Annotated in this window: 32 protein-coding genes; 14 read left to right on the plus strand and 18 right to left on the minus strand. The window is 72.6% G+C overall.

The genetic code is table 11. From position 1 onward, the window contains the following. Positions 1–524: 524 nt before the first annotated feature. The 3 genes from VET29_RS01875 to VET29_RS01885 are packed head-to-tail and all read left to right on the plus strand — an operon-like array spanning position 525 to position 19,323. Positions 525–17,573 (plus strand): hypothetical protein, encoded by a 17,049-nt coding sequence (locus tag VET29_RS01875; protein WP_324913685.1) that lies wholly within the window; start codon positions 525–527, stop codon positions 17,571–17,573. Then, on the plus strand, positions 17,570–18,010 hold the full coding sequence (locus VET29_RS01880; RefSeq protein WP_324913687.1) for a hypothetical protein: 441 nt from the start codon (positions 17,570–17,572) through the stop codon (positions 18,008–18,010). The genes VET29_RS01875 and VET29_RS01880 overlap by 4 nt, the downstream gene beginning before the upstream one ends. Further along, entirely contained in the window at positions 18,007–19,323 is a 1,317-nt protein-coding gene (locus VET29_RS01885) for a YrhB domain-containing protein (RefSeq protein ID WP_324913689.1), read from the plus strand. Before VET29_RS01880 ends, VET29_RS01885 begins: the two co-directional genes overlap by 4 nt. A gap of 72 nt (positions 19,324–19,395) precedes the next feature. On the opposite strand, the gene VET29_RS01890 is transcribed toward VET29_RS01885, so the two are convergent. The 8 genes from VET29_RS01890 to VET29_RS01925 form a co-directional block, all read right to left on the minus strand. Beyond that, positions 19,396–20,748 (minus strand): cytochrome P450, encoded by a 1,353-nt coding sequence (locus tag VET29_RS01890; RefSeq protein WP_324913692.1) that lies wholly within the window; start codon positions 20,746–20,748, stop codon positions 19,396–19,398. Beyond that, positions 20,672–20,872, minus strand: coding sequence for a hypothetical protein (locus VET29_RS01895; RefSeq protein ID WP_324913694.1), 201 nt, complete (start codon positions 20,870–20,872; stop codon positions 20,672–20,674). Before VET29_RS01895 ends, VET29_RS01890 begins: the two co-directional genes overlap by 77 nt. Before the next feature lie 38 nt (positions 20,873–20,910). Continuing rightward, the gene (locus VET29_RS01900) at positions 20,911–21,555 is read right to left on the minus strand and encodes a helix-turn-helix transcriptional regulator (protein WP_324913696.1); all 645 of its coding nucleotides are present in this window, start codon (positions 21,553–21,555) and stop codon (positions 20,911–20,913) included. A 119-nt stretch (positions 21,556–21,674) separates the two neighbouring features. Beyond that, the gene (locus VET29_RS01905; RefSeq protein ID WP_324913698.1) at positions 21,675–22,085 is read right to left on the minus strand and encodes a hypothetical protein; all 411 of its coding nucleotides are present in this window, start codon (positions 22,083–22,085) and stop codon (positions 21,675–21,677) included. Positions 22,086–22,255: 170 nt separating this feature from the next. Next, a complete protein-coding gene (locus tag VET29_RS01910) occupies positions 22,256–23,503 on the minus strand; it encodes a flavin-dependent oxidoreductase (protein ID WP_324913700.1) in 1,248 nt (415 codons plus the stop codon). Positions 23,504–23,616: 113 nt separating this feature from the next. Then, the gene (locus VET29_RS01915) at positions 23,617–24,567 is read right to left on the minus strand and encodes an alpha/beta hydrolase (protein ID WP_324913701.1); all 951 of its coding nucleotides are present in this window, start codon (positions 24,565–24,567) and stop codon (positions 23,617–23,619) included. 39 nt (positions 24,568–24,606) lie between these two features. After that, positions 24,607–25,551 carry an NADP-dependent oxidoreductase gene (locus VET29_RS01920; protein ID WP_324913703.1) on the minus strand — a complete coding sequence of 315 codons (945 nt, stop codon included), beginning with the start codon at positions 25,549–25,551 and terminating at the stop codon, positions 24,607–24,609. Positions 25,552–25,597: 46 nt separating this feature from the next. Further along, a complete protein-coding gene (locus tag VET29_RS01925; protein ID WP_324913705.1) occupies positions 25,598–26,194 on the minus strand; it encodes an NAD(P)H-dependent oxidoreductase in 597 nt (198 codons plus the stop codon). Positions 26,195–26,344: 150 nt separating this feature from the next. Here VET29_RS01925 and VET29_RS01930 point away from each other — a divergent pair, with 150 nt between their 5' ends. The 3 genes from VET29_RS01930 to VET29_RS01940 all read left to right on the plus strand — a co-directional run bounded on the left by VET29_RS01930 (position 26,345) and on the right by VET29_RS01940 (position 31,845). Beyond that, a complete protein-coding gene (locus tag VET29_RS01930) occupies positions 26,345–28,486 on the plus strand; it encodes an ATP-binding protein (RefSeq protein ID WP_324913707.1) in 2,142 nt (713 codons plus the stop codon). Between the two features lie 132 nt (positions 28,487–28,618). Beyond that, positions 28,619–29,284: a hypothetical protein gene (locus tag VET29_RS01935; protein WP_324913709.1), complete on the plus strand. Its 666-nt coding sequence runs from the start codon at positions 28,619–28,621 to the stop codon at positions 29,282–29,284. Positions 29,285–29,382: 98 nt separating this feature from the next. Beyond that, a complete protein-coding gene (locus tag VET29_RS01940; protein WP_324913711.1) occupies positions 29,383–31,845 on the plus strand; it encodes an ATP-binding protein in 2,463 nt (820 codons plus the stop codon). Positions 31,846–31,850: 5 nt separating this feature from the next. On the opposite strand, the gene VET29_RS01945 is transcribed toward VET29_RS01940, so the two are convergent. Together VET29_RS01945 and VET29_RS01950 are read right to left on the minus strand one after the other, a co-directional pair. After that, positions 31,851–33,101 (minus strand): hypothetical protein, encoded by a 1,251-nt coding sequence (locus tag VET29_RS01945; protein ID WP_324913713.1) that lies wholly within the window; start codon positions 33,099–33,101, stop codon positions 31,851–31,853. Positions 33,102–33,234: 133 nt separating this feature from the next. Beyond that, positions 33,235–36,027: an AfsR/SARP family transcriptional regulator gene (locus tag VET29_RS01950; RefSeq protein WP_324913715.1), complete on the minus strand. Its 2,793-nt coding sequence runs from the start codon at positions 36,025–36,027 to the stop codon at positions 33,235–33,237. 209 nt (positions 36,028–36,236) lie between these two features. Here VET29_RS01950 and VET29_RS01955 point away from each other — a divergent pair, with 209 nt between their 5' ends. Together VET29_RS01955 and VET29_RS01960 are read left to right on the plus strand one after the other, a co-directional pair. Then, positions 36,237–37,223, plus strand: a complete 987-nt coding sequence (locus VET29_RS01955) for an ArsR/SmtB family transcription factor (RefSeq protein WP_324913717.1) — start codon at positions 36,237–36,239, stop codon at positions 37,221–37,223. 43 nt (positions 37,224–37,266) lie between these two features. Further along, positions 37,267–37,668 (plus strand): peptidoglycan-binding domain-containing protein, encoded by a 402-nt coding sequence (locus VET29_RS01960; protein WP_324913719.1) that lies wholly within the window; start codon positions 37,267–37,269, stop codon positions 37,666–37,668. Between the two features lie 56 nt (positions 37,669–37,724). Here VET29_RS01960 and VET29_RS01965 read toward each other — a convergent pair whose 3' ends face one another. Genes VET29_RS01965 through VET29_RS01975 form a run of 3 tightly spaced genes read right to left on the minus strand, consistent with a single transcriptional unit; the run spans position 37,725 to position 43,245 of the window. After that, positions 37,725–38,204 (minus strand): peptidoglycan-binding domain-containing protein, encoded by a 480-nt coding sequence (locus tag VET29_RS01965; protein ID WP_324913722.1) that lies wholly within the window; start codon positions 38,202–38,204, stop codon positions 37,725–37,727. After that, the gene (locus VET29_RS01970) at positions 38,201–38,692 is read right to left on the minus strand and encodes a hypothetical protein (RefSeq protein WP_324913724.1); all 492 of its coding nucleotides are present in this window, start codon (positions 38,690–38,692) and stop codon (positions 38,201–38,203) included. The genes VET29_RS01965 and VET29_RS01970 overlap by 4 nt, the downstream gene beginning before the upstream one ends. Before the next feature lie 17 nt (positions 38,693–38,709). Then, positions 38,710–43,245 (minus strand): SGNH/GDSL hydrolase family protein, encoded by a 4,536-nt coding sequence (locus tag VET29_RS01975; protein WP_324913725.1) that lies wholly within the window; start codon positions 43,243–43,245, stop codon positions 38,710–38,712. 436 nt (positions 43,246–43,681) lie between these two features. Here VET29_RS01975 and VET29_RS01980 point away from each other — a divergent pair, with 436 nt between their 5' ends. Both VET29_RS01980 and VET29_RS01985 read left to right on the plus strand, forming a co-directional pair. Beyond that, positions 43,682–45,178, plus strand: a complete 1,497-nt coding sequence (locus VET29_RS01980; protein ID WP_324913727.1) for a hypothetical protein — start codon at positions 43,682–43,684, stop codon at positions 45,176–45,178. Positions 45,179–45,601: 423 nt separating this feature from the next. Next, entirely contained in the window at positions 45,602–45,754 is a 153-nt protein-coding gene (locus VET29_RS01985; protein ID WP_324913729.1) for a hypothetical protein, read from the plus strand. 18 nt (positions 45,755–45,772) lie between these two features. Here the strand turns inward: VET29_RS01985 and VET29_RS01990 are convergent, their stop codons facing one another. Next, positions 45,773–46,696 carry a helix-turn-helix transcriptional regulator gene (locus VET29_RS01990; RefSeq protein WP_324913731.1) on the minus strand — a complete coding sequence of 308 codons (924 nt, stop codon included), beginning with the start codon at positions 46,694–46,696 and terminating at the stop codon, positions 45,773–45,775. A 139-nt stretch (positions 46,697–46,835) separates the two neighbouring features. Between VET29_RS01990 and VET29_RS01995 the strand changes: the two genes are divergently transcribed. Then, complete coding sequence (locus VET29_RS01995; RefSeq protein WP_324913733.1) at positions 46,836–47,741, plus strand: MBL fold metallo-hydrolase; 906 nt, start codon at positions 46,836–46,838, stop codon at positions 47,739–47,741. Positions 47,742–47,764: 23 nt separating this feature from the next. Continuing rightward, positions 47,765–49,204 (plus strand): carboxylesterase/lipase family protein, encoded by a 1,440-nt coding sequence (locus tag VET29_RS02000; RefSeq protein ID WP_324913735.1) that lies wholly within the window; start codon positions 47,765–47,767, stop codon positions 49,202–49,204. A gap of 145 nt (positions 49,205–49,349) precedes the next feature. Here the strand turns inward: VET29_RS02000 and VET29_RS02005 are convergent, their stop codons facing one another. The 3 genes from VET29_RS02005 to VET29_RS02015 all read right to left on the minus strand — a co-directional run bounded on the left by VET29_RS02005 (position 49,350) and on the right by VET29_RS02015 (position 54,145). Further along, positions 49,350–50,873: a non-reducing end alpha-L-arabinofuranosidase family hydrolase gene (locus tag VET29_RS02005; RefSeq protein ID WP_324913737.1), complete on the minus strand. Its 1,524-nt coding sequence runs from the start codon at positions 50,871–50,873 to the stop codon at positions 49,350–49,352. A gap of 602 nt (positions 50,874–51,475) precedes the next feature. Continuing rightward, entirely contained in the window at positions 51,476–52,108 is a 633-nt protein-coding gene (locus VET29_RS02010; RefSeq protein WP_324913739.1) for a superoxide dismutase, read from the minus strand. 69 nt (positions 52,109–52,177) lie between these two features. Continuing rightward, positions 52,178–54,145 (minus strand): ATP-dependent Clp protease ATP-binding subunit, encoded by a 1,968-nt coding sequence (locus tag VET29_RS02015; protein ID WP_324913741.1) that lies wholly within the window; start codon positions 54,143–54,145, stop codon positions 52,178–52,180. A gap of 227 nt (positions 54,146–54,372) precedes the next feature. On the opposite strand from VET29_RS02015, the gene VET29_RS02020 reads away from it, so the two are divergent. Next, entirely contained in the window at positions 54,373–55,437 is a 1,065-nt protein-coding gene (locus VET29_RS02020; RefSeq protein ID WP_324913743.1) for a phospholipase D-like domain-containing protein, read from the plus strand. 16 nt (positions 55,438–55,453) lie between these two features. On the opposite strand, the gene VET29_RS02025 is transcribed toward VET29_RS02020, so the two are convergent. After that, complete coding sequence (locus VET29_RS02025; RefSeq protein WP_324913745.1) at positions 55,454–56,095, minus strand: TetR/AcrR family transcriptional regulator; 642 nt, start codon at positions 56,093–56,095, stop codon at positions 55,454–55,456. A gap of 88 nt (positions 56,096–56,183) precedes the next feature. Here VET29_RS02025 and VET29_RS02030 point away from each other — a divergent pair, with 88 nt between their 5' ends. Further along, positions 56,184–57,665 (plus strand): MDR family MFS transporter, encoded by a 1,482-nt coding sequence (locus tag VET29_RS02030; protein WP_324913747.1) that lies wholly within the window; start codon positions 56,184–56,186, stop codon positions 57,663–57,665. Positions 57,666–57,671 lie beyond the last annotated feature (6 nt).

The raw sequence follows: 57,671 nt of genomic DNA on the forward strand, positions 1-57,671 counted from the left end.
GGGCTGTGGGTTCGGCTGGTGGGTTGGGTGGAGTGGAGTCTGTTGGGGTTGGTGGGTCCGTGGATTCGGCTGGTGCGCCGATGGGTTCGGGTGGCGTCGGTGGGTTGGGGGCTGTGGGTTCGGCTGGTGGGTTGGGTGGAGCGGGGCCGGTTGGGGTTGGGGGTTCCGGGGGTTCGGTTGGTGGGGCGTTGGGTTCGGGTGGTGCCGGTGGGTTGGGGGCTGTGGGTTCGGCTGGTGGGTCCGCGGTGGTGGGTCAGCCTGGGTCTGGTGGATCGGCGGTTGGGGCGATCGGCGGGCAGGCGACTTCCGCGCCGGCGATTTCCGGTTCGGCGGGGGTGGGGGTCGCGGGGCAGGTGGGGACCGGGGGAGCGGCGGGTGCGTTGGCCGTGCCGGCTCCCGGCGGTGCTGGCGCGTCGGTCGCGACGGGTCCTCTCGCGGGGTCGGGTGTCGCGGAATCCGTTGGCGTGCCGCCGGGTTCGGTCGCCGCGGGTGGGTCGGCGGTCTCGGGTCCGGCCGGTACGCCGGTGAGTCCCGGTCCGTCCGGCGTCACCGGCCCGTCCGGCGTCACCGGATCGGCCGGCACCGCCGGATCGGCGACCGCCGGATCCGTGTCCGGTACGGAGTTCCCCGGCGTCCAGTCATCGTCCCGGGAGGCCGCCGTGCCGCCGGCCGAACAGGGGTTGCCGGGGTTCACGTCGGCCATGCCGCCGGCGGTCCAGGCCGCCGCGGGCGTGGCGGCGTCGGAGGTGGCCGGGTCCGGCACGGCGGCGTCGGAGGTGGGCGGGTCCGACCCCGCGGTGTCCGACGTGGCCGGGGCCAGCACGGCGGTGTCCGGCGTGCTGGCCGACGGCCGGACCCGCAACCTGCTCGCCGCGCTGGACCTGACCCTCGACGACCTGCCCGCGTCCGCGGTGGACGTGCGCGAAGGGGTGCGAGGACTGGTGAACGACGCGGTCCTCGCGGCCACGGCGCTCCCGGCGGAGAACTCCCCGCCGCTGGCGCCGGACCGCCTGCGGGACCTCCTGTCGGACGTCGCCACGGCGGTCGGGCACGGGAAGGACCCCTTGACCACCGCGGCGGTGAGCGGGACCGGCTACCGGTCGGACGACCCGGCACCGCTGCGGGTCGCGGCGTTGCGGTCGATGGGCGCACCGCCGGTGGCGTCGCGGCCGGACGCGGGGCGGCCCGCGGTGGTCTCCCGCGAGAGCTTCGCCACCGACGCGGCCGCCGACGCCTACACCGACGCCACCATCCCGATGGCGTTCCGCATGGTCAACGGACCCCGGTTCCGCCAGGAGATCCGCGCGGGCACGCGTCCGACGAACTGCGTCCGCGCCACGATCGCCGGCTACCGCACCTACCAGAACGATCGCCAGCACGACGTCGAGCCCACTCCGTCGCATGAGGACGGACGGCCGGCGGGCGAGCCGCGCGCGGTCCTCGAGGACGAGGTCGGGCGCCCGTTCCGGCCGGTGCCCGACCGTGCGGTCGTCGACCTGTACCTGGGTTTCAAGCCGGCCGGCAAACGTTACGGGCACCTGGCGGGCACTCTGCCCGGCGGCGGCCGGCACGTCGTCACCGTGCTCGAGGCCAGGGGCACCGACGGTCGTCGTGACCTCGTCTACTTCGACATGCAGTCCGGCGGTCTCGTGTCGACGGACAGCATGCGTGAGCTGATGTTCCAACCGGTCGGTGCCGGCGCCACCACCGGCCACGGTCCCGGCGCGGACACGGACCACCTCATGAGCAGCGGGCCACCCGTCCCGATGCTCATCGACGACTCCAGTGATCCCGACAGCTTCGACGAGGAGGCCGGCGGGCCCGGTGCCGCCGGCCGGCCGGATCCGCGTGCCGCCTTCCGGTCCCTCGCACACTCCTTGAACCTGGCGATGGTGCACGTGCCCGCGGGCTTCAGCCGGGACGAGGTCAGAACGGTCAGGGACGCCGCGCGTTCCGCGCGGGAGCGCGGACCACGGCCGGGGCAGGAGAGCCTCACCGCGGCCGCCGAACTGGTCGTGACTTGGAGCGCGGCCGTCGACGGGGCGCGGGAACGACTTTCGGCCGCGCGGCACGACGGCCTGACACGCGTCGACGAGGCGGAGCGCGCCGCGAAAGCGCTCCTCGGTCCCGTGCCCCGGTCGGCACGGCGCGGTGGCACGGTGCTGGCGGCGGTGCTGCACGCGCAACTCCTCGACGTGCTGAGCGCCGCCCTGCTCGACCACACCCTGCTCAACACCGGCCCGGCGCTGCTCGACGTGCGCCTTCCCGGTCCCGTGACGGCGATGCGTGTCGCCCTGTCGGACTTCTACGCCGAGTTCGTCGACAGCACCCCGGACCAGTACGCACTCGACATGTTCCTGGCGCACCACCCCTGGTGGGGCGACCGGTCGGCCACGCCCCGCCAGAGCATGGACGACGTCGTCGGCTCCGCCGGCTTCGACCCGGACACCTGGCTCCGGCACGCCGGGCAACTGCTGGAGCTGCCGGCGGATCTCGAGACGCGGGCGGCCGAGGTGCTGGCTTCGACGCCGTTCCCGGCGGCGTCGACACACCTCGAGGGCGACGTGGCGAACCTGGTCGCGGTCCAGGTCGTGCTGGAGCGGTGGGGCCGGGTGGCCGAGGGCGCCGCGTCGGCCACGGCGCGGGAGCTGCGGGACGAGCTCGCGCGGGTGGGTGCCGCGGCCTTCGAGTCGGCACACGCCTCAGAGTTCGTCGAGGCTCGGCGGCGGATGGACGTGTTGCGCGGCATGGCCGACCTCGTCGCGGTGTGGGTCGTCGACGAGCGGCACGGCGGCCGTCCGGAGGGGTCGGCGCGGCGGCTCGCGGCCAGGCTGCGTGCCGGGTTCGGGGATGCGGCCTTCGAGGACGACCACGCCCAGGAGTTCGCCCGTGCCCGGGCGCTGTTGGGCAACCGGCACGAGGAGGCGGCCCGGGCGCTGGGCATCCCGCTCGCGGCGGTGCGCGCGCCTGAGGTCGCGGTCCATCACCGCATGGTGGACGTGCTGGCGTTCCAGCTGCACCGGACCCAGCGGATGCGCGTGCTGGCGGAGGCGCGCGCTGTGACGTTGGCGGGGCACCTCCAAGCCGCCCACGACGAGCTGCACCGCCATTCCAGCGCGGTCCTCGACCTGCTGGAGCAGGAGCTCCGCGACGATCGGAACGCCCTGGGACACCTGCTCACCGACCGCGGCGGAGAGGAAGGGCGGGAAGCGAAGCAGAACCTGATCACGCGGCTTGCCGGCACCTACGACACCGAGACCGCCAGCTACGCCGACCTGGTCGTCGACTGGTTGGTGGACGGCATGCGGCTGCTGCGCGCACCGGTGACGGCGGAGTCGCTGGGGCTCGTGGTCACGGTCGGCTCCCTGCTGCACAGCGGCCGGCTGGACTGGAGGTCGGTGACAGCGACGCCGCGTGAGGTGTCGGCGCTGCTGAAGGCGCTGCCGAACGCGCCCGAGGCCGACCGGCGGCGGTGGCGTGCGACCGGCCGTGAGCGCCTGCGAGGGCCGTCGTCCCCGTCCGCGCGGGAGCAGGCCCGGTTCGACCTGGTGGCGACCGTGGTGGGGCATCGCTTCTTCGACCACCCGCAGGTGAACACCGTGCTGGGCGTCGCGGAGCGGCTTCGCGCCGAGTTCGCGGCGCTGCGGCAGCGGTTCAACCACCCGGAGTACGTCGCCAGGGCACGGTATGACGCGCTCGTCGCCGAGGAGATCGCCGCCGACCTCGACTACTTCGGCGGTGTGGCGGACTCGACCGGCGAGAGCAGCACGGACTCCGACGGCGACGAGTCCGGCGACGAGTCCGGCAGCGACGAGATCGGCGCCGGTGAGCCGAGTGCCGATGAGCCCGGCGCCAACGAGTCCAGCGCCGATGGGTCCAGCGCCGATGAGTCCGGCGCGGATGAGCCTGGCGGCGGGGATCCCGACGACGCCGAGCCCGAGTCCGCCGACGAGGAACCGGCCGATGCGGAGTCCGAGGAGTCCGAGGAGTCCGACTCCGCGAGTGAGAGCACCGACGAGGAGGCACGGGACCGGAGCGAGGCGGACTACCAGACCTCGGCGCGGCTGGCACTGGGGCTGCCGCGTGAACCCGGTGACCTGACGTCGCCGGAAGCGAGCGCGGCCGCCGCCGGGCGTGCACGCGCCTACGACGAGCTGGCGACCGTGCTGGCGGACGCGATGCGGACGCGGCGCGTGCGGCCCGACGCGCGGTTCGCACGGATGGCGTTCGCGCAGGCGTGGCGGGCGACCGAGCAGCGGCGCCGCGAGTTCCAGCGGTCGGCCAACGCCGACGGGGTCGCGCACGTCGACGTAGACGTCCCGGCCGACGTCGCCGGGGACCGGCTCCGCGCGGGCCACACCGGTGGGATCGACGGCCGGATCCTGGCCTACGAGGCGTTCCTCACCGCGGAGGCGCGGGCACTGGCGGAACACGTGCCGGCGGGGCCGTCGCCGCGGGCCGTGGCGGACGCGGAGCGCGCGGCGGCCCACGCGTTGGGCGCGGCGCCGCCACCGCTGCCCTGGCGCGGACCCGCGCCGGACGACCAGCGCCGGCTCTGGCGGCGGACGACGGAGCTGCTCACCCGGGCCTACCTGGTCCGGTCGGCCGCGCAGGCCGAGATCGACCGGCTGAACTCGCTGATGCCCGCCACCGGCTGGCCCTCCATGCCCCAGGCGCGGGCCATGATCGAGGCCACCGAGCTGGCCGCCCGTGCCGACACGCTCGGCCGCCGCCTGCGTGCCCGCTTCACGGAACTGCACGGCCACGACGAGGCCACGGCGATCGTCAGCGAGTTCTACCTGCGCCACGACGACCAGCTGCGCACCGCACGGGAAACCCTGCGGCAGGCCACCCCGGAGACGGCGAGCACCGCGTCGGAACTGGCGGTGGTCATGCTCGGCGAGCAGGTGCCGGACACCGGTCTCCCCGGCCGCGGACGGATCTCCCCCGCCGACCGCCGGCGCCTCCAGGAGGATGTCCGCACCGTCGTGGCCGGTGCGCTGGTCGCCGAGAACAGTGCGCGTGCCGAAGCCGATGCCGTGCACACCGGCATCCTCGACCCCGCGCACGTGGACACGGCGTGGAAGGCGGCGGAGGAGTTCCTCGTCGACGCGGGTCTGCTGCTCGACTGGACCGCCGTCGGCCAGCTGCCCGGACCGCCCGTCGCACCGGCGGCGGCGGCGCGCCGTCGCCACGCCGCCGTCTCCGACCCCGACGCCCTGTTCGCCGCGGTCAACGGGTTCCTCGCCGAGTGGGACGACCGGTTCGAAGACGTCGCCGACCGGGAGGTGACACCGTCCGACCCCGCACGGGTGGACGCGGTCGCGCGGGAGAACCGCGAGGCCGCGCGCCAGGTGCTGGGGCTGTCCGAACCGGGACCGCTCACCCGCCCGCGGCAGGAGGAGCTCCTGCAGTCGATCGGCGCGATCTGGCGGCTGGTGCCCGGTCGGCCCGCCGCGCTGGCGACCGCGCTGCGCGGCCACTGGCAACCGGTCGGGGCGCGCGTGGACCGCGCCGACCGGACCCGCACGGAACTGGACGAGGCGCGCCTGGACGCCGCGCTCCGCAAGGCGTACGACGACCTCACGCGCCTCCTGGCGGAACAGCCGGAGGCCGTCCGCCGCCGCGTCGAGGAGGACGCGGCGCTGCGCTGGGCCGAGCGTGCTCGCGAGCTGCTGGACGTGCCGCCCCCGGCGGACACGCCGGGGCCCGCGGTGCCGGCCGGCCGGCCGTACGGGCCGGCGACCTGGCAGGGCAGCGGGCTCGCCCGCCGGCTGCACCACATCGCGCTCGCACTGGTGGCATACCAGATCTCGTTGAGCATGACCGACGTGTGGGTCAACCCGGCGGTGACCGCGCAACGACTGCGCGACGGCATCCCATCCCACGAGACGAGCAGCGGGATCTCCGTGCCCGGCCTGCGGGACCTGCTCGGCTGGTACTCCGGAGACGACACGAGCCGCCTCGGCGAGGACCCGGCCGTCGACCGGGGCACACGCCCGCCGCAGTTCGCGGTCGAACCGCCACCCCCGGCGGGCTCTCCCCCGGAGTACACCGACGAGGCCGACGACTCGCGACCCGCCGGACCCCGGCCGGCGCCCACGGTGCCGGCGGCGTCCACGGTGGTGCCTGCGCCGACGGTGGTGCCGGTGCCGCACGGCGGTGACCTCGCACGCGCGGCGGCCCGGTGGAGCGCCGTCCTGGATCCCCGGGACCCCGGTGCGGATCCGCCGGCCGGTGCCGTCGGCGCCGCGCTCCGGCTCGTGGGCCCACCACCCGACCCGGGATCGGAGTGGGCCGGCGTCCACCAGCGGCTCGTGCGTGCGGTGGCCACCACGCTGTGGCGTGACGGCACACCGGCGGCGAAGGCGTTGCTGGCGCGGCTGTGGTTCACCATCGGCCCCGCCATACCGGCGGAGCCGCCCGACGTGGCCCGGCAGCGGCCGTGGGAGTGGACGGTGCGGTGGCACGCCCAACGGCTGCCGGCCGGCCTCGGGGAGAGGCTCCGGTCGGAGCTGCTCGGGTGGGTGGTGCCGTCCCTCGACGCGGACCGTGCCCAGCTCGCCAGGCAGCTGCCCGTCGGCCAGTGGGTGTTGAGCGCGCTCGCGTACCAGGCCTTTCTGGCGTACAACGACCCGGCGCACGTCGCGACCGTGGCACCCTTCGCGGCGGCCCTCCTGCGGTCCGGCCTCGACGCCACGCACCCGGAGCTGGCGGCCGACCCTGTCGGCGCCGTACCGGACCGGGCACAGGCGGCGCTGCGCCGGATGTACGAGACCGCGATGTACCGAGCCACCGGCCCGACGACCCGCCCGACCACCGGCCCGGCCACCGGCGCGCCGGCGAACGGTGCGGCGTCACCGGGCGTGGGCGGCTCGACCCCGGCGGCCCCGCGGGTCGTGACGCCGGCTCCGGCAGGGGTGTTCTCGGCGGCCGCGGGCGACGAGCGTCTCGCCGAGGCGTTCGCGAAGGTGCCGGCGGAGGACGGTGTCCTTGGGTTCGGCGCGCGCACGCCCACGCCGGGCGACCCGATGACGGTCGAGGACGTCGCCGCCGTGGTGCGTGGCCAGTGGGCGGCGGGGCGGTGGCCGCGAGGCAGTCCCGTGCGCCTGTTTCTGTGCAACACCGGTGCGGCGGTGTTCACCAGGGCAGGCGGGAGCGCGACGGGTGACCTCGCGTGGTTCGCCCAGCAGTTGGCGAACAACCTGTCGGTGGACGTGCACCTGCCAAGGGACCTCGTGTGGTTCGGCCCGATCGCGGGGCGCAGGCCGGTCGAGGTGGCCGCGCACGGCGAGGTGGATGGCGTGCCGACCCTGGTGCCGCTGGTGGACGGTTGGGAGCGGCGGGTGCCCGGCGGGAGGAGGCCGCAACCGTCGAGCTACGACGTGGTGCTGCCCTCCCACGAGCGGACGGGTCTCGGGCTCACCGCGGACGTCCACCTGGCACCCGACGACAGCGACTCCGAAACCGAGTCCGAACCAGACTCCGACAACGAGTCCGAGAACGAGTCCGAGAACGAGTCCGAAACCGCCGCCACCCAAGCTCTGCGGACCGATCCCACGGCGCCGCCGGATCCGGGTCCGGTCGGTGCGCGGACGGCCCAGGTCCGACGGCTGCTCCTGCTGAACCTCGCACGGCCCGAGCGGGTCGACGGGACCCGTGTGCGGGCGCTCGCGACGCTGATGATGACCGAGGCCGGCACGCCGATGCGGCTGCACGGCCAGGTGCTGGCCGGGTTCAGCGACGCGGAGCTGGTCGACGAGCTCTCCGCCGCGGGTGGCCCGGAGCGGCTGACGGTGACGGCCGGCCGCGGCGCGGACGCGGTCGAGCTCACCCTGCGGACCACGCTCGGCGACGACTCCAGCGACCCGTCCGACCCATCCGGCCAGTCCGCCGGGGCCGCCGGGGCCGTCGGCGACCAGGAGGACACGAAGATCGAGAGCAGCTCCGGGAAGTTCGGCGCGACCGAGGCCGAGCTGCCCGGGTCGAAGCCCAAGAGCGCCACGGTCGACGGTCGCGTCCCGGTCGGGGTGGGGGATCTCCGCATGCGCGTGAAGGGGAGGCCGACCGGCTCGAAGTGGGTCGCCACCAGCTCGTCGGAATCGCGGGCCGCGGCCTCGGTCGACCCCGGCGGCGACCGGACGAGCAGCGACCACGACCTGCACTTCACGCTCACGCTGTCCAGCAACCGCGCGGCGCCCGTCCACCGTGGCGGGCACGCGCCCGGCGCGGCCACGATCAGCACCCCCGACGCCCTCGCGGACCTGTCCCTGGACGAGGACTCGCCGGTCGACACGGACGGGACCGGGCCGCGCCCGGTGCGCATGACGGCGGGCCACGGCCTGTTCGAGCTGGGGATGAGGCTGCTGCGTCAGCACGACCCGTGGGCGGAGAGTGCCGGCGAGATCGGCTCCCCGGTTCGCGACGTGCTGCGCACGCTGGCCAGCGGCGCCCACCTGAGCCGGCACGGCACCGACCTGCTGGACGGCCACGTCCTCCGCGAACGACTGGAGATCCACGACCAGCGGGGGAACCAGCACACCGCCGTGGTGGAGCTCGAGGTGCGGCGGGACGCCACGTACGCGCTGCGCGGCGACGCCGTCACGGGCAAGACCACCACCAAGTCCGGGCACACCACGGGCCAGTCGCTGACGCTGACCGACGTGGAGCCGGTCAGCGTCAGCCTCCGGCTGCGGTCGGGCCTTCCGGTGGCCGGCGACGAGTCGAGCGGCGCCTCCCTCGAACTGGTCGGCACCCTGCAGGGCAAGCGGACCAACAAGGAGAAGCGGGTCATCAGCCGGACCAGGGAGATCAGCGCCGAGCTGGGCTGGACCGCCAAGGGCGCACTGGTGGGCACGGTCACCGACGTGACCTACGACCTGCGGATCCGGTTCGACGACGGGCGGACGGAGCAGGGCAGCCACGCCATGCGTGGCGGCGCCGTCTCCTGGCACGTGCCCGGCTCGGCGACCACCGAGCCCGCTCCCGACGGGGGCGCCGACGCAGAGCCGTTCCCCGCGCACAAGATCCTCGCCGGGGAGACCCGGTTCCCGAACCTCGCCGCCGTCGAGGCCGCCCTCCGGGACGTGGTTCCCGCCGGGGTCCTCACCGGCGACGGCCGGACGTCAACGGCGCACGCCGCCCGCAACGAGGTGACCGTCGCGCGGGCGTTCTCCGCGGACGGCGCCGCCGAGCTCAGCTCGGACCTCAACGGCGACGGCATGTCGCTGCTGCTGGTGTCGGCCACGCATGCCGACACCGGCAAGGCCGACGAGTACGTCCAGGTGGTCGTCGTGGCGGTGCGGCCGGAGCCGGCGGGGGCCGGTCGGGGCGGTGGCTACGGGACCTTCGACCGGTCCGGGCCGGCCGGGGGGCGGTCGAGCCGCGCCGTGCCGGGCGTCACCGGGAAGGGTGAGCTCGGCGCCGGACACCGGATCGAGCACAGCGACGTCGTGACGACCGGTACCGCCGCGGGTGGCGGCGCCGGGGCGCGCGGGGCGGCCGGGGGGATCGAGGCGGAGGCGCGGGCGCAGTACGTCCGCAGGATGGGCGCCACGAAGACCACGTTGAGCTCGGCGAGCGGGGCCGGGCACTCGGCGGGCTGGAAGTCCGGCCGGGTCGGCGCGCACGAGGAGGTCGTCGACCACTACACGATCACCGTGCACGGCGGCGACGGCGAGCTCGCCAGCACCACCGTCACCGGCGGCGTGGCCACGACCGTCACCGGTGGCGGCTTCACCCCAGGCACCCCCGACCGGGGGACCGGCCAGCCCGACGGGGGGTTCCGGCCGGTCCGGCACCGGGCGCCGATGCGCCCCGTGGGCTGGCGCCCCGCGCGACTGCCGGACCACCACGTCGTGCACGGCGTCGACCTGCCGCCCGGGTTGGGCTCGGCCCTGCTCGCCGGGCTCGGCGGACCCCAGAAGATCGGTCCGTTCACCCGGCACCAGGCGCACGAGTTCGCGAGCGCCAAGGACGTCGCGGCGAACCTCGACGCCGCGAGCGTCGGCGTCCACCAGACGCCGCTGCACCGGCGTGCCGGCGGGTGGTCCGGTGACCGGGTCGGGGACGTCAAGGTGCACGTCATGTTGAGCAACGCCCGCGTCAGCGGTGACCCAGAGTTGATGGAGCTCTCCTTCACGACCGTGGTCGCCGGTGCCACCGGGCACGGCGTCGAGCGCGGCACCGGCCGGACCGTGGCCGGCCGGGTGGGCGGCGGCCGGGCGGGCGGCGCGGCGGAGCACGACGTCGTCCGGTTCAGCGACGGCACGGACACCTGGGTCGAGCACGCCGGCGAGGCGGAGCACGAGCGCACCACCACGACCACCTACACCGGCCTCACGTACCCGGTCACCTACGACATCACCGTCCTCGGCGGCAGCCGGGAGGCCGCGGCCGACGAGCCGGTCATGCACGGCGACGAGGCCACGAGCTGGCACCACGAGCAGGCCCACCGCACGAGCGCGGTGCGGACCTGGGTGCCGGCGGAGGAGCTGGAGCAGGTCGGTCTCACCACGCTCCCGGAGCCGGTCACGCTGTCGGCCGAACACGCGGACGAACCGGTGCCCGAGGTCGACCTCGACGGCCAGGTCCCGGTGAGCATCCGTCCGGAGGTGACCCTGGGGCTGCTCAACGCGCTGCGTGCGGTGCTCGACCTGGTGCCGCGGGACGCGGTGCCCCGCACGGTGCTCGCGCGGTTCGCCGACCACGTGACCGAACGGACCCTGGCGGAGCAGTTGACCGGCTGGTTCGGCACGTGGGCCGGCAGTGGCATCGAGGAGCGCGGGAACGAGGGGCTGTACCGGCGGATCGTCGGCGACCTCGGCGCGGGTGGCCTCGAACCCGTCTACGGGGACCTGATGGGCGCGCCGGGCATCCGCTGGTCGGAGAAGGTCGCGGGGGACCTCGGCACCTACACCGTCGCGCTGACGCTGCGGGGCGACCAGCGCTTCGGCGACTACGTCGGGACCGCGAGCGGCTGGGGCGAGTCCGTGGAGACGAGGACGACCAGCACCACGACCACGGACACCGGCGACGAGCACAAGCGGAAGCTGGCGTCCAGGGCGACGGCCACGACCGGCCCGGGGATGCTCGACGGCCGGCCAGGCCGGGTCGTCGGCACGGTGACCGGCACGCAGCTCGTCGCCACCGACCGGAGCGAGGCGGCCGGCGTCGCGACCAGGCGCGGCTACGAGGCACCCGAGGGGGACCGGGCGATCTACAAGCACGATCTCGGGCTCGAGCTGGAGGTGAGCAAGACCCGGCACTCGAGCCGCGCGCCCCGGGTGCTCAGCGGTGGGGTCGTGGACCTGTTCGCCCCGGAGCCGGCGAGCCGCGTCCACGTGCTGGAGGACATCCCGGACGCGGTGCGGTCGAGGGTGCCGGCGAGCGAGCTCGCGCACGGGGTGCTCCAGCGCGGCCGGTTCGTCACGATGCCCGACGACCACCACGTGGTGACCAACCCCGTGCACCTGCACTTCCTCGTCCAGGACATCGTGCGTGGCACGCGCCCGGGCGAGGCGACCGGACCGAGCCCGACGCCGGTCCCCGCCCAGGCGAACGCGGCGCTGGACACCATCAACACGGCCACCCGGCCGAGCAGGGTCTCCGCGTACCTGCCCGAGCTGATGGGCGAGCACGGCCACCGGGTCGACGGCCTGGACGACGACCCGCACTACAGCGCGGGCGCCGGCACGTCGCATCCCCTGTCGGCACTGGTGTTCCGAGCCCACCTGGTAGACGCCTGGGTGACGCCGCGTGGCGTGGCCGAGTTCACGGCCAAGGACGTGTCGACCACCGCCGTCAAGGACAAGCGCAAGGAGGGCCCGTCGGTCAAGACCGGTGCCCGCGTGGGTGTCGAGTCCTTCGTGGACAACGCGAGGCCGGTGCTGGACGCGGACGGGCTGCGGCTGCGTGGGTCGGCCTACGCCAGGGTCAAGGGCCCCGCGTACAGCTGGCAGCGGTCCGCGGCGACCAAGACCAAGGCCAGGACCGCGGCCCGGGAGACGACGAGCACCGAACAGTCGTTCCGGGTGACGGCGTGGGCTCACTGGACGGTCACACCCGAGTACCGGGGCTCGGTGCCCGAGGAGTGGCTCACCCCCCGCACCGCGCGCGACCGCGTCCACATCGACACCAACGAGGCCGGCCTGCGCCAGCTGGGGATCGACCCCGAGGCCGTGCTCGGGGACCGGGCGGCGACCCGTGGCACCGTGCCGGGCAAGGACAAAGGCAAAGGCAAGGACCAGGGCAAGGGCAAGGACAAGGACAAGAGCAAGGAAAAGGGAAAGGAAAAGGGAAAGGCCAAGGCCGGCCCGTCCGCGCCGGCCCGGACGCCGACCAGGGTGCCGGTCGGTGTGTACCTGCGGGAGGACGGCGACGACGGTGGCGTCGGCAGAGCCGTCGAGAAGCTGCCGGTCGAGGAGGGCGTCTTCGGTGTCGTGGCCCGCACGCCGCCGCCGGACAGGGCGCTGACCGCGGCCGGGTTGGCGGCCGTGGTGCGCGGCGCCGGCTGGAACGGGACCGATCCGGTCCGCCTGTACATGTGCGACACGGGCGAGCTGGCCGCGTTGGCGCAGGAGCTGGCCGACGAGCTGGGCGTCGCCGTCCGCGCGCCGAACGGCCTGCTGTGGCTGGGCCCCGGCACCGGGGACAGCCCCGTCATGGTGGCCGAGATGACGACCGTGCGCGGCAGGCCGGTGCTGACGCCCCTGGCCGACCCCTGGGCGGAGTACGAGCCCGACGAGACGGCCCCCGTGCCCGCCTCCTACGACCTCTCCCTGGCACCCGGCACGCCGTCGGGGCTCGGCCTCGCCGAGGACGTGCACCTGGCGCCCGCCGACCGGTTCGTGGTGCACGGCACACCGGACTGGTCGGCGGTGCGGGCGTCGGTCGTCCGGCAGCTCGACGCGCCCGGCACCCGCCGGTGGGCCGACGACGAGTTCTCCGAGGCCGTGCTGCGGACGCTCGCCGAGGAGGGCGGCGAACGGTCGCGCTACTTCCAGAACCGGTACGAGGTCGTGGTCCGGCGCAGCCGGCTCGGCACGCGGGGCGCCGAGACCGCCGGGGTGTCCGAGCAACGCAGCAGCTTCGGCGAGCGGCCGACGAGCAGCCACTCGGCCGGCTCCCAGGATCGTGAGGGCCTGGACCCGGCCAGGCCGCTGTCCATGGCCGCGAACCTCGGCGCCCAGTTCCTCAACGTGCCGGTGGAGATGGACTTCGCCCTGCGGGGAACGGGACCGCAGTCGAGCGCCGCGGAGTTCGCGCGGGCGGAGGGCCGGCGCTCGGTCGAGATCACGGAGACGCGGCCGGTGTCGCGGGCCCGGCACGACGTGGAGTTCGAGGTGACCGTCCGGGACCTGCACAGTCCGGTGGGGACGCGCGACCGTGCCGGCAGATCGGAGCCGGTCGTGGTCCGGATGACCCTGGAGCGGGCCCGGCCGAGGCCCGCCAGCACCGACCGGCCGCGAACGGGGGGCAGCTCCACCGTGTCGGTGGGCTACCCCGCGCTGTCCGTCGAGATGTCCGAGGACGAGCGCGCGGCGCGGATCCGGGACGCCGAGCGGACCAGGGACGCGATCAAGTCGGTCGAGTTCACGGCGGGCTTCCTCGCCGCCCCGGGCCGGTCGAGCGTGGAGGACAGCGTGCTGCGGCGCTACCCCGGCGCGCCGGAGTCGGAGGTCCAGGCTTTCCGCGAGTGGCTCACCGCGGTGGCCGCGGGGCCGGACGCCCTCGCGTTCGTCAAGAGGAACGACCTGCCCCGGCGCAGGTTCAGGCTCGCGAAACGGGGGAGGAGGGAGGTCGAGGTCCTCCTCGCGCTGAAGAAGCCGGGTGACGGCGCCGAACACCCCGCGGAGGGCGGCGGGAAGCAGGTCGCGCGGAGCTTCGACGTCAGCGGTGAACGCGGCGGGTCGCACACGGCCACCCGCGAGATGGGCGGCAGCTTCGGCCTGAAGGGAGGCCCGCAGCTGCTCGGCCTTCTCGAGGCGACCCTCGGTGGCAAGGCGTCGTTCGCGCACCGGGCCGACGACACGACCGGCATCAGCTACCGGCACACGCGGCGGGAGAAGACCGAGCTCCGCGGCACCCTCCCACCCGTCGAGTTCTCGTCCGACCTGGTGCTGTCCCTCTGGGAGGTCGGCACGTCGATCGACCTGGCCGATCCGAACAGGTCGATCGACGTGCCCGTGACCGCGGAGCTCCTGGTGGCGCCACCGGGGGAGATGGTGTCCGAGCCGTCGACGAAACAGCCGTCCGTGCTGGAGCCGGCGCCGGAGCGCCGGGGGCGCGACGCGTCCGGGCTGGACACCGCCGAGGTGCTCGACCAGACGCACGGCCGCTGGCGCTTCACCGAACGTTCCGCGCCGCTCCTCGCCATGCTGGTGACGGCGTATCTGACCAACAAGGGAATCCTCGCAGACAGCGCCGCCAACGCGCTCAAGCCGGGGCTGGCGAAGTTCTTCGCGAACAACACGCGGGACATGAACGACGGCGGCGACGGCGCCCCCTACGTCCTGCCGGACGGCAGGAGCCTGTTCTTCACGGGTACGCCCCTGGCCGCCGACGGCCACTACGTCGACAAGGAGGGGTGGAAGAAGCACACCGACAGGTTCGCGTCCGGGATCGCGAGCCGGGTCGCGGCGGTGCGGCACGAGTCCGGTGCCGTCGAGGCCGGCCTCGACGGGTCGGCCGACCCGCTGAAGGTGAGTGCCACCGCCCGGCTGTCCAGGAAGCTCAAGAAGAGCGTCGAGGTCGAGCAGAGCTTCCAGGAGGTCCGGGAGTGGACCGACCTGGGCGACAACCACCTCTACCGGTTCCCGGCGGCCGTGACGATGCGTGTGGGCGACGACTGGGAGAGCATGAGCGACCCCGTGACGTGGGACGGACTCCAGATCCAGGTGGAGGTGTCCGGCCGGCCGGCCGCCGAGGACATCACCCCGGACCCGTCCCCGGCCGCGGGGAAGCCGCCGGCCGAGACGGGCTGGCTGCCCGCGGACGAGGCCGACCGCGAGATCCCCAAGCGGTCGAGGCTCGCGGAGCTGCCGGTCGACCACGACCCCGAGGCGATGGTCCCGGTACGCGGGCTCGGCTCCACGACCATGCGGATGCTGAACGAGGGCGTCGCCCGCCAGCGCGGCAGCAGGAGGCGGGAGGCCGTGAGGTCGGTGGTGGGCGGCGAGCGGCCGCCGCGGTTCGGCGTTCACGAGAAGGGCGGGGACAGCAAGGAGACCTCGCGGGACAAGCTCCAGCAGTGGGCGAGCTACGCGAACCGCCGGGACAACCTCGGTGCCGCCGCGAGCGGCGCCGACGTGCTGAACGTGACCACCTTCAACGAGCCCAACGTGGTCAACGGCACCCGGCGGTACGAGGGGTCGGCGAAGCTCACCACCCGCTACGGCAACGCCCGCATCCTGGACCGGGCGGACCACACGTTCACCAAGATCACCATCGCGGAGACGAAGCTGCCGAGGGAGCGTCGGGCCGCGCTGGGCGGCGAGCTGTCGGCCGAGGCGTCCGTGGAGATCGGCGAGCAGGGTTCGTACGGCGGCAAGGCGTCGGCCGGCTACGAGCGCGGTCCGGTCCGGATGGAGACCGACACGACCGCGGCCCTCACCGTGCACACGTGGAACGAGCGGGCGTACCTGGTGGCTTACGACGTGTGGCACCAGCTGGACACCTCGGTGAGCGAGAGCATGTCGGACTCGCTCGGCCGCCTGCACGAGAGCAAGGAACCCAGCGAGGACACCAGGATGAAGTTCGTGCCCGCCGCGGTGAAGGTGTGGGTGGCCGCGAGCCGGCTGACGACCGTCGGCACGCTCTCCGACCACGACGTCGTCAACAACCTCGCGCCCGAGGACCTGACCCGGTACCTGGCGGCCAACCCGAGCGACCCGGCGGCGGAACCGGAACCGGACGAGGAGCCCGGCACGACGTGGCCGGCGCAGGTCGACCACAACGTCGCGCAGCTCGCCCCGGGCCGGCCGGACGTGGTGGCGAAGTTCGTCAGCGGGCTGGAGGGGGCGCTGCGGGAGTTCGAGCAGAAGATCGGCGACGGCGGCGACAGCACCGATGCGAGCGACAGCGGTGACGACGATGGCGATGGCGACGATGGCGATGGCGATGGCGCCGTAGTCCCGCGGCTCGCGGCGGCGGGCGAGGCACCCGTGCGCGGCAGGCGGGACGAGAAGCGGCTGGCGAAGGCCAGGGCCATGCTCGCGACGCTCGACAACGAGGCCGTGACGAAGATCGGCTACGCGTTGCTGGCCGGCGGGTTCCACGTGGTGAGCGTCGAGCTGCTCAACGACGGCTTCGAGCTGTTCGTGCAGCGCGAGCACGGCAACGGCAAGTTCCAGGTGCTCCTCGTGCTGACCGGCAAGCTCGGCCCGGCCCGCCACGGCGAGCACAAGGAGGGGTTCACCTTCAGCAGCCAGGTCGTCACGACCGGCTCCGCCGCCGACGGGGCCCGGTCGCGGGTGACCGCGAGCGCCGGCGCGTCCGCGGCGCCGAAGCTCCCCGTGCCGAAACTCCCGGCGCTGAACCTGCCGGTGGTCGGCACGGGGGCCACGGACAAGCTCGGCGAGGTCCTGGAGGAGGCGGTGGCGCCGGAGGTCGCGGGAACGGTCACGCGCACCAGCGAGCCGACGGCCGTCGTGCGGCAGCGGCGCACCGACACGTTCACCTGGCACGGCGGGGTCGACGAGTTCACCCACTCGATGGAGGTACGGGGGCGGGCCTACGTCTACGAACGGGACGGCGACTACCGGAAGCAGGTTCCCCTGCTGCGCAGGAAGCCGTTGAGCGAGCGGCACGAACTGCGGCCGATCCACCTGCCGGAGGCGGTCCGCTCGACCCTGCCCTCGTACTTCCGGGAGCTGCTGGACCCGGGACGGACGCCCCTCGGCACGGCGACGGGCTCGTGGCGGGCCACGCGGGGGAAACAGGGCTTCCCCGGCAGCGCGCACCTGTACGTGTGGCCGTTCCCCGCACCAGGACTGCACACCTCGTTGCGGACCCTCGAGCTCAACCCGCAGCGGTCCGACCTCCTGTCGATCGGCACCGGCACAACGCGGCTCACCCACGAGTTCCGCGCGTTGCTGTCGCCCACCGGCCACCGCGTGTTCGTCGACGCCAAGCACGTGACCCACGTGGTGCTGATCGAGGACCTTGGCGACCGGCAGCTGCTCGGCCCGATCCCCGGCGGGGAGCTCGGCGGCGACATCGTCATCGGCGACCAGGTCGTCCGGTCCGTCGGGTACGAGTTCTCCGCGGAAGGCGGTGCGCTCGGCGAGACCGCCGGCTTCCTCGGCGACCCGACCCGGTTCGAGAAGAAGTACGGCAAGCAGAAGGAGGTCGTCGGGGGCACCGCCGTGCCCGCGGCCGACCCCGGCGCCGCGCCCCCGTCCGCGCCCAGGCCGGCCTACCTCGTCCGGGCGAGGCTGCGCTCGACGGTCCGCGTGTACTACCGCAACGGAACGGCACGCACGATCCACGACGGCGACGACGGCTGGGTGCTGCTGGCCGTCGACGAGGCTGGCGTCAGTGCGCTCGGTCCCTGGCACAGGAGGAGATCATGACCGATCCCGACATCGACATCACTGTCGCCCGTGTCTTCGACGGCACCGGGCCGCGCTTCGCGGCGGACCATCCCACGATGGCCGACGGACCGGAGCGCGACTGGGTGCTGGCCTACCTCAAGGCCGGCGCCGACCTGCTGGTGACACCGGGCGCGCTGCCGGACGTCGTGGACCCGTCGCGTGGTGCCGTGGTGCCCATGAGCTTCCGCACCGACGGCTCCTGGGTGTGGACCGACACCGTCGCCTACTACCTGGAGGAGCACGGCCTCGCGCCGGAACCGGGTCTGCTCCACCACATCCGGACCGCGGCCGGTCCGCCTCGCACGCCCGACCAGGCGACCCTGGCCCGTGCCGCCGCGGCGATCATGGCGCCGGCCGGAGCCGGCCGGCTCGACGACGAGGGCAATGACAACGACGAGAACGAGGAGCGACCATGACCGGCGCAGACCGCGCGCGGGCGTGGCTGCACCGGACCTACGGCGACCTCGTCGTGCTCGCCGGCACCGAGCCGCTGCGCGTCACCGAACGGGCCGCGCTGTTCGGGTGCCGGTACGCCGGTGCCGACGAGCCGATGCTGGCGGCCGCGCTCTGGGTGCCCGCCGGCGACCGCCCGCCGTTCCCGGCGGCCAACGCCGCACCGCTCGACGAGGACGTCAACCACGTGCCGTCCCAGGAGACCGGCGAGGACTGGCGATGGCGAGTGAACGCCCGCAACTGCGTCGTCGCCGCCGACGCCGCGGTGGACGGGAACCCGGCCTCGGCGGGTGCGTGGCGGGCGGCCGACGAGTCGCCGGGGTGGTGGGACCGGTTGGTGTCGCGGTACTTCCCGGCCGCCGAGGTGGCGGGGTGCGACGACTGGGCACAGGCCGGGGCGGCCGTCGTGGACGGTGGACCGGGTACGCGCGCCGTGGTCTGGCTGCGCCGCCGTCTCGACGGCGGCGACCTCACCGGCCACCTGTTGTACGCCAGGTACGACGAGGGCACCGGGCAGGCGCTCGTGCTGGACCCGCAGCTCGGCACCCTCGCCAGCACGCTCGACGACGAGGTGGACAGCCTCGTGGTGGCGAGGTTCCACCGGGCCGAGCCGCTCGGGGTGCGGCCGCTCCAGCCGTGGGAGGGGCCCGCCGAGGACTTCCCGGCCGCCGTGGCGAAGGCCGCCGGCTGGCTCGACTACCTGTACGGCGGACAAGCCGTCCTGGTGGCGCCGGACCCGGCCGACGAGACCAGGCGAGGCTGGCTCTTCGCCTGCACCACCAGCCGGTTCCTGGACACCGGCGATTGGCGCGACCAGATGCTCGACGCGGCGCTGCTGGTGCCCAAGGCGGCGGGGGAGCACCCGTTCGGCCTGCCCAACCGCGACCCGTGGACGTGGCTGCGGGACTGGGACGGCGGCGTGGCGGACCTGCCGGCGCCGCCCGAGGCGGAGCCGGGCGCCCCCACCTGGTTCCCGTCGCTGACCGCGCGGATCGGCCGCCTCGACGGCGCTCACCCACACCCCCACTGGGCGGGCGCACTCGGTGAGATCCACGGGCTGCCGCCCGACGCGCTCGCCCTGATCTGGTTGCGCCGCAAGGACTACCGGGACCGCGAGACCGTCGGGCACCTGCTGTGGGCCCGAAACGGGGGCGACGAGATCCACGTCCTCGACCCCACGGCGCCCCCCGACGCGTCGCCGCTCGGCGCCGATCCGTTCGAGCTGCGGGTGTTCCGGGTGGGCGTCTCGCCGGCGGCGACCGTCCGCGGTGGGTGACGCCGTGGCCGGTGGGCACACCCGACGGCCGGGGCGGCGATGACGCTGCCCCGGCCGTGGTGGAGGTGCGGATCAGGCCTGTGACACCGGTGCGGGATGGCGCGCGACGATCCGCATGCGGAGGTCGCGGGGCCGGAGCACCCCGGAGAGGGCCGGCCGGACGTCCCGGCCGGACAGGGGCCGCAGCCGCCAGCGGGCGGCGATGGCCGCCAGCGCGATGCTCGCCTCGGCGAGCCCGAACCGGTCCCCGGCACACTTGCGGGCACCGCCGCCGAACGCGATGAAGGCGCCGTGCGGCGGCTGGGGGTCGTGGCAGGCCAGCCAGCGGTCCGGCTGGAACATCTCCGGGTCGGGGTAGAGGTCCTGGCGGTGGTGCAGCAGGTACTGGCTGTAGACGACCGTGGTCCCCGCGGGGATGGCGTGGCCGCCGAGGTCGGTGTCGGTGGTCGTGGTCCTGGTGAACAGCCAGGCCGGCGACCGCAGGCGCAGTGACTCGGTGACGACGCGCCCGGTCAGCGCCAGCCGGTGCACGTGGTCGTAGCGGGGCGCCTCGCCGGCCAGTTCCTCGTCGACCTCCGTGTGCAGTCGCTCCTCGACGTCCGGATGGCGGGCCAGGTCGTACAGCACCCAGGCGAGGGTGGTGGCCACGGTGTCCGTGCCGGCGACGAAGAAGGTGATGGCCTGGTCCATGAGCTCGGTGTCGGTGAGGCCGGCGTCCCCGTCGCGGGCGTCCAGCAGCAGCGACATCAGGTCGTCCGAGCCGCCGCCGCAGTCGCGCCGGGCCGCGATGATGCCGCCGACGGTCGCGCGCAGCCGGGCGATGGCCCGGTGATGGCGGCGGTTGGCCGGCGTGGGCAGCCGGTCCAGCGGCGGCGGGAGGAGCATCCGCCGCGCGCCGCCGTTCACCACGGTCTCGACGTCGTCGACCGCCTGGCGCAACACGGCGGGCGGCAGCCCGTCGGAGAACATGGTGGCCACCAACGTGCTCGACGTGAACCGCATCAGCTCGGCGACCACGTCGAGCACCTGGCCCTCCTGCCACGACTCGACCATCGCGACGGCCTGCCGGGCCATCGTCTCGCCGTAGGCGGGCAGCCGGCTGGAGTGGAAGGCGGGTTGGACCAGGCGGCGTTGCCGGCGGTGTTTCGCGTGCACGCACGTGCCCACGCCGTCGCCGAGCGACTCCCGGGCCCGGTCGATCAGGAAGCCGCCCTTGTCGAAGGTGCGGTCGTCCCGGAGGACCTGCTCGGTCAGCTCCGGGGTGCACACCACGACCGCGTCGGTCGGCCCCACCCGCAGCCGCACCACGTCCCCGTGCCGTGGCAGGGAGGACAGCAGCGCGAGCGGGTCACGCGCCAGCCGGGGGAGATGACCCAGCAGCGGCAACGCACCCGGTGCCCTGGGAATGGTGGAAAGGGCTTTCACTGTCGTCCTCCTGTCTCGGCGAGGTGCTGCCGGCGACGTCCTCGGCTGCCCACAGCGCGTCCTGCTCCGCGACGATGTGCGCGAGGATGTCGTCGACGATCGGGGTGTCGATGTCTTCCAACATGTCTGGCTTCTTGCGTGGCGGCGGGAGCGGTGGCCGGGTCAGATCAGGCCGAGGCGGATCGCGTGCGCGACCGCGTGCGTCCTGTTGTTCAACCCGAACCGGGCGAGCAGGCCGTGCAGGGTGTTCTTCACCGTGCGTTCTGAGTAGGCGAGCTTCGACGCGATCTGCGCGGTGTCGAACCCGTCGGCGAGCATGCGCAGGACGTCTGCCTCACGCCTCGACAGGCCGCTGAGGGTCAGGTCGCGCGGCGCGAGGGTTTCCATGTGCAGCAGGGAAAGCCCGCGCAGGAGCCGGCCCAGCTGTTCGGGCGGCACGTCGCCGCGGCCGCGGCGGGCGTCGGCGATGGCCCGCAGCAGCCGCGCGGTGGTCACCTCGGCACGCGGCACGAGCACCGCGAGTCCACGCTCCACGGCGGTCCACAGCTCGACCTCACGGGGCTTGTCCGCGATGAGGACCAGCCGCCGCGTGGCGGTGACCGGCACGTCCCGCAGCGCCGGCTCGGCCACGGCGACCACGACCTCCGCGTCGACGAGCTCGTCGACGAGCTCGATGCCCGGCTTGCTGTCGAGCTCGCTACGCAGTCCGGCGCGGAGCAGGGGGTCGGAGGCCTGCACCCACACGCGCCCGGCGCGGTTCGGCCACGGGTCGGTCGAGCGGCTGTCCTGCCAGGCGACGACTGTCATGTTTCAAGGAAACCGGCACCGCGCGCCCGGTAGGAGGCGGAACCGTGGAGAGTTTCGGTGCCGCCCGACTTCTGCCGGTTGGTTTCCGCCGGTTGGCGGGAGAGTCCTCCGAGGAGGAACTAACAGAGCTGTGAGCCGCAGACCGCGTTGATGTGCGCGGTCGCGGACAGTGTCAGCGACGTACCGCCCTGGGTGAGTACCACCTGCACGGTGACGGTCTGGTCGAACCGGCTGGTCATGTTGATGGAGCAGTCGAACCAGCCGCAGCTGGTCGGGGTGTAGGGGCTCGGCACTATCCAGTTGACGCTGTCGTAGCCGCCGGCCGTGTCGAACACGTGGAAGCCGGCGCTGTACGTCCCGGTGATCAGCGTCCGGTTTGTGCAGGTCTGGGTGAACGGCGGGTTCCCGACGACCGGCACGACCCGGCAGAGCAACGTCTCACCACCCAGTGCTGACGCCGATCCGGACGACACCAGGCTCAAGCCGACGGCGGCGACGACGGCGGCGAACAACGACAGCATCCTGCGCACGCGACACGCCCCTTTCCGTTGTCCCCCAAGGACAGGGTAGGGAGGCGCGGTCACTCCCGCTAGGGCTGAACGGACGCCGCGGAGCCCGCCGACCGGTCCTGAGGGGCGCCTTGTGGCACAACGGGTTTCGCGTCGACGGTCCTATGTGGACAGCTGTCGTACGGTGGTTTCTAGGTGGGCTGCCAGGTGGGGCGTTCGTTGAGCGTCGTCACGTCGGCGTTGGTGGTGGTGCGGAGGGATTCGCCGATCTGCGCCAGCTCTGCCGCCGACAGCACGTCCTCGATGCGGGTGAAGCCGTTCGGGGCGCGTTCGGCCACGGTGTGCAGGACGTGGTCGGGGCCAAGACCACGGCTGGCCAACAGGATCGCGGTCGTCGGGTCGCGCCGCTCGTTCTCGTAGCCGAGCAGCGCGGTCGGCACGTCGGGCTCGGTGGCCAGGTGGTAGGCGAGCACGCGTGCGTCGACCACCGCCAGGGAACCGCCGTTGGACGCGACGGGGTACATCGGGTGTGCCGCGTCGCCGGCCAGGGTGATCCGGCTGGTTCCCCACCGGGGCAGGGGATCGCGGTCCACCATCGGATACTCGAGGATGGGTTCGCTGCGGCGGATCAGCTCCGGTACGTCCAGCCATTCCACCTGCCAGTCCGCGTAGTGCGGGAGGACGTCCTCGAGCCGGCCTCGCGTGGTCCAGTCCCGCACGGGGGCCGCCTCGGGCAGGCGGGCCTCGGCCACCCAGTTGATCGTCGTGGTCCCGTCGCGGGGTGGTGTGATCGGGTACACGACGAACCTGGCCGTCGCGATGCTGCCGCCCACGACCTGGGTGCGGCCGTCGAGGAACGGCACACCTTCGGCGGTGCCGCGCCACATCCGGATACCGCTGCCGACCGGTGGGCCCTCGCTCGGGTGCAGGTGGGCACGGACCGCCGAGTACAGCCCGTCCGCGCCCACGAGCACGTCGGCGTCGGTCGTGACCGTGGTGCCCTCCCGGGTGCGCAGGCGGACCGAGACACCGCCGGAGGTCTCGGCGCAGTCGTCGAAGGCGAGGCCGGTCCGGACCGCGTCGGGCCCCAGTCGTTCCTGGACGGCATGCAGGAGCAGCATCTGCAGGGCGCCGCGGTGGACGGCGTACTGCGGCCAGCGGTAGCCGGCGCCGACCCCGCGTGGCTCACCCCAGATCCGCGTGCCGAACCGGTCGCAGAACACGACCTCGCCGATGGGCACGCCGATCTCGGCCAGCTCGCGCTCGAGGCCGAGCTCGGTCAACTCGCGCACGGCGTGGGGTTGCAGGTTGATGCCCACCCCGACCGTGGTCAGCTCGCGTGCCTTGTCCACCACCCGGCAGCCAACTCCCGCGGCGTGCAGGCTGAGCGCGGTGGTCAGCCCCGCGATCCCACCGCCGACGACCAACACCTCAGTCACGACGGCGAGTCTGCCACGGGTGGCCACGGGCGTAGGTGTGGCAATCCCCACCCCGGCGTGGGCGGGCCGTGGCGACGAACCCCTTGGGGGAACGGCGAACGGCTCGGGTCCGCTCAGATCGACCTGAGGACCCGGACGCGGTCGGCGATGGCGCGGCGGGCGACGTCGGAGTCGAAGGCGATGGAGTCGAACTCGTGCGGGGCTCCGGGGTGCAGGTGGAACTCGACCTGCACCCCGGCCTGGCTGAGTTTCGTCGCGTAGGCGGTGTCCTCGTCGCGGAACACGTCGAGCTGGCCGACCTCGATGTAGGCGGGCGGCAGGCCGGTCGCGTCGGTGAGCCGGGCCGGCGCCGCGGTGGCCGGGACGTCGGGTCCGCCCGCGACCTCGCCGAGCAGCGCGGGCCACGCGGTGCGGTTGTCGTCGTAGGACCACAGCACGTAGGGCTCGAGGTGCGGGTCGGGTGTGGTGGTGCGGTCGTCGAGCATCGGCATGATCAGGATCTGCCGGGCGATCTTCGGGCCGCCCCGGTCGCGGGCGAGGATGGTCAACGCCGCCGCCATGCCGCCCCCGGCGCTGTCGCCCATCACACCGATCCGGTCGCGGTCGACGCCGAGCTCGGGCGCTCGCTCGTGCAGCCAGCACAGCGCGGCGTAGGCGTCCTCCAGTGGTGTCGGGAAGGGGTGTTCTGGCGCGCGGCGGTACTCGACCGACAGCATCGGCACCCCGCTGGCCGACACGTAGCGGGAGACCGGCCCGTCGAACAGGTCGATGTGGCCGAAGATGTACCCGCCGCCGTGGTGGAAGAGCACGGCGGGCCCCGGCGTCGCGCCGTCCTTCGCGTACCAGCGCACCGTGATCCGCGCGCCGTCGTCGGTCGTCATGTCGTACTCGCGCGTCGTCACGTCGGCCGGGATCGGCTGGGCCGTTCCCGCGGCGCCGATGATCGGCTCCCACATGGCGCGCCGCGCCGCGACGTCGCCCACCGCGGGCGGGTCGGCCTCCGCCATCGCGCCAGCCATCGGGGCCAGCGCCGCGGCGATCTCGGGATCCAGGGTCAACGACATGGCTCTCCTTCGGAGTTGTCGAGGTGGTGGACGAAGTCGTCAGGCGCTGGGCGGCAGGACGACGACCTTGCCGGGCAGCGTTCCCTCGGCGGCTCGGGTGTGGACCGCGGGCAGCTCCGCCAGCGGCACCCGCTGGGCGACGTCGACTCGCAGTTCGCCGCTGTCCACCAGTGCCACCAGGCGCGACAGCTGTGCCGCGTCGCTGCGGACGAAGAGGTCGACGCCGCGTACGCCGCGCTCCTCGTCGGCGGGCGCGGGCATCCACACCGTCGTGTTCACGACGACACCGCCGGGACGGACCAGGGTCGCGAACGACGCCAGCCGCGCCGGGTCGACCGGCGCGAGGTTGAGCACGACGTCGACCGGCTCGGTCACCGCGGCGGTCACCTCGGTGGTGGTGTGGTCGATGACCTCGTCGGCGCCGTGGGCCCTGACGCGCTCGCCACTGCCCGGGCCGGCCGTGGCGATCACCACAGCGCCGGCCGATTTGGCCAGCTGCACGGCGTACCCGCCGACGGCCCCACCCGCGCCACTGATCAGCACACGTTGCCCGGCCGTCAGCTTGCCGTGGTCGAAGAGCGCCTGCCACGCGGTGAGGCCCACCAGCGGCAGCGCGGCGGCATCCGCGAGCGGGATGCTCCGGGGCGCCGGCGCCAGGAGCTCGGCCGGCGTCACGATGTACTCCGCGGCCGCGCCGTCGTCCACCATCGGCAGGAAGCCGACGACCGCGTCGCCGACCCGCGGGCCGTCCACGCCCTCGCCCAGGGCGTCGACCGTGCCGGCGACGTCGCGGCCGGGCGTGTGCGGCAGTGCCACCGGCATCGGGCCGCGCATGTTGCCCGCGCGCACGCTGGCGTCGATGGGGTTGAACGACGTCGCGGCGACGTGCACCCTGACCTGCCCGGGGCCGGGGACGGGCTGTGCCACGTCCTCGTAGCCGAGGACGTCGGGGTCGCCGTAGTCGTGGAAACGCACTGCCTTCATCAGGGAGCTACTCCTTCGTTCGAGTTGACGGTGACGCGAGTCCGCATCACCTGTTGTCGATCCGTTCCGGATCGGCCGCGACGGTGCGGAGAACCCATGCCGCGGCGAGCTCGGCGGCGGCCCGGTCGATGCGCCCACGCAGCCGCGCCACGCCGTCCGCCGGTCCCTCCCGCCGCCCGGCGCCGGTGACGACGACCGTGGGCACGGGCTCCGCGTGCAGGCGGGCGAGGTGACCGCGCAGCACCCGCCCGACGTCGGGGGACCGCCACGGCGATCGGCAGGTGGCCGCCAGCAGGACGGGTATTCCGGACATGCCCCCGTCCTCGAAGGCGCCGAAGAACGACCCGAAGACGTCGCTGGGGGATGCGACGACCACCGGTGTCGCCACCACGAGCCCGTCGGCCTCGGCGGCTGCCGCGATCGCCTCGCGCAGGTCAGGGCTGGGGTGGCCCCGCGCGGAATGGTGCGCGAGATCGGTCGCCAGCCTGCGCAGCTCGACCACCTCCAGCTCGACCCGCTCGCCGCGGGCCGCGAGCGACCGGCAGACGGACGCCGCGATCTGGTCCGCGAGCCGGCGTGTCGGGCACGGTTCGCCCATGCCGGCACTGATGACGACCAGGGAGCCGAACGTGGTGGTCGTCACCGACCCTCCTTCGATCGGACCGCCGCGGGGTCGCCCCGTGCGGAATACTCACCGGACGGTCCTCGAGGTCCGTGGGCGGCGGCGCCGTCCTCCTGACTCCGACCCTGCGCCGCGCCGGTGTCCGGTCGCCACGTCCTCCGGTGCTCACCGGTGTCCGGTCCTGCCCGGGCCGAGGTGCCGGAATGGCTGGTCGGCGCCCAACGCGGGAAGATGGCGCCAAGGGAGGAACGCGGAGTGGGTGCGACGGGACTGGCGGGCAGGCTGGCCGCGGCACGGGCCGGTGCGCTGGTGGGCCGTGAGCCGGAGCGGGCGGTGCTCGACCGGATGCTCTCGGGAGCGGCGGACGCCCCGCTGCTGGCCTACGTCCACGGTCCCGGCGGCATCGGCAAGTCCTCGCTGTTGCGCTACGCCGCCGGGCGGGCGGAGACCGCCGGACGCCGTGTGGTGCACCTCGACGCGCGGTTCCTCGACGCGGATCCGCGCCGCGTCGAGGAGGCGGCCGCGCTGGCGTGCACCGAGCCCGGCGCGGTGCTCCTCATCGACTCCTTCGAGCACTGCCAGCCGCTCGAACCGTGGCTGCGCGACACCTTCCTGCTCCGGCTCGCCGAGGGCGCGCTCGTCGTGCTGGCGAGCCGGGTCGCGCCCGACCCCGAGTGGTCGCTGGACCCCGGCTGGGCGGAGCTCTTCGCCGAACTGGTCGTGCGACCGCTCGACGACGCCCAGTCCGGCGCCCTGCTGGCGGCACGCGGTGTCGCCGCCGAGCAGCGCGCCGCCATCGTCGCGTTCGCCGGGGGCAGCCCGCTCGTACTCTCGCTCGCCGCGTCCGTGCCCGTTCCGGCGCCGGCCGCGAGTCCACTGTGGAAGCCCGCCGGCGACGTACTGACCACCCTGGTGGCGCGGCTGGTGGGCGAGCTGCCGAGCGCCGCGCACCGGCGCGCGCTGGAGGTCGTCGCGCAGGCGTACGTCACCCGCGAGTCGCTGCTGCGCGCGGTGCTGGGGGACGAGGACACCGCGACGGTGTTCCCCTGGCTGCGCCAGCTGCCCTACATCGAGGCCGTCCCGGAGGGGCTGCACCCCCACGACGCGGTGCGGGCCACGCTCGCGGCCGATCTGCGCTGGCGGGACCCCGAGCGCTACGAGGACGTGCGCGTGGGGGTCTCGGTCGCGTGCCTGCAGGCGGTGCGCGGCGCCTCGGCGGACGACGCGTTGCTGCGCGTCGCGGAGTGGATGTTCCTCTTCCGCGACCAGGACAGCCGCGACGACCTGTACGACTGGCGAGCGCACCCGCACGTCGAGGACACCGCGTTGCGGCCCGGTGACGTGCCGGACGTCCTGCGCATGGCGGCGGAGGCGGAGGGCCCGACGTCCGCGAAGGCGGTCGCGCACTGGGTGCGCCGCGAACCGCGGGCGTTCCGCGTCTACCGCTACTCGGGTTCCGCCACGCCCGTCGCGTTCATGGCCATCCTGCGGCTGTCGGCGCCACTGCCCGAGGACCGGGCCGAGGACCCGGTGATCGCGGCGCTGTGGGACTTCGTCGAGGCGGTCGCCCCGCTGGGGCAGGGTGAGCACCTGGGCATCCGCCGCTTCGCCGTGCAGCCCGGCTGGCACCAGCGGCCCTCACCGCTCATGGACCTCATCAGCAGGCGCACCATCGCGGCCGAGATGAGGACCCGGGGCCGCGCGGTGACCTTCACCGTCTTCGAGGACGCCGAGCGGTGGCGGCGCTACCTCGCCGAGGCCGGGATGCTGGAGGTCGTGGCGGTCGACGTCGACGGGCGGCAGCAGCACGTCTTCGGCCGGGACTGGCGGCGGCAGCCGGTGGAGAAGTGGGTCGAGCACAGGGCTCGCGCGCTGGCCGAGCCCGTGGCGGGGTGGCCGGGACTCCCGTCCGCCGGCGGCCCGGCCGAGGAGCGCGGCGACGGCCTGACGCGGGCGGCGTTCGAGGAGGGCGTGCTGGAGGCACTGCGCACCTGGCGCACCCCTCGCGAGTTCGCGACCAGTGTCCTGCTGCACTCGCGCCTCGTACCACCGGACTCGGCCGACCCCGTGGCGGCACTGCGTGGCGCGTTCACCGCCGCCCTCGACGCGCTGCAGGTCGATCCCGCTGGCGTGAAGGCGTACGACGTGCTGACCGCCACGTACATCTCGGCCTCCCGCACCCACAAGGCGACCGCCCGCCGGCTGGGGGTGCCCTACGGCACGTACCGCCGCCACCTCGCACTGGCCAAGGAGCGGCTCATCGAACAACTTCTGCGCCACCTGGCCGCGCCGCGCACGTCACCGGAGCGGTGAGCTCGCGAACGACGTCGCGGACCGCTTTCCGGGAACCGGCCGGACATCCGGCGGACGAAGCACAGTTACCCGCGTCGAGGCCGTGAGTGCTCCGGCCACGTACCGCCAATCGGGAAAGGGTGACGCTCGACCATGAAACGAACATCGACCATCAGGTGGCGGCGGTTCCTACTGATCATGGGGGCGCTGGTGATCGGCCTGACGCAGGCCGTCGCGGCGCCCACCGGCGCGACCGCCGATCCCGTCAGGAGCCCGTTCTGTTACGAGGTCACACAGAACGGTCTCATCGTCCGCGTCCTGTGCCCCCCACTGTTGGTACGCAGGATGTTCTGGCCGGGTCAGGACTGCCCGCCGTGCGGCCCGGCGATCCTCTGGCGCGAGGATCCTCTGGTACTGCCTGAAAGCGTCGAGAACTCCATCAACCAGGGGATCGTGTCCGGACTGTCCGTGCTCGGTCAGGCGGCGGCCGCGACCAGCCAGCCGTCCCGCGACGCCTTCCGCGCCGAGGCGATGCGCATGTTCACCAACGTGGCGAGGAGCAGCCTCGGCACCCGGCTGAGCGTGCAGCAGGTCGGCCTGGCCGACCCAGTGCACAACACGTTCGATCCCACCCCGCGAGCGTGGAACTCCTGGGTCGGGGCGGCGGGCCGGAACGTCGCCGACGGGATCGCGATGTTGCAGCTGTACCTGCAGAACCCGGCCGGCGCCCCTGCGCCGGGCGTGTTGCTGGCGATGGCGGCCGCCCGGTTCGACGACGCCTACACGGGGCTCTCCGAGCAGGTGGTGATCGCGGGCTGAGCGCGGCCCGGGTAGCCGGCCTGGCGTGGGCGGCCAGGCCGGCTTCCGCCGTGTGCGGAACCCTCCCCGCGGCGCGGCCGTGGCGTTAGGCTTGGCCGGTGACCGGTGCGGGGCGGCAGGCGCTGGACCGGTTCGTCGCCGAGCTCAACCGGATACGGCAGCTGGCCGGTGCGCCGTCGCTGAACCGGCTCGTGGAACTGTCCGCGGCCGTCGCCGAGCGACCGCTGGCGCGCTCGACCATCAGCGACAAGCTCAACGCCAAGTCGATGCCGGAGTGGGAGTTCGTCGTCGGCTATGTGGCGGCGTGCTCGGCGCACGCCGAGGAGACCGGTTCGCCGCTGCCGGCCGAGGTTGTCGACCTTCTGCGGTGGGACGACCTGCACTGGCAGCTGCTCCGGGACGTCGACGCCGGTCGCAGCGAGGATCGGCTCACGGTCGCGGTCCGCGCCGAGATCCACCGCAGGGCCAAGCACGGTCGGCAGCCGGACCCGCCCGCCGCCACCGAGGACGGGCCGCCGGTGCCGAAGCAGCTGCCGGCGGCCGTCCGGCACTTCGCCGGCCGGGCCGACGAGCTGATCCGCCTCACCACCGCACTGTCCGGGGACGGACCACCGGACGGCGCCATGCCGATCGTGACCATCGGCGGCGCGGCAGGAGTCGGCAAGACGGCGCTCGCTCTGCACTGGGCGCACCAGGTCCGCGACAGCTTTCCCGACGGGCAGCTCTACCTGAACCTGCGTGGCTTCGACCCCACCGAGCCGGCGATGAGCCCGGCCGAGGCGGTGCGGGGCCTGCTCGACGGGCTGGGCGCGCCGCCCCAGCGCATCCCGGCGGAGCTGCACGCGCAGGTCGGTCTCTACCGGAGCCTGTTGGCGGGCCGGCGGATGCTGGTCGTGCTGGACAACGCGCGTGACGCCGAGCAGGTCCGGCCGTTGCTGCCCGGCTCGTCCGACTGCCGGGTCCTGGTGACCAGCCGCAACCAGCTCGCGAGCCTGGTCGCCGCGGAGGGCGCGCACCCGATCACCCTGAACGTGCTGTCCATGGCCGAGGCCCGGCAGCTGCTGGCCGGCCGCGTCGGGCACGACCGGGTGCACGCCGAACCCGAGGCCACCGACGAGATCATCGCCCGCTGCGTGCGGCTTCCGCTGGCGATGGTGATCGTCGCGGCCAGGGCGGCCACGCACCCGGAGTTCGCGCTGGCCGCGCTCGCCCGCGAGCTGAGCGCGGCGCACGGCTGGTTGGACGCGTTCGCGGGCGGCGACGCGGTCACCGACGTCCGGGCCGTGTTCTCGTGGTCCTACAGGATGCTCAGCGACGCGGCGGCGCGGCTGTTCCGGCTGCTGGGCGTGCATCCCGGCCCGGATGCCGACCTGGTCGCCGCCGGGTCGCTGGCCGGCATCCCGGTCGCCGCGGCACACCGGCTGCTCACCGAGCTCACCCGGGCACACCTGGTCGGCGAGCACGTGCCCGGCCGCTACCTGCTGCACGACCTGCTGCGTGCCTACGCCGCGGAGCAGGCCCAGCTCCAGGAGACCGGCGAGGATCGCCGCGCGGCGCTGCGCCGGATGCTGGACGGCTACCTGCACACCGGTGTCGCGGCCGCCAGGTTCCTCGACCCGCCGCTGGAGCCGATGACGCCGCGGCCGGCGGTGCCGGGTGCGCTCACGCACCAGATCTCCGGTCACCAGGAGGCACTGGACTGGTTCACCGCGGAGCGTGCCGTGCTGCTGGCCGCGGTCGACAGGGCCGCCGCCGAGGGGTTCGACACGCATGCCTGGCAGCTGCCGCTGACCCTGGCCACCTTTCTCTACCGCCAGGGACACTGGCTCGACTACGCCGGCACCCAGCGAACCGCCGTCGCGGCGGCGGTCGCGCTCGGCGACGTCGCCGCGCAGGCCGTCGCCCACCGCCAGCTCGGCCGCGCCTGCACGTTGCTGCGGGAGTTCGTCGAGGCGCGCGCCAACCATCAGCGGGCGCTGGCCCACTGGCGTGCCCTCGGCGACGACGCCGGTCAGGCACGCACCCACCTGGCGTTGGCCTGGGTGTGCGAGCGGCAGGAGGACTACGCCGAGGGTGTCGTCCAGGCACGGGAGTCGCTGCGGCTCATTCGCGCCACCGGCGACCTCGCCTGGCAGGCCCGCGCGCTCAATGCGCTGGGCTGGTGCCAGACCAAGCTCGGCGACCACGAGCAGGCACTGGCGCACTGCGGCGAGGCGCTGGAGCTGTTCGGGTCACTCGGGGATCGCGACGGCGTCGCCGGCTCGCTCGACAGCCTCGGCCACATCCAGCACCACCTCGGCCGGCACGACGAGGCGGTCGCCAGGTACCGGCAGGCCGTCGAGCTGTACCGCGACCTCGGCGACCGCTACTACGAAGCCGACACGCTGCACCATCTCGGCGACACCCACGACGCCGCGGGCGACCCCGATGCCGCCGGGACGGCATGGGGCCGCGCCCTGCTGATCCTGCGCGACCTCGGGCACCCCGACGCCGCGCAGGTCCAGCACAAGCTGGAACGCCGAAGATCCGGTGCCCTGCCACCGGATCTTCTGCGCGGGTGACCAGGTCACCCGGTCATGAGGTGCAGATCGAAGAGCGTCGTCCGGTAGTACGCCAGGGACTCCTGCAACGGCGAGTACGTGACCCGCTGGTAGCAGGGGGTTGTCTGGGCGACTGTCCCCTGTGGACACCGGATGTCGATGTCTCCCCCGGAGATCGTGCCCACCCCGTACACGGACGAGGGCTGGAACGCGTTGGTCGTGACCGGACCACCGCTGTCGCCGCCCGCGACCGCCACCGACCCGTCGTGGCTCGCCGCGATCACCATGGGGGCCACGGGGTAGGGCGCACCGGTCGGGGGTGTCAGGGTGATCAACGCGTTCGTGGCCTCGATCCTGAGGTTGCAGTGCGAACCACTCACCGCACCGGACGTGCACACGTACTCGCCGACGTGGTTGCCGGCGGTCCCACCGACGGGCTTGAGCGTGTTCGAGCTCCACGCGCCCACGAAGATGCTCGCCGCGGCAGGGGCCTTGACGAGCATGATGTCCCGGCTGTCGGTGTCCTTCTCGACGGTGCCCATCGGCGCGCCGACGCTGTTGGTGACGGCGAGCCCGTCGCTGCCGCAGTGCCCGGCGGTGAGCAGGTACTGCGGGTCGGACCCACCCGGCACCCCGCTGGCCTCGACCGGCCAGCCCGTCGTGCACCGGCTGCGGCCCCCGCCGCTCGGGAAGGTGAACGTCGCCCCGCCGCTGAACGGACACCAGTCGACCTGCCGGTCGACCGGCATCAACGCGCACTGCGACGGCACGGCCAGCTCGGCCGACCGCATGTACTCACGCCGTTCGAGGTCGACGTCCACGCCCGCGTCCCGGATGGCCGGCACGGACTCGGCGGACGCCACGCTCCCGGCATAGCCGAGCCACAGCCCGCTGCCGTCCACCTTAGGTCCCACGCCGGTCACACCGGGCTCCCTGGCGAGTCGTTGCGCGACGGCCAGCAGTTCGCGCTCCGAATGTGCCGCCGGCAGCACCCGCACGACCACCTCGCGCCGCACCTGCTCGACGGCCCGCTGGACCTCGGCCGGCAGTGTGCCGTGCCAGTACAGCGCCAGCTCGCCCTTCTCCGGTGCGAGGGAGATGCCCGCGTAGCCGTCCCCGCCCGCGCCCTCGATCAGGTCCGCGGCGGCGACCAGCCTGGTCTGGTCGGCGAGCACGTCGCCGCCGCCGGGCGCCGCGGCCACCGCCGCCGGACCACCGGCGATGCCCGAGGCCAGCAACGTCGCCACCACGGCGACGCACCATCCGGCTCGTGCCACGATGATCGCCCCCTTTCCGAGTTCTCCGGCGTTCCGGCCGGCTTTGCCAGTGCGACCCAATCGTCGGGCCGTGGCCGGGCTACCGGCGACTTCCCGGACAGCCCAACGGAGAGGGCGACTCGGTGGAGGGGCCTCAGGTCCTCGGGTCGCGGTCGAGGGTGTCGAGTTCTCGCTGTGTTCGGGCGGCGTCGTCGTGGCGGCCCTGTTCCCGGTACAGGCGGTGGGCTTCGCGCAGTACCGTGCGGGCCTGTGTGAGCTGGCCGATGGCGCGGTGTGTCTGGCCCAGTGTCTCCAGCGTGTCGGCTGCCTCGAAGGCGTTGCCCAGGTCGCGGTAGAGGGCGACGGCGTTGGTGTAGTGGTCGATCGCCTGGGTGTGGCGGCCGCTGTGGTGGTCGATGTAGCCGAGGCTGTCGAGTACGGCCGCCTCGCCGTCGACGCTGTGCTGCTGCCGGTTCAGGGTGAGGGCGGCCTGGCAGTGTTCGCGGGCGGTCTCGTAGTCGCCCAGCTGCGCGGCGCACCAGCCGACCCCGTTGAGCGCGCGGGCTTCCCACATCGGCTTGTCGAGCCCGCGGTAGAGGTCCAGGGCCTGGCGCGCGTGCGCCAACGCCTGCCGGTCGTCGCCTCGTTGTGCGCAGACCATCCCGAGCTCGTTGTGGGCGTGGGCCTGCTCGGTGGGGTCGCGGTGGTGTTCGGCGATGGTGAGGGCGTGGCGCAGGTGGTGAAGCGCGTCCGCGTGGTGGTCCAGGCGGGCGTGGGCGAGGCCGAGGAGCCGGTGGGAGTGGGCATGGGCGGTGGGGTCGGGTAGGTGGACGGCGGCGTCGGCGGCGGCCTGCCAGGCGGTGAGCTGGTCGTGGCGGTGACCCCGGCGGTAGTGGAAGGTGTGCAGGCTCCAGGCCAGCCACCAGACGGCGGCGTACCGGTTGTGGGCGCCGGCGGTCTGTTGCGCGGCGAGCAGGCAGGCGTGTTCGGTGTCCAGCCAGGCCCACGCCGCCGAGGCGTCGGGCAGCGGCGGGAGGTGGGCACCGCCGGCCGGCGGGTCGAGCCGTACGGCGTGGTGTTGGGGATGGACGAGCTGGTCGGCGAGGTACGCCGTGTGGGTGTAGTGGTCGAGGACTCGGCCCAGCGCCGCCTCCCGAACCTCGGCGGGCAGGGCGTCGGCGGTGGTGGTGGCGTAGGCGCGGACGAGGTCGTGCATGGCATAGCGGCCGCCGGCGGTGCGCTCGACGAGCGAGGCATCGATGAGCGCCTGGAGTGCCGCGTGCGCCTCGCGTTCGGCCAGGCCGGTGAGACAGACGGCGGCGGGCAGGCCGGTGTCGGGTCCGGGGGCGATGCTCAGCAGCGCGAACACCTCGCGTTGCCGGTCGGTGAGGTGGCGCAGTGACCAGGAGAGCACGGCGGGCAGGCTGGCGGTGGGATCGTCGGAGTCCAGGGCGTCCGGACCGAGGGCGCGGAGATCGGCGGCGATGTCGCGTAGCGGCAGGCGTGGATCGGCGGCGCCGCGGGCCGCGATCAGCCCCAGCGCGAGGGGAAAGCGGCCGCACAGCTCGACCAGCTCCGTGATCACCCGGGGGTCGGCGTGTGCGTGGTCGGGGCCGAGTGCGGTGGTCAGCAGGGCATGAGCCTCCGCGTCGGTGAGCACGTCCAGGTGGACCGGGCGGGCGCCGTGGCGGGCGATGAGCCCGTGGAGCTGGTTGCGGCTGGTGATCATGACCGTGCAGTGGTGGCCGCCGGGCAGCAGCGGGATGACCTGGTCGGTGGTGGCGACGTTGTCCAGCACGATGAGCATCCGTCTGTCGGCCACCAGGCTCCGGTACGACTCGGCGCGCCGGTCGAGCTCGGCGGGCTGGTGGTCGCGGTCGACCCCCAGGGCGTCGAGGAATCCGCCGAGGACGTCGGCCGGGTGTGCCGGCCGGCCGGTGGGACTGAAGCCGTGCAGGTCGACGAACAGCTGCCCGTCGGGGAAGCGGCGCAGGTTGCGGTGTGCCCAGTGCAGGACCAACCAGGTCTTGCCGATCCCACCCGTTCCGCCGATGGCCGAGATCAGCAGCGTGGGGGAGACCCGCTCGGTGGCGAGGGTTGCTTCGAGCCGGTCCAGCTCCCGGCGGCGGCCGACGAACGGCGCCGGCGCGCCGGGCAGTTGGCGGGGGACCGCCACCGACGTCGCCTCGGCGCCTCCTGACGCGGGGTCCAGGCACGGGTCGGCAGCCAGTATTCGTTGGTGCAGAGCCTGGAGCGCCGCGCCGAGATCCGTGCCCAACTCCGCGACCAGACGCTGTCGGAGTCGCCGGTAGTGGTCGAGGGCGTCGGCCGGGCGTCCGGCGCGGTGCAGCGCCAACATGTACTGGCCGGCGGCTCGCTCGTCCAGGGGCTGCTGCCTGGTCCGCGCCGACAGCCGTGCCACCAGCTCCTCACCCTGGCCGGTGCGGAGCTGGGCGTCCACCAGGTCGTGCTCGGCGGCCCACCGTTCCTGCTGCCAGCGGTCGCGCTCGCCCTCCACCCACTCGCCGCTCAACCCGGTCAGCGGTTCTCCGCGCCACAACGCGAGCGCCTCGGTCAGCAGCTCCACCGTGCGGGTGTCGTCCCCGCCGCCGCGGGCCCGGTCGCACAGGGCACGGAACCGGAGCAGGTCGACCACCTGGTCCGGTTGGTCCAGCACCAGTGTGTAGCCGTCGGAGCGGTACACGATGGCCAACCCGCCGGCCGAGGCCTTGCGCAGCCGTGAGATGTGGCTGTGCAGCGTCGCCCGCCCCCGCCGCGGGGTGTCGACGCCCCAGACCGCCCGCACCAGCCGTTCCGCCGGCAGCAGCCGGCCGGCCTCCACCGCCAACGCGGCCAGCACACACCGTTGCCGCGGGGGCCCGAGGTCCACGTCCCGCCCGTCGACCTGCGCGGTCACCTCGCCCAGCAAGGTGATCATGGCCGCCATGCCCGCCTCCCCAACGCGACGTGTGCTTGCCACAGACATAGCGCGGTGACCAGGGCAATGCAGACATTCCGCAAGAACTTCACACGAACGGCCACGCATCGTGACACCCCGGGACCCCAGGGAGGAACGCGATGACCGGACCACGACAGCGTCTGGACCAGCCGACCAACGCCGGCCACCCCGGCCCTTGAGCCCCGCCGGTACGACCGATGCTGCGCATCCACTTCACCACCGCGGATCTCACCAGGGTGACCCTCGCCCCGCACTCGGACCCGCTGTGGGACATCGTGTTCAGTGCCTGGCGTCTGCGCGAACGCGGCTGGGCGCTGGACCACCGGCCGTGGCTGCGAGCCCTGGCGACGACGCCCCGGTCACACGTGACGCCGGTCCATGCCGGCCGCGGCGTCCTGGGAGTGCTCGCGCCCATGGGCCCCTACTTCCCGGACTTCCTCACCCCGCCCGACGGCCGGCTCGGGCTGGCCGCCGGCCTGGACGCGCTCTGCCACACCCCGCGCCGGGAGCTGCGGGCACAGCTCGGCCGGCTCGGCGGAACGGACACCCTGCCGGTCTGGACCGCCCCCATCGGCGACGGCGAACCAGCCGCGTTGACCGACCTCGCCGCGACGCTGCGCGCCTACCACCGGGTGGTGATCGCCTCCCACGCCGAGGTCGTCGACCGCGGCGTCGCGGCTGATCTCGCGCACCGCGTCCACCGGCTGACGTCCGGTGGTGTCGAGGCGCTCTGGGCGAGCATGTCGCCGGTCGTGCGGTGGCGTCCGCCGGTGCTCGAGGTCGACTACGCCATCGACCGCGAGCTGCGTCTCGGCGGCCGGGGACTGCGGCTCGTGCCGTCCTACTTCTGCCGCCGCACACCCGTCTCGTTGGCGAACCCCGACCTGCCACCCGTACTCGTCTACCCCATCGCGCAGGAGTTCGCGTGGCTGCCGGTCGCCGGTGCCGGCGGGTCGCTCGACGACCTCATCGGTGCCACCCGCGGCTCCGTGCTCCGGACGGTCGGCCCGGGTACCACCACCACGCAGATCGCCCGCCGCATCGGCATCTCGCTCGCGTCGGCGAGCCGGCACACCGCGACGCTGCGCAACGCGGGCCTGCTGCGCGGCGAACGTGACGGCACCGCCGTGCTGCACACGCTCACCCCGCTCGGGAGATCCCTGCTGGAGACAACCGGCGGCTGAGCACCGGCCGCCGCTCTTGGAGAAAACGATGAGAGGAACAGAGATGACACGCACCAGAACGATCCTGGCCACGGTCGCGCTCGCCGCCGCGGGGGTGCTCGTCACGCCGGCGAGCCCGGCCGCGGCAGTGCCCTACTGCGACATCGCGCTCGTGTGGCAGAACGCCTACGTGCCGGGCGAAAGCGCCTCCCTCCGGCCGAACTGCATGATGGCCCAGGGCGCCGGTCCGAACGGGGCGGTGCAGAACCTCCAGTACAGCCTGCGGGAATGCCACCACATGACCATCGCGACGGACGGGGAGTTCGGGCCCCAGACCAAGCGGGTGCTCACCGCGGTGCAGAGCAGCCTCGGCATCGCGGCCGACGGCGTGTACGGCCCGCAGACCGCGCGCGCCATGAGCCACCGCATCGTGGGTGGCGGTGGCTGCAAGCGGATCACGTTCTGACCACGCGACCGGGCCCGCACACCCCTCGTGTGCGGGCCCGGTCCTCTGTGGACTCCTCAGCCGATCGTGCTGTGCCAGCAGCTGTTCTGCATGACGTTCGCCGGCCACGACCAGGCCGGGAACTTGACCCAGTTGTAGGTGTTCGGCCCGTACTCGCCGTCCTCCTCCAGGCCGGCGTTGTAGGAGTCGTTCATGCGGCGTTGCAGGTCCAGCACCGCGCCGCGGGTCTGCGGCCCGTAGTCCCCGTCGATCGAGAGGTTGTAGCCGCTGCAGTACCGCAGCGCGCGTTGCAGCACCTTGACCGCGTCGTTGTTGTTGCCCTGTTCGAGGATGCAGTTGTCGTTGTAGGTCTGGTATCCGGCCGTGGGGATGTGCAGGACGTAGTCGGTGGTGTAGGGGGCGTACGCGGTCGACCAGCTCGTGCAGGTCGGCGTGGCGGCGGCGGTGACGTCGGCCGTCGCGGCGGGGGCCGTGGCCAGGACGGTCCCGGCCGCGGACACCAACCCCAGGACGGCCACCAGGAACCGGCGGATCATGACACCCACCCCGAGCAGGTCCACGGGTCGTACCAGGAACCGTCCTGCGCCTCGAAGCGGTGACAGACCCGGGCCCGGTCGTCGGACAGGTTGGCGATCATGGGCGTCCAGTACGTGCCCTCCACCCCGCTGCCGACACGCTTGCTCCGCCAGTCGGCCGCGACCCAGTTGCCCGCGTAGTACCGCTGGCTCTCGACCGCGACGCTCTTCGCGTAGCCGAGCGTCGGCAGGTAGTCGTCGACGACGATCCGGCCCCAGCGGGCCGAGCAGGCGCTGCTGTCGCGCATCGACCTGCTCCAGGAGTTCGCCCAGTACTCGGTGCCGGACACGTTCGACGCGCTCGCCGAGCAGCCGGAGCTCTGCGGGTCGCCGCCCGCACACCCGGCGCCGGTGCACAGCAGCGGTGTGGCCTGGGCGGTCGGGACCGCGGCCAGGCCGAGCGCCAGGCACAGCCCCACCAACACGATCAGAAAACGGGATCTTCTCATCGAACCTTCTTCCTGTGTCAACAGTGATTGACGATGTCGAGGAGCGAGTGGTACTCGGAGGAGGTGACCGCCAGGTGGTAGACGCGTTTGACGTGAATCCACGACCTGGCGTACGTGCACCAGTACGACGGTGTCGGCAGCCAGACGTCCGGTGGCTGGTCCTGTTTGGAGCCGTTGCTGCTGTTGGAGACGACGAGCAGCTGTGGGTGCTCGAGGTCGTTCGCGAACATGATCCTGCGCTGGTCGGTCCAGCCGCTGGCGCCGTTGCGCCAGGCGTCTTTCAGCGCGACCATGTGGTCGATGGGCACATCCTTCATCGGGGTCGGCGGGACGGTGATGACGGCGTCCGCGCCCGTGGCGTACGGGTTCGCCCACTCGCCTTCCGTCACCGGGCATCCGCTCGCCGGGACGACCCGCGTGCGGTCGCGGCGCAACACGATCTCCCGGGTCGTGCAGTTCGCACCGGCGTAGAACGCCCAGTCCCGTGACGTGGTCGGGTTGAACTTCTTCCGGTCGTACGCCGGCGGGTTCTGCGGCGGGGGATAGAACTGGAGGTCGAACAGCTCCGCCTTCGCCACCTGCGTGCTCGGCGGCGCCACCGGGCCGACGCCGTCGCGCACGGCGCCCAGCGTGGTGACGAACGCCGCGGCGTAGCGGCCCGCGCCGGCCTGCTTGGGGTGGAACGACTGTTGCGACACGAGTCCGGACGGGTCCTCGCCCTCGGTCTTGCTGACGACGACGCGGTGGATCGACTCGTTGTTCGCCTCGTCGCTCGAACAGATCTGGGACAGCTCGAACTCCTCCCTGGGGTCCGAGTAGGACACGGGGACTCGCTCGTCCCGCAGCTTGACGACCGACTCGTGCAGCGCGTCGTTGAGCAGGTCGTTCATGTCGTTCAGGAAGTCCATCTCCCCGTCGATCAGTCCGAGCGTGGTCTTGCAGACCTGCTTGCGGTACCAGGTGCCGCCGTCGCCCATGAGCGGGAACAGCCTCGGGTAGCCCATGACCACGATCCGCGCGTTCGGTGCCGCGGCACGCACCTGCCGCAGCACGGTCTCGATCGCGGGTTTGACCTGGTCGTCGATGATCGCGGGCAGAGCGACCTTCAGCGGTGCGGTCACCTGGGGTGGGTCGCCGTACCAGTCGGTCGGCGCGGCCGAGTCGCGGCAGTCCTGCAGCGGCGTGGGCGTGCCCGCTGTGCACAGGGTGATCACGTCGCTGAAGTGTGCGTCGTTGCCGCCGATACTCAGTGCGACCGTCGTCGTGGCGTCGTCCAGGAACCCCCGGTCCAGCTGGGAGAGTTCCTTGTGCTGGCCGTGCCCGCCGAAACCCTGGTTAGGCAACAGGTTCACGGTCTTCGCGCCGGAACAGGCCAGCAGGTGGTAGTCCATGGTCGGGTCGAACCGGTCCGCTCGCGCGCCGACCGTCTCGGTCGTGCCTGGCAGCACCGCCTGGCGGGACCACGCGTTGCGCGAGCGGTGGCAGCCGTTGCGCCACGCCGAGCCGCCGGTGCCGCTGTCGTCGGTCTCCGGGAAGTAGTTCCCCGCGCCGTCGCCGGAGGCGTAGGAGTCGCCGAGCACGACCAGCTGTTCGTCCGGTTTCCCGGGCAGGGGCGCGAAGGCGACGGCGTCGAAGGCGATGTCCTGGGTGCCGTCGCCCTCGCCGGTGATCGACGACAGCGTCACCGACGGCGTGCCGGCGAAGTTGAACGCGCCGAGCGACACCCAGCGGTGCTCCTGGGTCTTCTGCTGGATGCTGCGCCGCCTGGTCTGCCCGTTGCCGAGGTTGATCGTGTAGGTGCCCTGCTGGGTGTGCGCGCCGTGGTCGGGCATGGCCACCAGCACGCGCGCCCACTGGTTCAGCGACCGGTTGAGCGTCCAGGTCCCGGTGACCTCCCAGCTCTTGGCCTGGTTCGCGGGCACCGTGCGGGTGTGGGTGAACCAGAAGTGGCCGCCGAAGCCGCCGCCGATCTGGTGGAAGTCCACTTTGGAGTGATAGAGGCCGTCGGTGTGCTGGGCGAAGCGGAGACCGAAGCTGCCCTGGTTCGTCCACGTCCGCGCGCAGTCCGGCCGGACCGACGGCACCGAGTCGCCGACGTCGTCGATGACGAGCGACCCCGTTGGGAGGCCGTTCAGGTGACACCGTGGCCGGTAGCGGTTGCGTGACTCGTCGACGTACGCGCCCGCCAGGTCGGCGTCCGGTGGCTCCGCGCTGCCCGGCGTCGACAGGTTGGCCGCCTCGTACCCGCACGTGTTGCTGTTGGGGGAGCAGTCCTTCCACGACGCGGGCGAATGCCACCAGCAGTGGAAGTCGCTCGTGCGCAGGCAGGGGTTCGATGCGGTGCCGATGTTGTTGGGGTTGCACAGGTTCCCGGTGGTCGGGCTGGGGTCGCAGAACTTGCCGACCGGCGGCTTCGCGCTGGTGCGGAAGTCGTTGGAGGTCCACCAGGCCTGCTTGTAACCGCCCTCGTACCCCTCGCCGCCGGTGTACTTCACGATCGGGTAGGCCGCCCAGCCGATGACCTTCTCCGGGTACGGCCAGTGCTGCGGGTGCCGGGCGTCGTCGTAGTTGTCGTTGTCCAGGAACGGGGTGCGGTTGAACGGGTAGTCCGGGCGCGCCGGGTTGTTCGACCAGCCGAGGCCGTAGTTGCCGCCGGGTCCGTTGCCCGCCGCGTCGGTGCAGTTCGGTCCCGGGCTGCACCCGGTGGTGTTGCCGGTGCTGGCCTGCGGGTTGATCCCGCTGTTGTAGGCCCAGAGCGCGGCGAACCAGCTCTCCATCCTGCTCGCGTCACCGCCGTTGACGGTCATGCCGAGCGCGCGGGTCTGGTTCCACTTCTGTTGCAGGATGCGCAGTCCCGCCGCGATGTTGGTGGCGTAGTCGACCGCGACGGCGAGCTGCTGCTCCGGCGGGAGCAGACCCGTGCCGGTGCGCCGCATGCCGTCGGTGACCTGCGCGACGCCGTACCCGCAGTCACCGCCTGCCCAGTTGATGCCCCAGCCGTCCTCGACGCCGTAGAAGCTGCCGACCAGCGGGTTGCCGGTCACGCCCTCCGCGACGTGGAACGAGGCCTGCCACAGGTTGGACTCCTGTGCGAGCACCCCGAGCAGGATCTGCGCCGGCACGCGGCCGCCGCCGGCCAGCCCGACCGGCTCGAACATCAGCTGCGGGCGCCAGGCGACCGGCATGCCCGACTGTTTCCAGTTCACCGGGCGCTGGATGGACAGCCCGCCCTGCACGGCCTGCTCGGCCGCCCACTCCACCTGGCTCCAGTGCGGCTGGTACACCTGGATCCGCGCGTCGTTGCGCGGAACCGAACAGGCCCGGTCCTGGTCGACGGGGTTGGTGGGCGACTCCGTTCTCGGCGCGGCGTCGGGTTCCACCGGCGCCGGCCGCGTCCCCTCCGCCGCGCGCGGGGACAACCTGGCCGACGGGGTCACGACGAAGTCCACGGACTTCTCGGTCGCCCGCACGGTGGCACGCAGCGAGATCGTGCGCTCGGGCGTGGCCACGAGCGCGAGGTTCCTCGCCTGGTCGGTGCGGGTGAGCGTGACGCCGCCATCGGTGGACACCTCCGCGTCAGCGGCCACCGGCACCCGCGTGACCGCCGCCGGCAGGGCCTTCGCCATCGCGGGCCGGCCGGTCACGAACACCCGCCGCCCCGTCCCCGCGACGAGGTTGACCTCGGTGAGCGGGCCACGCCCCAGCTCGTGGGCCTGCCCGCCGGCGAGCCGCCTGACCACCGAGGTGTCGCCGTCACGTTCGAGGTAGACGATCCCGCCCGCCGAGTCCGGGTGCAGGCGGATCGCCGTGCCGCGGGTGTCCGCGACCGGTGTGGCCTTGCCGTCGTCGCCGACGCGGATGATCTGTCCACCGCGCGCGGCCAGGACGCCGCCGCCGGCCGGGACGGCGGAGGTGACCTCCCCGTCGAGCTCGAGCGAACGGACCACCGCCGCCTTCGCGGTGTCGACGACGTGCAACCGGGTCCGGCCGAGGTCGACGGCGCCGGACTGGGTCAGGACAGCGGTCTCCCCGGCGCCGCACCCGGGGTCGTAGTACGCGAGTGAGACGGTCACGTCCAGCTTGGACACCGCGCCGGAGGTCAGGTCGACCACCGCCACGAAGGCACCCCGGTCGAACAGGTAGGGCCGGTTCGTGAAGTGGCGGGGAGCGTAGACGACGACCGCCTTCGTCCCCGACTCGGTCAGGCAGGCGTTGCCGATCCACCGGTCGGTCTCCAGCCACGGCTCGGCGAGCGTCGCCGCGGTACGCCAGGTGTACCCGGAGCTCGCGTCGGCGACCAACAGGTGGAACCCGGTCGAGTCGCCGTCGGTGGTCCAGGCGAGGTCGTGGGAGGACTGCCATCCGGCGGGCAGTACACGGTCCCGCACCACGGGATCGACGGTGGACGGATCGGCGGGGGCGAGTTGGGCCGCTCCCGCCGGCTCACCGGCAGCGACGGCGGTGGCGGCGGGAGCGACGGTGGCGAACGACGGCAGCAGGGCCGTGGCAAGTGCGACCGCCACGGCGAGTGGTGCGAGTCTCGGCAGGCGCATCGCCACAGCATCGGGACCGCGCGCCAACCCGACCAGAAGACTTGCACCTCAACGCAAACACACAGGACGACAGGATTCGCCTCGGTCGCGGTGGAACACGAGTTTTGCCGGGCCGCGGGATACCACCGATCCGACGTGGACGCCGGACCCGACGTCCGAGCGGAAGCTGCCCCGCCTGGTGCAAGCACCCCTGCCTGGGGCAGCGCACAGCGTCCCGCACTGGGGCTATTACCGGCGGGTAACCCCCTTATGTTGGTGGGGTCGATCATCAGGCGGGCCCGGGTGATCGACCCCGGGCCCCAGGTAAAACCGGCGATTGGCGTCGCATGGGTGACGACGCCAATCGCCGCCTGCCCCGGTCCACAGTCAATCGATGACCGCGGCTGTTCGGGCAGTCCTTTCTTTTCTTGCGCACTGTGGAATGTGGAGAACAATCATGGCGATTACCCGTGCGGCGAAAACCCGGACGTCATCCCGTCGGTCATGGTGGCTGGCCGGTGGCATGCTCGGCCTGGCGATTGGCTACTTCTTCTGGTACACCCCCTACGCCGCGCTCACCAAGTCGTTGTCGGCCGGGTTGCTGCCCGGCATGGACGCACAGGTCGGCGGTTTCGTACTGCTGCCCGCCGCCGCGTTGGGCACGCTGGTCGGCGCGTCGCTGTTCCTGGGCCTGACCGGCTGGTGGCGCTACATCGGCACCCGCGAGGTGCTGGGCCGGGCCCGAAGGTTTCCCAGCCGCACCATGATCGTCGCCGGGTTCTTCATGGCGCTGGTGATCGCCACCACCACCCTGAACTACACCTTCGCCGGGGTGTCGATCCTGTTCATGCTGCTGATGATGCGTGCCGGTGTGCTGATCCTGTCCCCGATCGTCGACACCGTGCGCCGCCGCCGCGTCCGCGTCTACTCCTGGGCCGCGCTGGTGTTCAGCCTCGGCGCGGTCGCCACCGCGCTGGCCGACGTGAACTCCTACACCCTCACCCTGGGCGCCGTGGCCAGCCTCGCCGTCTACTACGCCGGCTACACCGGCCGGTTCCAGATCATGAGCCGGGTAGCCAAGACCGGCGACGAGCACACCGACCGCCGCTACTTCGCGGAAGAGGCCATCTCCTCCGCGGTGTGGCAGTTGCTGCTGTGCGCCGTGATCGCCGCCACCGGACTCGGACCGATCCCCGCCGCGCTGCGCGAGGGGTTCAGCACCTTCCTGCTCACCCCCGCCGTGCTCCCCGCGTTCGGGATCGGGCTGCTGTACTCCGCGCTCTACGTCTACGGCACCCTCATCTACCTCGACCCCCGCGAGTACACCTGGTGCGTCCCCGCCAACCGGTGCGCCAGCCTGCTCTCCGGCCTGGTCGCGTCCTTCGGCCTCACCGCCCTCGCCGGCATCGCCGCCCCCGGCACCGGCCAACTCGTCGGCACCGGGTTCGTCGCGCTGGCCATCCTCGCCCTGTCCTTCCCCGCCATCCGATCGGCCCTGCGCCCGTCCCCACCGCTGATGCTGTTCATCTGCGGCGGCAACACCTGCCGCTCCGCCATGGCCGAGACCATCGCCCGCGCCGCCCTGGCCACCACCCGCTGGCGGGTCACCAGCGCCGGCCTGAACGCGACCCCGGACACCCCCATGCCCGAACACGCCCGCGCCGCACTGACCCGGCTCGGCATCCCCACAGCCGAGCACCGCGCCCGCCAGGTCACCCCCGAGCTCATCGCCCAGGCCCACACCGTCTACACCATGACCGCCGCCCACCGCGACGCCATCCTCGCCCTGGCTCCCCAAGCCGCGGACAAGACCATCTGCCTCGACCCCGCCGGCGACATCGCCGACCCCCACGGCTCCGCACCCACCGCCTACCAGGACTGTGCCACCCACCTCCACACCGTGATCCACCAACGGCTCGTCCCCGACAACACCAGCCCAACCCCCGCTCGGTAAGCGCCCACACCCGGCCGACGGGCAGGAGGTGAGCGACGAACCACGCCACCACCGCCGCTCACGAGTGGCGCCACCCGGCGAACGGCGGCCGGCCCGCGTTCTGGCAGCCCACCGGCAGCCGGCGGGCCGGGCGCCGGCCGGGAACCACACGTTCGTCGGCAACACCGGATCCGTGCCCGGCCACACCTCACCTTGAACTGAGATCTCGCTGCCGCAATACCGCTTCATTTACGCGAACCATACCGATACCGTCGACCATTTGTCCGCGGAGAACTAAGGGCGACCGCCGACGATCACCCCGGCTCGTGACCTGATATTCCTTGTCCGCCAACGCATCCACATCGGGATAAAGAGCAATCGCGCGTTGCGGCATATTAGGCCGTATTCTGGGCGATCAGTATCGAGGTCAAGGAGCCGAAAGGGATGTTCGGCCAGGTACTGGAGGCCCTCACCGGCATGTTGGACAAGCTCGCCTCCGGCGGCCTCGACGCCGCGTCATCAGCCGTCACCGCACGTCTCGGCGACGCTGTCGCCGTTGACATCGAGCCGGGTCCGACACCTCGGAACCTCGAGTGAACCGGGTTCATCACCGCATCAGAACGGCCTTTCCGTGGCAGGGCCTCGCGTCCACACGGGACCGTCGACACCGTCCGTGTGCGGCGCATGGCCGCCGGTCGTCTGCCGGAGCAGTGCGAGGGCTTCCTCTGCCGGGGATCCGGCGGGGGTCGTGCACACGATGAGCATCTGGTCCGGTGAACGGGCGATCGACAGCGTCTGCTGTGTCACGGTCACCGTGCCGACGACGGGATGGTGTAGCTCGTAGGAGGCGGCGTCGCACGGGGCGACGCGGTGGTCTGCCCAGAGTGCGACGAACTCCGGGCTCTTCATGGTCAGCTCGCCGATCAGCTCCGCGAGCGGTGGGTCGTCCGGGTGCCTGCCGACGGTGGCGCGCAGGTTGCCGACCACCGCGCGGGCCTTGCGTCTCCAGTTCGCGTACAGCTCCCGGCAGTGTGGGTCCAGGAACAGCAGCCGGCTCATGTTCGGGCGCCGCGCCGGGTCGTCCGGGCTGTGGAAGTCCAGGTGGCCGGCCAGCAGGGCGTGCCCGAGCACGTTCCATGCCAGCACGTCCGTCCGCCGGCCGAGCACCAGCGCCGGGACGCCGTCGACGGCGCGGAGGAGGTCGCGCGTCTCGTCGGCGAGCTTCTCGGGCCGGGGGCGGCTCGCCCGGGGCGCGTGGCGGGCGGCGCCGGCGAGCAGGTCGAGATGCTCGCGCTCGTGGTCGTCGAGCAGCAGGGCGCGGGCGATCGCGTCGAGCACCTCGGGCGAGGCCCCGCGGGACAGGCCCTGTTCCAGCCGGGTGTAGTACGACACGCTGACACCGGCCAGCTGGGCCAGCTCCTCGCGCCGGAGCCCGGCCACCCGCCTGCGGTGCCCGAAGTCGCGCAGGCCGACGTCCCCGGGTCGCAGCCGCGATCGTCGTGCGTGCAGGAAGTCACCGAGCGGGCCAGGTCCGTCCATCGCCCCCAGTATTCGGGGTGGGGTCCGCTCCCGGCCACACCCTGCGAGGGGTACGACGAAGCGGGAGTGGTTCGGGTGCGCCCGCGTGTCCAGGCTCGGTCTCGTTCCACGACCTGCCCCACCCCCGAGGACGGACCACATGGATCAGATCATCCTGGGCGATGTCAGCGTCACCCGCGTCAAGGAGTTCTACGGCTCGGTCGAATTGACCCCCGGCCAGTTCTTTCCGGAGAGTCCCGGCGGCTCGTGGGACGAGCACCGTGGCTGGCTGGCGCCGGACTTCTGGAACCCGGAGACGGACCAGTGCCATGCGGCGATCCAGTCCTGGCTTCTGCGCAGCGAGGGGCGCACGATCCTCGTCGACACCGGCGTGGGCAACCACAAGGACCGGCCGTACACGCCGGTGTGGAGCCGGCTGGACACGAGCTACCTCGACAACCTCGCCGCCGCCGGGGTGGCGCCGGAGGACGTCGACATCGTGGTCAACACCCATCTGCACGTCGACCACGTTGGCTGGAACACCCGCCTCGACGGCCGGACGTGGGTGCCGACCTTCCCGAACGCCACGTACCTGATGACGCGGCGCGACTTCGAGTTCTGGGACCCGGCCAACGAGCACAGGCCCGTGCTGGGCCGCGGGAACCAGAACGTCTTCGAGGACAGCGTCACGCCGGTCCACCAGGCGGGGCTGACCCACCTGTGGGAGGGGTCGTACCGGATCGACCGGAACCTGCGGCTCGATCTCGCCCCGGGGCACACCCCCGGCTCGTCCGTGCTCACCCTGGACTCCGGCGGCGAGCGGGCCCTGTTCGTCGGGGATCTGGTGCACACGGCGTTGCAGATCGTGGAGCCGGCGATCAACTCCTGCTTCTGCGAGGACCCGGCCGAGTCCCGGGCCACCCGTCACCGGCTGCTCGGCCGCGCCGCCGAGCACCGCGCGCTGGTCTTCCCGGCGCACTTCGGCGGCCAAGGTGCCGCGGAGGTCGCGCGGGCCGGGTCGAAGTTCGTGATCAAGGAGTGGGCGGGCTTCTCCCGCATCTCCTGAAGCCCGAGAGAGGAGGCGTTTCGGTGTCCCAGCAGGCAGATCCGGTCGTCGAGACCCCGGCGGGCGCCGTGCGCGGCGTCCACACCGCGGCCGGCGAGCACTACCGTGCCATCCCCTACGCGGCGGCGCCGGCCGGCGCCCGCCGTTTCGCCCCGCCCGCGCCGCATCCTGGCTGGTCCGGCGTCCGCGACGGCACGCGGCCCTCGCCCACGGCTCCCCAGCCGGCCCGTGACTTCGGCCGGCTCGACATGGTCCCCTACTTCGGGCCGGGCTGGGTGCGGGGCGAGGAGTACCTGACCGTCGACGTCCGCACGCCCGCCGCCGGCCGCGGCCGGCGGCCCGTCATGGTCTTCGTGCACGGCGGCGGGTTCGTCACCGGCTCGACCCGCGCCGCGCTCTACGACGGCAGTGCGTTCGCCCGCGACGGCGTCGTCCTCGTCACGGTGAACTACCGCCTCGGCGTGCCCGGTTTCCTCGACCTGGCGGGTGCGCCGGCCAACCGCGGGCTGCTCGACGTGCTCGCCGCACTCACCTGGGTGCGCGCCACGATCGCGGTGTTCGGCGGTGACCCGGAGAAGGTCACGGTCTTCGGCCAGTCCGCCGGCGCCACGCTCATCGGCGCGCTGCTCGCGACACCGGCGGCCGACGGCCTGTTCCGGCGGGCGATCATGCAGAGCGGCAGCGGCACCGGCGCCTTCACCCCGGAACAGGCGCGACGGGTCACCGCCGCGGCGGCCACCGCGCTGGGCGTCGAACCGACCGCCGAGGCGTTCGCCGCGATCCCGGACGAACGCTTCCTGGCGATCCTGCCCGCGCTGGCCGGCCTCGACCTGCGCACGAGCACCGCCACGGACCCGCTGGCCGGCCTCAGCCCGTTCGGCCTGGTACTCCCGGTCCAGCCCGCCGACGCGCTCACCGACGGCCCGGCCGCCGACGTCGACCTCCTCATCGGTACCAACACCGAAGAGGGCCACCTCTACCTCGTGCCGCAGGGCGGCCTGGAGTCGTCCACCGAGGCGGACGTGCTCGCCACCGCCGCCCGGGTGCACGCGGACCCGAGGACCGCGGTCGCCGCGCATCGCGCGGTACGGCCGGCCGCGACACCGGGCGAGCTACGCTCCGATGTGCTTGGGGAGGCCCTGTTCGGCGCCGGGACGATGCGCATGGCGCGGGCCCACGCACGGATCTCGGGCGGCCACACCCACGTCTACTCCTTCGGGTACCGTTCGACGGCGCTGGCCGGCCGGCTCGGCGCCGCTCACACCGTCGAGCTGCCGTTCGTGTTCGACAGCGCCGAACAACCGTGGCTGCACGGCGACACCGGCCTACTCGGCCCCGACCCCACCCCGCCCGGCCTCGCGGCCGGGGTGCACGCCGCCTGGGTTGCGTTCGCCGGCACCGGGAACCCGGGCTGGCCCCCGTACGACCCGCGACGGCCCTCCGCACAGGCCATCGGCGGCTGAGCGCCACTCGCCGGCCAGGGGCGCGGTCGGTCGCCACACTCCAGCAACCGACCACGCCCCAAGGCCCGTCGAGGCCGCCCGGGGGAAGCACGGGGCCGGCGCCCCCAACCCGGTGAGGGCGCCGGCCCGTACCCGCGTCGGGCGATCAGCGTTGCAGCGTCAGCACGCCCGGCCGGTAGGGCAGGAGGCCGTAGTCGCCGCCGGAGCTGGGGCTACGACCCTGGTAGAGGAACTGCAGGTTGCAGGGATCGATGGTCTTGGTCTGGTCGGGGTTGCTGCGGATCAGGTCGCCGTGACTGATGTCGTTGGTCCAGGTCGCGCCGCTGTTCGCCTTGCCGGCGAAGGGGTTGCCCTCGGAGGCGGCCTGCGGGGTCCACGAACCGCCCAGGCTGCTGGACGTGAACGAGCGGAAGTAGCGTCCGTTGCTCCCGATCGCCTCGACGATCATCAGGTACTGGTTCTGGCCCTGGACCTTGTAGACCTCGACCGCTTCGAACAGGTTGTTCGTCGAGTCGCTCATGATCTGCGTGTACGACGAGCCGAAGCTGCCCGGGAAGTTCCCGATGGGCATGCTGGCACGGTAGATCTTCCCGTTGTCGCCGGCGAAGAACAGGTACATGTTCGTGCCGTCGCCGATGAGTGTCTGGTCGATGGGTCCCGTGCCGGAGCCGGAGATGCTCCCGGTGAACAGCGGCTGCGCCGACGACCATCCATTCGGGTTGGTCGGGTCGCTCGACGTCTTGTAGCTGAACGCGGTCGGACCCCACTGGTAGGCGAGCACCCAGATGTTCCTCGGGGCGAAGTAGAGCAGCGTGGGTGCGACGGTGCCGGAGCTCATCCCGTTCTGGCTGGCCGACGCCATGTCGGACCAGTTCGTGAAGGTGCTGAAGTTCATCGAGCCCCAGCTCGAGCCCGTGTCGTGCGTCGTCGCGTAGACCAGGTGCCTGCCGTTGTAGACGACGTGGGTGAAGTCCTTGAGCGAGACCCACCCCTGCCGCGGGTTCGCCAGCGATCCCGTGGACGACCAGCGGTACGTCGACGGAAGGGTGCACGCGCTGGGCGGGGCGTCGTCCAGGCGGACGAGCTGCCACTGCTGGTTGGTCCCGTTCCAGTCGCTGTACTGGACGACGGCCGCGCCGTCCGCGGTCGACGCGTTCTGCACCTCGACGGCCTTGCCGCTGTTGCCGTTGATCAGCCTGACGTAGCCGCTGTCGGAGTCGGCGAGCCGGAACTGCTGGTTGGTGCCGTTGAGGTCCGTCCACTGCTGGACCCGCGCGCCGTCGGCGGTCGACCGGTTGCCGATGTCCAGGACCTTGCCGGAGTTCTTCGACTTCAGCCGGTAGAAGCCGTTGCCGGAGTCCACGAACTGCCACTGCTGGTTGGCTCCGTCGTGACGGGACCACTGGTTGACCACCGCGCCGTCGGCGGTGGACGTGTTGGAGACGTCCAGCGCCTTCCCGCTGTTGCGGTTGACCAGCACATACCACGCACTCGTGTCGACCGTCGCCGCCGACGCCGCACTGGTGTCGAGCGCGACCGCCGCGCTGGCCGCGAGGACGGTCCCGAGCAGGGTGGCCAGCACGCGTGCCCCACCGCGCCGGACTCGACCGCTACGGTGGGGTGCCGCCCTGGGTGGCACGGTCGGTGGGGCCTGGCCCATCGAACTCATGGTGGTTCTCCTTACGGTGTCAGGGCCGCACGAGGCCCGAGATGCGTAACAGGGAGACCGGATCCGCGTTCCCGGACCGGCCGCGGCGTTGGCCATGAGGGTGACCGCGAGGACGGCGACCAGTCCGACGCGCCGGCCACGTCGGCGGTCCTGCTCGGACTCACGGTGGATCCCATGACTGCTCCTTGCCGAGGCAACAGCGAATCACCGTGACGGCGCCAACTATGTTAGCGCTAACATTCACGGCCGCAGAACGTCGTGTCAAATAGGCATTGAAAGGATTGGTTAACGTCGCCGCCTCATGAGGTTGCCAGATTGTTTCCGAACCTTCAAGAGGTAACTGGGAGCGCTCACAATATTCCCAAGTGAACAGCGCCGGCGACCAATGGCGCGGCACCGACGGCCGGAAGTTTCGAGCCGTCCGCGTCAGGTGACCGAGCCGACGGGCGGGCCCACCAGGCGGGTCACTCGGCGGTCGCGGCCGGGAAACCGGCCCCCACAAAGAGGAAGATGCCCTCGCGCACATGTAGCGAGGGCATCTCCTTTTCGGCAGGTCCGGTACTTTGTCGGAGCGCCAACCTGCCGGGTCCGAGGGTTTGCGGCTACCTGGCCGGGGCCGCGAGCCCGGCGTCGCCGGCGCGGGCCGCGTCGAAGCGGCGGGTGACGTCGGTCCAGTTGACCAGGTTCCACAGCTTCTGGACGTAGTCGGGGCGGACGTTGCGGTACTGCAGGTAGTAGGCGTGCTCCCAGGCGTCGAACACCAGGACCGGGGTGGTGTTCATGCCGACGTTGCCGTGGTGGTCGTACACCTGCTCCACGACGAGCCGCTGGGACAGTGGCTCCCAGGCGAGTACGCCCCACCCGGAGCCCTGCACGGTCGCGGTGGCGCTGGACAGCTGCTTGCTGAACGCCTCGAACGACCCGAAGTGCTCGTCGATGGCCGCGGCAAGCTCGCCGTCGGGGCGGTCGCCGCCGTCGGGGGAGAGGTTGTCCCAGAAGATCGTGTGCAGCACGTGACCGGACAGGTTGAACGCGAAGGTCTTCTCGAGGCCGACGAGTCCGGAGAAGTCCTCCTTCTCGCGGGTCTCGGCCAGCCGTTCGAGCGTGTCGTTGGCGCCCTTCACGTACGCGGCGTGGTGCTTGCTGTGGTGGAGCTCCAGGATCTCCCCGGTGATCGCGGGTTCGAGCGCGCCGTAGTCGTAGGGCATGTCCGGGAGCACGTACTGAACGGTCATGGAGCGAACATACTCCCCAGTTGCCAATGATGTGCAACAGCCAGTATGCCTCGATAGTGTCGCTGGACGCTAACCCCGGTCGGTGATGGTCAGCACGGGTACGTTCTCCGCGATGCCGACGACGACGTGCTGCCCGCCGTGTAGCTCACCCGACAGCAGCGCGTGGGAGAGCCGGCGGTCGACCTCCCTCGCTATGGTCCGGCGCAGGGGGCGGGCGCCGTACTCCGGGACGTAGCCGCTCGTGGCCAGCCAGGACAGGGCCTGCTCGTCGACCTCCAGGGTGATGGCCTGTTCGCGCAGGCGGTCGCGGGTGTCCTCCAGCAGCAGTGCGGTGATCCGGCGCAGCTGCTCGGCGTCCAGGCCGCGGAACAGGATGATCTCGTCGAGCCGGTTCAGGAACTCGGGCCGGAAGTGGCGGCCGACGGCGGCCAGCAACGGGTCGCGCACCTGCTCGACGGGGACGTCGGACATCGCGGCGGCCAGCAGTTGGTCGGCGCCGATGTTGCTCGTCATGATGATCACCGTGTTGGCGAAGTCGGCGGTGCGTCCGTGCGCGTCGGTCAGCCGTCCGGCGTCCAGCACCTGGAGCAGCGTGTTGAAGACCTCCGGGTGGGCCTTCTCGACCTCGTCCAGCAGCACCACCGAGTACGGGGTGCGGCGGACGGCGCCGGTGAGCCGGCCGCCCTCCTCGTAGCCCGCGTAGCCGGGTGGTGCTCCGGTCAACCGCGTGACCGTGTGTTCCTGGGCGAACTCGCTCATGTCGAACCGGATCAGCCGGTCCGCCGAGCCGTACAGCGCCTCGGCGAGCGCCCGCGCGACCTCCGTCTTGCCCACCCCGGTCGGGCCGAGGAACAGGAACGACCCGATCGGCCGTCGCGGGTGTTTGAGCCCCGCCCGGCTCCGCCGCACGGCGTCGGCCACGGCCTCGACCGCCTCGTCCTGCCCGACGATCCGCCGGTGGAGCTGTTCCTCCAGGTGCAGCAGCCGGTGTCGTTCGCTCTCGGTGAGCTGTGCTACCGGGATGCCGGTGCTGCGGGACACGACCTCCGCGACGTCGTTCGCCCCCACCTCCGGTGCGGTCGCCAGGACCGCCCGGGCGGCGTCCAACTCCGCGACGGCCTCGGCGAGCCGCTCGTCGTCCTCCTGTGTCAGCCGGCGGACCCTGTCCTCGAGCGCGGCGATGTCCGGCGCCGCGGACTTCTGCCGCAGCCGCGCCCGCGCGCTCGCCCGGTCCATGAGGTCGATCGCCTTGTCCGGCAGGAACCTCTCGGTGACATACCGCGCCGACAGCTCGACGGCCGCCACCACGGCCTCGTCGGCGATGCGGACGACGTGGTGCTGTTCGTACCGCGCGCGCAGGCCCTCGAGCATCGCCACGGCCTCCCGCGCCGACGGCTCGTCCACGACCACGGGCTGGAACCGCCGCTCCAGCGCGGCGTCCTTCGCGATGTGTCGCTGGTAGTCCTCGACGGTGGTGGCGCCGATGACCTGCAACCGTCCGCTGGTCAACGCGGGCTTGAGGATGTTCGCGGCGTCCATCACCGCCCCTTCCGCGCTGCCCGCGCCGATCACGGTGTGTAGCTCGTCGATGAACAGCATGACCATCCGGTTGGTCGCGGTGACCTCGTCGATGACGCTCTGCAGGCGTTCCTCGAACTCCCCGCGGTACTTCGAGCCGGCCACCATGGCCGCGAGGTCGACGGAGATCAGGCGGCGGCCGCTCAGCGTGGGTGGCACGTCGTCGCTCGCGATCCGCGCCGCGATGCCCTCGACGATGGCGGTCTTGCCCACGCCCGGGTCCCCGACCAGGACGGGGTTGTTCTTGGTGCGGCGCGACAGCACCTCGATGATCTCGTCGATCACGTCGTCCCGGCCCACCACCGGGTCCAGCGCCCCGTCCCTGGCGGCGGCCGTCAGGTCGCGCCCGAAGCGCTCCGCCCGGCGGGTCTCCGAGCCGGGGGCGCCGAGGCCGGCGAACAGCCGGCCCACGAGATCCTCCAGCGGATTGGACCCGAAACCGAAGAAGTCGTCAGCCATTCGCCCGCCACCTTCCCGCCGTGGACAGCGGTACGACCAATCCTCCTCGTCCGGAGGGCCGGCGCAACCTCGTGGCAGGTGGGCGTCGAGCGGAACGCTCCGGCCCGAATCGGGAAACGTTGGTTTGCGTGACTCCTCCCGGTCTGGCGCGGTACGGTCCAGCCGACAGGGAGGAATTCACCATGAAGCTTCGAGTCATGTTTGTTTCCATCCTTACGCTTATCGCGTTGGTCGCGCCGGTGTCGGCCGCCTCCGCGGCGGTGACCTCGGGGGCGATCTTCAACGACCCGACGGTGCCGGCGAAGCAGCGGGTGATCGCCGACCACATCCGGTCGCTGATCCAGGGCGCCGCCGCGGGTTCGAGCATCCGCATCGCGATCTACCACTTCGACGACGCGGCCGTCGCGAGTGACATCGTCGCGGCGAAGGACCGCGGCGTGGACGTGCGGATGGTGATGGACTACTCGACGTCCACCACCGGCCCGGCGACGACGGTGATCCAGGCGCTCGGCAGCAGGGTGACCCTCTGCACTAAGGACGCCGCGTGCATCGGCAGCCAGGGCACGCCGATCATGCACAACAAGTTCTTCCTGTTCTCCAACACGTCCGGCTCGACGAACGTGGTCGTGCAGTCCTCGGCGAACCTGAACAGGAGCAACACCAACTCGTACTGGAACAACGCGGTCACGATGGTGGGCAACACCGCCCTGTACAACGGATATCTGTCCTACTTCAACGACTTGGCGGCCAAGGCGAAGAACAACGACTACTACCGGACCGTCTCCGCCGGCAACACGAAGGCGTACTTCTTCCCCCGTGCGGGCACCAACGAGTCGACCGACACGATCTACAACATGCTGACGGACAACGTCACCTGTGAGGGGAACACGTCCACCGGCACGGAAACCGGGCGCACGATCATCCGCATCGCCATGTGGTACTTCAGCCGGGACGACATCGCCCGGCGGCTGCGCGCGCTCGCCGACGACAAGTGCTGGATCGAGGTCGTGTACACGACCATGGACGCCGGCAGCAAGGGCCACCTCAGCGGACACGACCGGATCGTGCTGTACCAGATCGACGACGGCACCTACATCGTCCACTCGAAGTACATGCTGATCGAGGGCACCTACGCCGGTCAGAAGGACACCAAGTGGGTCGTGACCGGCAGCCACAACTACACCAACGCCGCGTTGCGGGAGAACGACGAGGCGATGGTGCGGATCCAGTCCGCGCCGATCCACGACCAGTACCGGTCGAACTTCTGGGCACTGCGGGCCGCCGCGTCCTGATCTCCGTTTCGCCCCGTCAGGTCCTCGCCGGGGCGGTCGGTCCCATGACGAGCGGCCAGAAGATGTTGTCGACGATCGACCGGATCCGCTCGGGGGAGACCGGCCGCAGGGTCATGAGGATGTCGTGGCGCACGAGCTGGAACGGCAGGTCGAGCACGTCCTGCGGGATCCGCGTGAGGTCGATCTCGCCGCGCTCGTGCGCCCGGCGGAACACCGCGCCGGACCGCCACGGGGCGCTGTCGCCGAGCACGATGCGGCGGACGTCCTCCGGGGTGATACCGGCACTGTCGTGGAGGCCCGTCAACGTCGCGCCGACGAGTGTCGCGAACTCGGTCCGGCCGGCGTTGAGGTTCTCCAGCAGCGCGAGCATGTCCTCGCGCAGGTCGCCGGTGTCCGGGATCACGACCGGATGAGTGTCGCCGTAGTGGCGGATGGTGGCGAGCACGAGGTCGTTCTTGTTCGTCCAGCGGCGGTACAGCACCGCGACCCCGGTCTTCGCGCGGTCCGCGACCGACTCCATGGTCAGCTTCGCGAAGCCGACCGTCGCCAGTTCCTCCCACGCCGCGGTGAGGAGCGCGTGTTCGAGCTCGGCCCCCCGGCGCCGACGTCTGACCGCGTCGGACGCCGTCGTCGCGGGCCCGGTCCGCTCGCTCACCATACCTCCAGGATAAGAGACGTTTGCATTCCTTCGCCAGGGCTCCTACTCTCGACGTTAAGGAATGGATCCAACTCTTAAGGGGGGTGTGATGGCCACGGACACACAGGCGGGCGACAGGGTCGACCCGAAGGTGGTCAGAACGGCGCTGATCCTGGTCGTCGGGGGGATGGCGGTCGTCTTCGACACGACGATCGTCAGCGTCGCGCTGCATCGGCTGGCGACGAGCCTCCACGTGCCGGTCTCGACGGTCCAGTGGGTGACCACCGGCTACCTGCTCGCGCTCGGCGTGGCGGTGCCGCTCAGCATCTGGGCGCTCGCCCGCTTCGGCGGCAAACGGGTCTGGATGTTCGCCCTCACGGTGTTCCTCGCCGGCTCGGTCGGCTCGAGTCTCGCGTGGGACGCGGGGTCGCTCATCGCCTGGCGCGTCGTGCAGGGGCTCGGCGGTGGCCTGATGCTGCCGGTGATGACGACGCTCATCATGCAGGCGGCGGGTGGGCGCGCGCTCGGCCGCACGACGACCTGGGTGGCGCTACCCGCACTGCTCGGGCCGATCCTCGGACCGCTGCTCGGCGGCGCGATCATCACCGACCTGAGCTGGCGCTTCATGTTCTGGGTCAACGTGCCGTTCTGCGTCGCCGGCCTGATCCTCGCGGGCCGCCACCTGGCGGACGACAGGCCGGCCGCCTCCGCCGCGCGGCCCCGGCTCGACGTGTGGGGGCTCGTGCTGCTCACCCCGGGCATCGCGACGGTGATCCTCGGGCTCTCGAACGCCGGCTCCGCGGACGGGTTCGACCACCCCGGGGTCATCGCGCCGCTCGCCGTCGGCGTCGCCTTCCTCACCGCCTTCACGGTCTACGCGCTGCGTCGCCGCGACCCGCTCGTGGACCTCCGGCTGCTCGCGGCGCGCTCGGTCGGGTCCTCGTCCTCGGTGCTGTTCCTGTCGGGCTTCTCGCTGTACGGGGCGATGCTGCTGCTGCCGCTGTACTACCAGGAGATCCGCGGCGTGAGCGCGCTGACCGCCGGGCTCATGCTCGTGCCGCAGGGGATCGGGACACTGCTCAGCCGTCAGGTCGCCGGACCGCTCACCGACCGGATCGGGGCTCGCTCGATCGCCGTGGTCGGGTTCCTCGTCGTCGCGGCCGCGACCGTGCCGTTCGCCTCCGTCGACGCGACGAGCAACGGCTGGCTGCTCGCGCTGTGGCTGCTGATCCGCGGCGTCGGGCTCGGCGCCGTCACCATGCCGGTCATCACCGCCTCCTACGTCGGACTCGACCGTGCGCAGATCGCGCACTCGAGCGTCCTGACGCGGACCGCCCAGCAGCTCGGCGGATCGTTCGGCACCGCCGTGCTCGCCGTCATCCTGGAGCAGTCCATCGCCGGCACCGGGACGGGCGCGGTCGTGTCGGGCTTCCACGTCGCGTTCTGGTGGGCGACGGGGTTCTCGCTCGTCGCGACCGCGCTGTGCGCATGGCTGCCGGGACGCAACCAGGTCCGGGCCGCCGCGGCCGCGGCCGCGCGCCCGGCGCCCGCCGAGACGGAGCAGGCGGCCGTCTCGGGAACCGGCCGGTGATCGTTG

Source organism: Actinophytocola sp., from assembly GCF_035634895.1.
In the GTDB taxonomy this organism is placed as follows: Bacteria; Actinomycetota; Actinomycetes; order Mycobacteriales; family Pseudonocardiaceae; genus Actinophytocola.

Coding starts and splice junctions, on each gene's coding strand:
- VET29_RS01880 (WP_324913687.1), top strand. CDS start 17,570: ATGACCGATCCCGACATCGACATCACTGTCGCCCGTGTCTTCGACGGC.
- VET29_RS01885 (WP_324913689.1), top strand. CDS start 18,007: ATGACCGGCGCAGACCGCGCGCGGGCGTGGCTGCACCGGACCTACGGC.
- VET29_RS01895 (WP_324913694.1), bottom strand. CDS start 20,872: ATGTTGGAAGACATCGACACCCCGATCGTCGACGACATCCTCGCGCAC.
- VET29_RS01900 (WP_324913696.1), bottom strand. CDS start 21,555: ATGACAGTCGTCGCCTGGCAGGACAGCCGCTCGACCGACCCGTGGCCG.
- VET29_RS01915 (WP_324913701.1), bottom strand. CDS start 24,567: ATGTCGTTGACCCTGGATCCCGAGATCGCCGCGGCGCTGGCCCCGATG.
- VET29_RS01920 (WP_324913703.1), bottom strand. CDS start 25,551: ATGAAGGCAGTGCGTTTCCACGACTACGGCGACCCCGACGTCCTCGGC.
- VET29_RS01935 (WP_324913709.1), top strand. CDS start 28,619: ATGAAACGAACATCGACCATCAGGTGGCGGCGGTTCCTACTGATCATG.
- VET29_RS01950 (WP_324913715.1), bottom strand. CDS start 36,027: ATGGCGGCCATGATCACCTTGCTGGGCGAGGTGACCGCGCAGGTCGAC.
- VET29_RS01955 (WP_324913717.1), top strand. CDS start 36,237: ATGCTGCGCATCCACTTCACCACCGCGGATCTCACCAGGGTGACCCTC.
- VET29_RS01960 (WP_324913719.1), top strand. CDS start 37,267: ATGACACGCACCAGAACGATCCTGGCCACGGTCGCGCTCGCCGCCGCG.
- VET29_RS01965 (WP_324913722.1), bottom strand. CDS start 38,204: ATGATCCGCCGGTTCCTGGTGGCCGTCCTGGGGTTGGTGTCCGCGGCC.
- VET29_RS01970 (WP_324913724.1), bottom strand. CDS start 38,692: ATGAGAAGATCCCGTTTTCTGATCGTGTTGGTGGGGCTGTGCCTGGCG.
- VET29_RS01975 (WP_324913725.1), bottom strand. CDS start 43,245: ATGCGCCTGCCGAGACTCGCACCACTCGCCGTGGCGGTCGCACTTGCC.
- VET29_RS01980 (WP_324913727.1), top strand. CDS start 43,682: ATGGCGATTACCCGTGCGGCGAAAACCCGGACGTCATCCCGTCGGTCA.
- VET29_RS01985 (WP_324913729.1), top strand. CDS start 45,602: ATGTTCGGCCAGGTACTGGAGGCCCTCACCGGCATGTTGGACAAGCTC.
- VET29_RS01990 (WP_324913731.1), bottom strand. CDS start 46,696: ATGGACGGACCTGGCCCGCTCGGTGACTTCCTGCACGCACGACGATCG.
- VET29_RS01995 (WP_324913733.1), top strand. CDS start 46,836: ATGGATCAGATCATCCTGGGCGATGTCAGCGTCACCCGCGTCAAGGAG.
- VET29_RS02005 (WP_324913737.1), bottom strand. CDS start 50,873: ATGAGTTCGATGGGCCAGGCCCCACCGACCGTGCCACCCAGGGCGGCA.
- VET29_RS02010 (WP_324913739.1), bottom strand. CDS start 52,108: ATGACCGTTCAGTACGTGCTCCCGGACATGCCCTACGACTACGGCGCG.
- VET29_RS02015 (WP_324913741.1), bottom strand. CDS start 54,145: ATGGCTGACGACTTCTTCGGTTTCGGGTCCAATCCGCTGGAGGATCTC.
- VET29_RS02025 (WP_324913745.1), bottom strand. CDS start 56,095: ATGGTGAGCGAGCGGACCGGGCCCGCGACGACGGCGTCCGACGCGGTC.
- VET29_RS02030 (WP_324913747.1), top strand. CDS start 56,184: ATGGCCACGGACACACAGGCGGGCGACAGGGTCGACCCGAAGGTGGTC.